Raw genomic sequence first — 57,671 nt, 5'->3', positions numbered from 1 at the left:
ATGAAGGCCATACTCACTCTGAAAGCCTTGGTTGAGCGAATTTTCAACCATTCTGAATGCAATAAGGACATCGTTTCTTTCATCTTAAACCTCCTCTGTCAAATCAAAGAAGAGATCTTCTAGACTGTCTGAATCTTGCAGTACCTCTTCCAATTGTCCCTGCTCAATAATTCGCCCATGATGAATCAAGACTACATCATCTGTCACCATTTGCACCTCTGATAGGATATGAGAAGATAGAAGTACCGTTTTCCCTAAATCAGCCTGCTGACGGATGAACTTTCTAAACCACTTAATCCCACTTGGATCCAGTCCATTGGTCGGCTCATCTAATATAAGAAACTGAGGATCACCCAGCAAAGCTGCAGCCAAACCCAAGCGTTGACCTTCCCCCAGAGACAGGCTTGACAAGAGGTCCTTCCTCTTATGAGCAATTCCAGTCATCTCCAATACCTCATCAATCCGAAACTTAGGAATAGCATTACTCGCCGCAATAATCCTCAAGTGGTCATAGACCTTACGATTTGGCAAACCGCCAATGCCGTCAAAGGCTGCACCTACCGTTCTGAGTGGATAAGTCATTGACTGATAGGTTTGTCCATCAAAAGTCGCAGTTCCTGCTGTCGCCCGATCTAACCCCAAGAGAATCCTCAAGGTCGAGCTTTTACCAGCACCATTCGGGCCCAGAAAAGCTGTAATCCGCCCGCTTCTAGCTGTAAAAGAAATATCTTCCAAAATCTGCTTGCTGCCATGCTTCTTGCAGACTCCTTCTATTTTCACCATATGTTCCACACTGAACTCCTTTATCTTTATTTTCTCCAGTATATCCAATCTAGTTCAGAATTAGTTCAGAGATCGAGCAAAAATTCTAAAAGTTAATCCCACCTTTCAAAAGTCGCTCTAGCTTCATTAGAAAGAACTCAGTTTTTCTTTTCCTTTACTTCATTCTTTCTTTATAATCCTGAGGGTTTTGTATGGAGACTTTGTTATAATGCTAGTCTCAAAAAGTCATTTATTAAACTCCATCAAGAGCAGGCTTTATGATATAATGAAAGAAGAAAACTGAAAGGAACGACCATGTCAAAAGAAGTTATTGTTGAAAGTTTTGAACTTGACCACACCATTGTTAAAGCCCCATATGTCCGCTTGATTGGGGAAGAAACTGGACCAAAGGGAGATGTCATCTCCAATTTTGATATTCGTTTGGTGCAACCAAATGAAGACTCTATCCCTACCGCTGGCCTTCACACTATCGAGCACCTCTTGGCCAAACTCATCCGTACCCGCATTGACGGCATGATTGACTGTTCACCATTTGGTTGCCGTACAGGCTTCCACATGATTATGTGGGGGCGTCATACCAGTGCTGAAATCGCGGCTGTTATCAAGGATTCGCTCAAGGAAATTGCTGAAACCACTACTTGGGAAGATGTTCCTGGAACAACCATCGAATCTTGCGGAAACTACAAGGACCACAGCCTCTTTTCTGCTAAAGAATGGGCGAAACTCATCCTGGAACAAGGAATTTCAGATGATGCCTTTGAGCGTCATGTCATCTAAACAAATAAAGGAACCAGCTTATTAGCTAGTTCCTTATTTTTTTCTCAAAATCTTAAGTTAGGCTTTTTCACGAATGACCAAAACGCCATCTTCCATATCTGCTTCCAAATGTTTGGCATCTAGGTGATCCAAGTGGAAGTCTGTTACCTTATCACGGATTTGTTGTTCAACCACGCGTCGGAGAGGACGAACGCCCATGACTTCGTCATAACCTTCTTCTGTGATAAAGTCCTTAGCTGCTTGACTGACTTCCAAATCAATGTCTTTCTTAGCCAAGGTTTGGTTGACTTCAGCCAACATCAAGTCCACAATCTTAGAAAGATCTTCCTTATTTAAGTGTGAGAACTCGATAACTGCATTAAAGCGGTTAAGGAACTCTGGACGAAAGAATGGTTTCAAGCGATCCATCAACTCTGGTTTATCCGCATCTTCTGTCAAATTAGCTTCATAGCCAAATCCAGCATTTGATGTTGCGATAATGACCGTATTTTTAAAGTTCACTGTATTTCCTTGACCATCAGTCAAACGACCATCATCCAAGACTTGGAGGAGAAGGGTAATGACTTGAGGATCAGCCTTTTCAATTTCGTCCAAGAGAATGATAGAATAAGGATTGCGACGCACACGTTCTGTCAAGGTATTGCTATTGTCATCATAACCCACATAGCCTGCTGTTGTACCAATCAACTTAGAAACGGCTGTGCGGTCACTGTATTCAGACATATCCAAACGAATAATAGCATCCTTAGTTCCAAACATATCGAGTGCCAATTGCTTAGCAAGTTCCGTCTTACCAACCCCAGTAGGACCTACGAAGAGGAAGCTACCGATTGGGCGATTACCTTCATCAAAACCAGCACGGTTACGACGGATAGCACGAGCCACTGCTTCTACTGCCTTATCTTGACCAATAACCTTGTGTTCCAAACGATGGGCCATATCCTTGAGACGTTCGATGTCTGACGCTCCCATTTGTGATACTGGAATACCTGTCATTCGTTCCACAGATTCGGCCACATCATTGACAGTGGCAGTCACTTTCATATCTTCTGTGTGGTTTTCGACTTTTTTCTCCAATTCTGCAATGCGTGTTTTGGCATTGAGAGCTGCTTCAAAGTCTTCTGCCTCAACTGCTTTTTCTTGCTTGTCTTTTTCTGCCTCAATTTCACGTTCAACAGCATGAACATCTGTTACTGGATGTTGAGCTGCCAAGTGAGCTGCCGTTACATCGACAAGATCGATGGCTTTGTCTGGCAAGCTACGTTGAGGAATGTACTGGATTGAATAATCCACTGCTGCTTTCAAGACTTCGTCTGGCAAGATGACATTGTGGTGTTGTTGATAGAGGTCACGAATCCCTTGAAGGATTTTAAAGGTATCCTCTGCTGAAGGAGCATTGACCTTGACTTCGTTGAAACGACGAGCAAGAGCTGCATTTTTCAAGATGGTGTTACGGTATTCGTCTTGAGTTGTCGCTCCAATAACGGTCAATTCACCACGAGAGAGAGCTGGCTTGAGAATGTCCGCAAGCCCTTTAGAACCACTGTCTCCTCCGATTGAGCCAGCGCCAAGGATTTGGTGAATTTCATCAAAGAAGAGGATAATATTCCCTGCTTCTTTTACTTCATTGACTAGATTTTGAACGTTTTCTTCAAAGCTACCACGGTATTGAGTACCAGCCTCAAGACCTGAGATATCAATAGAAATAATTTCCTTGTTCTTGATGGCAGCCGGAACATCTCCATTCACAATCGCTTGTGCTAGACCTTCTACAACGGCTGTCTTACCAACACCTGCATCTCCGACCAGAACAGGATTATTTTTCGTACGACGTGAGAGGATTTCAGATGTTTCTTGAATTTCCTTGTTTCGTCCGATAACAGGATCCAACTTGCCCTCACGAGCTTCTGCGGTCAAGTTACGACCTAGTTTAGCAAGGACACCATCTTGTTTCATACCTGAAGCGTGTTGTTGCATTTGCACATCAGATTCTGCATTTCCTGGCAATTGACCAGTTGCACGATAGTGAGCAAATTCCTCAGGTGTCACTTCACGTCCATTAATCAAGTAGCGACGATTTTCAGAACTATATCCTCGCATACCTCCCATCAATTGGTTAAATAAATCATCCATGTTGTTAAAGTTATTAAAGTTGTTGTTCATATTCTTTACCTCGTTTATTCTTAATTATATGCGATCTCTGATATTGACTATCTTTGACCTTTGTTTTAAAAATTTTAGACTAGCTAACTAGCTACCCTACGTATAATTTCTGGTTTTTCTTTCTTAAATAAGCCTTTTATCATCTTCTTTTCAAAATCTGTTAGATTTAACATAGGCCTCACCCCTTTCTAGGGTATCTATCATACATTTTCAAGAAATAGGATCATTGAAAATGAAGTTTTCTAAGGAATTCATTTTCCTTATGTTTCTACTATACCACTTTAGTCAGTAAAAGTCAATAACTTTTTGACCAAATTTGACTAATTTTTAAAAGAATTTTCAAGGACGCAAAAAAGCCAGTCATATCGACTGGCTTTCTTTCTATTCTAATTGAATCTTAGCTCAATGCATCATCCATTGAAAGAACTTCGTGGAAGACACGTTGTGTCAATTCAGTTTTTTGTTCTGGAGTGAGGTATTTAGTGTTTACACAGTATCCAGAGATACGCACGATAACATCTTCACCTGACATGATCTTTTCGTAAACATCGTTCAAGTCCATAACGTTCAAGTTAACGTGTTGTCCACCGTTTTCAAAGTAACCATCAAGGATTGTTACCAAGTTATCAACTTGTTCGTCACGAGTCTTACCAAGAGCGCGTGGTGAAACTTGAGTTGTCAATGAGATACCATCAGCTGCGTAACTGAAGTCAAGGCTCGCAAGTGAGTTCAAGTTTTGCAACCATCCACCTTTAGCTTTGTTAGATGGGTTAGCACCTGGTGAGAAGAATTCAAGTTTAGACAAGTTTACAGAACCATCTTCGTTGAGGTATACACCTTTATGGACTGGTGAGTTACCAGTTTGTTTAGAGTAAGCAACGTTAGATGTGATGGTCAAAAGTGATACTGTAGCTTCTGCGTCTTTGTATAGTTTGTGGCTACGTAGACGAGTTGTGTAAGCTTCGATCAACCATTCTGCTAATTCGTTTGAACGTGGGTCATCTTCACCCCAACGTGGGTATTCACCGATTGTTTCGTAATCGTAGATGTAGCCATTTTCATCACGGATCGGTTTAACCGTAGCGTACTTGATCGCTGACAATGTATCAACAGTGTTTGCAAATCCACAGATACCGAATCCCATGTTGGCACGTTGTTTAGTTGGCAAGAAGGCCATTTGAACAGCTTCGTAGTTGTACTTGTCAGTCATGTAGTGGATGATGTTCAAAGCATCTACGTAAGTGTCAGTCAACCAGTCAAGAGATTTTTCAAAGTTCGCTTTAACTGATTCGAATTCAAGAACTTCGTCACGGATAGGGTCGATGTCAAATACTTTGTAGTCTTTGTGAACATCGTCGTAACCACCGTTCAAACCAGTAAGAAGGGCTTTAAGAACGTTTACACGAGCACCGAAGTACTGGATGTTGTGGCGTTGATCTTCGTTTTCTGGGTCAAGTGGTGACACACAGCATGAGATACAGCTCATTTCACCATATCCATCTTTAGCCATTGTTGTTACACCTTCGTATTGGATAGAAGAGTGTTTATGGCTCATATGCATACAGTAGCGACGGAAGTTGTATGGCAATTTGTCAGTCCAAAGAACTGTCAAGTTTGGCTCTGGAGAGTTACCGATATTGTCAAGAGTGTTCAAGAAACGGTAGTCCATCTTAGTAACACGGTGACGACCGTCGTTACCCATACCAGCCATAGAAGTTGTGATGAAAGTTGGGTCACCTGAGTACAATTGGTCATAAGCTTTTGTACGAGCAAATTTAACTGTACGAAGTTTCATAACGAAATCATCAACAAATTCTTGGATTTCTGATTCAGTAAATGTGCCACGAGCAAGGTCACGTTCTGCAAAGATGTCCAATACGATTGGCACACGTCCGAGAGATGTAGCAGCACCGTTGATAACACGGCAGACAGCCATGAAGGCGATGTTAACCCATTGGATCGCTTCTTTAACGTTCATCGCTGGTTTGCGAACATCAACTCCGTAAAGGTCACCCAAGCGAACAACTTGTTGCAATGCTTGGTATTGAAGGTTTACTTCTTCACGAAGACGGATTGTTTCTTCATCAATCTCTTTAATTGCATTCCAGTCGTTTACTTTTTCTTGCATCAAATAGTCTGCACCGTAAAGAGCAAGACGTGCGTAAACACCGATGATACGTCCACGTGAGTAGGCATCTGGAAGACCAGTTACAGTGTGAGCGTGACGAGCACGACGGATGTTTGAAGTGTAGGCACGGAAGATACCGTCGTTAACTGTTGTTACGTATTTAGTAAAGATTTCATGAACAGCTGGGTCTGGTTCGTATCCATTTTCTTTCAAAGTCGTTTCAGCCATACGGATACCACCTTTTGGCATGAAGTTCAATTTGAAGAGTTCATCGTTTTGGATACCGAAGATAACTTCGTTTTCTTTGTCGATAAATCCAGCAGGAATATCAGCAATAGATGTTGGACGAGTGTCCATTGGGAAACGAGTTTCTTCGTAGTGAGCCTTAGTTTCTTCTACGATTTTTTTGATGTGAAGTGAACGTTCTGTTGGTCCAGCAAGGAAACTTTCATCTCCATCGTAAGGTGTGTAGTTAGCTTGAACGAAGCGAGAGATACTTGCTTTTTCTTTCCAATCTACGCCTTTGAAGCCTTCCCAAGCTTTGTCAAAAATGTCTTGTGCTTCAACAACTGTCTTAACAACCATGTTAATGTCCTCATTTTTCTTTCTAGTAACAGTCATCTGTTACATTCATGAGACCAGTATACCATACAGTAACCGATTTCAACAAGCAAAAAAAGGCTTTTTCATCACTTTCTTTTCTAATACAGTCTGTTTATCGGCGCAATCTGTGTTATATATTTGAAAGAATGAGTACTCTTTTCCATTTTTTCAGAAAAAAAGGTATAATGAATAAAAAATGACATTAGAAAGGAAGCAAAATGCTCATATTTCCATTGATTAATGATTTGTCCAGAAAAATCATCCATATCGACATGGATGCCTTTTTTGCTGCGGTGGAAATAAGAGACAATCCTAAGTTAAAGGGCAAGCCTGTTATCATTGGGAGTGACCCCAGACAAACAGGCGGACGAGGAGTTGTGTCTACTTGTAGCTACGAGGCACGAGCTTTTGGTGTTCATTCAGCCATGAGTTCTAAAGAAGCTTATGAGCGTTGTCCTCAAGCCGTCTTTATCTCGGGAAATTATGAAAAATACAAAACTGTGGGACTTGAGATTCGAGCTATTTTTAAACGCTATACTGATTTGATTGAACCTATGAGTATTGACGAAGCCTACTTGGATGTGACGGAAAATAAACTTGGTATCAAGTCAGCTGTCAAAATAGCTCGTCTCATCCAACAGGATATCTGGCAGGAACTACACCTGACTGCTTCTGCAGGTGTGTCTTACAACAAATTCTTAGCTAAAATGGCCAGCGATTATCAAAAACCACATGGTTTGACAGTTATCCTCCCAGATCAGGCCCAAGACTTTCTCAAACAAATGGACATTGCTAAATTTCACGGTGTGGGCAAAAAAACAGTTGAACGCCTTCATGAAATGGGTATTTATACTGGTGCGGACTTATTGGACGTCTCAGAAGTCACTTTAATCGATCGGTTCGGCAGACTCGGTTTTGACCTTTATCGAAAGGCAAGGGGCATTCATAACTCGCCGGTCAAGTCCAATCGCATTCGTAAGTCCATTGGCAAGGAAAAAACCTATGGAAAGATCCTACAAGTAGAAGAAGACATTAAAAAAGAGCTGACTCTACTCTCCGAAAAGGTAGCTCACAATCTCAGCAAGCAGGACAAAGCTGGAAAAATCATTATCCTAAAAATACGATATGCTGACTTCTCCACTCTGACTAGACGAAAAAGTCTCCCACAAGCAACACAGGACGCTAGTCAGATTTCTCAAACTGCCCTTCAACTCTACGAAGAACTAGCTGAAAAAGAAAAAGGTATCCGTTTACTAGGAATTACGGTGACAGGATTTTAAAAAGCTTGAAGGAAAATTCCCTCAAGCTTTTTTCTTATACAAATAAACGCACAAAACTATAAAGCAACAAGACGCTACCGAGTACAATACGGTATTTACCAAAGAGTGTAAAGTCGTGTTTCTTCACATAGCTGGTCAAGAAACGAATAGCAACCATGCTGACCGCGAAGGCAACACCCATAGCGACTAAGAGCAGGAATAATTGCCCAATACTCAAGAGTTGACCTGCTTTAATAAATTTGAAAATCTTTAAAGCACTGGCTCCGAACATAACAGGAATTCCGAGATAGAAGGTAAACTCTGTTACGACAGAGCGGCTTGTACCATTCAACAAACCACCAACGATAGTCGCACCAGAACGGCTAGTTCCTGGAAAAAGGGCGAGGACTTGGAAAAGCCCGATGTAAAGGGCTGTTTTATATGGCAACTTGTCTAGCTCTGTCACTGTTGGTTCAATGGCTTGCGCCTTATTTCGTTTTTCAAGATAGATAAAGGCAACACCATAGATAATCAACATGATTGCAACCGAAACCATGTTATGGAAGTTGGCATCAAACCAATCATCTAACTTAAAGACCAATAGTAAAGGCAAGGTTGCAACGAGAACTTTTGACCACAATTGCCAAGTTCGACGAACTTCTACCTTAGTTTTACCAGGTTTGAAGGGATTGAGCTTGTTAAAGTAAATGACCATAACTGCTAAAATGGCACCAAGCTGAATGACAACATTAAACATGGACATGAAGGCTTCATTTTGGTCCTTGTATTGTACAAATTCTTCAACCAAGATCAAGTGGCCAGTACTTGAAATGGGCAACCATTCTGTAATTCCTTCAACAATCCCAAAAAAGATTGACTTCAAAATTTCAATAAAATACATACATTACTCCTTTTTCTGTCCTCTATTATAGCATAATTTCGGATGTTGTGATAGATTTTTCTAGAAGGCGCCGATGCTACCACCGCCTCCACCTCCTGAGAATCCTCCACCCGAACTTCCACTTCCAGAAGATACAGAGTAGGTACTTGCTGTGTTTGCAATACTAGCATAGTGACTCATTTGAGCAGTTGAATGATAAAACATACTGTGCCAGCCATAAGCTACGTAAAGATTGATATCTGGGTTCTCAACTTGAATCTGATAAGATTTCATCAAATGACTCACCTTGTCCGCATAACCAAATAAAGTAGCATAGACAAGGAGACGATTCCAAAGAACGATACTTTCTAATTCTGCCTTGTCTAGGTGAGCGATATCGCGAAGCATGTTTTCAAAACTAGTCCAGAGATAGTATGCTTCTAGTCCTTCTTCGTTTAAAACACCATCACGAGTATCAAATCGTGTCGTCCAATAATAGACGGCAGCTAACATCAAGCTCACAAACCCAAGGATAGGAAGTGGTAGAGAAAGGTACCCGTGAGCATCCAAACTATACAAGAACCAGCCAAAACCAACGAAAGCAGGTAGAAGCGTAGAGACACCTATCGTCAATCGCAAGATTTTTTCTCCATTACTCAGTGGACGATAATAATCTGGAAGTTGCAAAGAGGAAACCCGCTTTCTCACCCCATCCTGCATCTGCTTCAGAGCTTGCTCGAAAGAAGACTTAAGCTTACGTCCCGTTTTCTGAATCCGTTTTTCATCAGTTGCTTTTGCACCTTGGTAAAGACTAGTTGACACTTGGTAATCTGCAAACAAATCTGAAACAAGCACTTCTTCTCTTCCTGAAAAAGCCAAATTAAGGCAATCTTTTTCAAAACTTGCTAATCCTTTTTCTTTTACGACTTTTAGACGGACCTCGTCTCCATTTGAGATGATTGAAACATTTCCACGGTCAATCACATCCAATAAAGTTGCCTGAACGAGTTGGTCAAAGGTGAACTTCCCTCCTCCCTTGGTCAAGGGACTGACTTCCTCTAAAGAAGTGGAGTAAACAGCTTCCGATAAAACCATCGGTTCTAAGTCCATTGGCGGTTCATAGAGACGGTGATTTTTGGCATATTTCTTCGATGGGGAGGTTTTTCTTCTGTAAATGCAGTAGAAAATAACACTAAAGACTAAAGAAAGCGAGAGTAGCAAAGGGATGACCCACGTAACCAGAGCTTTACTTTGAGCTTTTTCAGCAGTAATAGATTCCTCTATTTTTTCAAATTCTGCTAAGCGATTGCCCTTCAATCCCTGATCCAAAGCTGTTCCAAAATCTTTTCTAGGCCAATAGGCATGCAATTCAATCCCACGCTGACGAGGTAGGTTCTGTAAATAAACACGATAATCACCATCTATCTTCTCTACCTTGCCCTCTGTAAAGAGTTTCCCTGTATGAAAGAAAAGTTTTTCTGCTCCATTAAAGCCCATTACTCGAAACTCAAAATTTTCGATAGGTTCTGAACTATCCGTCAGGGGTTGCCAATTAAGTTCCGCGATATCATCATATAGAAATAGGAGATTTTTTAATTGCCATGTGATTACCACTTCAACAGTATCTCCCTCTTGGCCTGGATTATACACTTTTACAGTATACCCTTCCGATTCTTCTATCACTTCACTATTGACATTCTCAATGGCACTAGCATTTTTCCATACCTGAACCTTTGGACTGGAATCTATTTCAAAGCCCTTTGGCATCTTACCAGCACGGCCAAGTCCTACTAGTTGTCCATTAAAGTCTTCATCAAAATAATAGACTACTTTCTCCCTAAATTCTGCCGTATTATCTGCATGAATATACAAATCACCTTGATAAGAGCGAATCTTGAAATCAACCGCAAAAACAGAGAGTGGTAAAATACAAAACAAGCTAAATAAAAGCAAGAAAAAAGTCTTTTTCACAACACAATCCCCCTTTTTATCTTTGCTATCATTATATCATTTTTTATAAGTAAAGGCTTACTTGTATTGAAAATCTCACTATTTTTCGATACAATAGAGAGAAGTCATTTTTAGACTAGAAATAGGAGAAAACATGAAAAAATTATGCTTATCTATCCTTGCTAGCCTAGCCCTTACACTGGGACTAGTTAGCCAGGTCCAAGCTGACGAATATTTACGCATCGGGATGGAGGCAGCTTACGCCCCCTTCAACTGGACCCAAGACGATGATAGTAACGGTGCTGTTAAAATTGACGGTACCAACCAATATGCCAATGGCTACGATGTCCAAATCGCTAAAAAGATTGCCAAAGATCTAGGTAAGGAACCTTTGGTCGTTAAAACCAAGTGGGAAGGACTTGTTCCAGCACTTACTTCAGGCAAAATTGATATGATCATTGCCGGTATGAGCCCAACCGCTGAACGCAAACAAGAGATTGCTTTTTCAAGCAGCTACTATACTAGCGAACCAGTTCTATTGGTAAAAAAGGACTCTGCCTATGCAAATGCTAACTCTTTGGAAGACTTTAGCGGAGCAAAAATCACATCTCAACAAGGCGTTTACCTTTATGACCTGATTTCTCAAATTCCAGGTGCCAAAAAAGAAACAGCCATGGGGGATTTTGCTCAGATGCGTCAAGCACTTGAAGCAGGTGTCATCGATGCCTATGTTTCAGAACGCCCTGAAGCCCTGACCGCTGAATCTGCCAACTCCAAATTCAAGATGGTCCAGCTTGACAAAGGTTTTGAAACAGGAGAAGAAGACACAGCTATTGCCATTGGTCTTCGCAAGGACGATAGTCGCATCAGCCAAATCAATGCCAGCATCGAAACCATTTCCAAGGACGAACAAGTAGCTCTCATGGATCGGATGATTAAAGAGCAACCAGTGGAGGCGACAACAACGGAGGAAGAAAGCAGCTTCTTTAGTCAAGTCGCTAAGATCCTTTCTGAAAACTGGCAACAACTCCTGCGTGGTGCTGGCATCACACTCTTGATATCCATTATCGGGACCATCACAGGTCTCCTTATCGGGCTTGCAATCGGAGTCTTCCGTACTGCTCCACTATCTGAAAGCAAGGCCATCTATGGCTTGCAAAAACTACTTGGCTGGATTCTCAATGTCTATATTGAAATTTTCCGTGGTACGCCTATGATCGTTCAATCGATGGTTATCTACTACGGTACAGCACAAGCCTTCGGAATCAATCTCGATCGTACACTGGCTGCTATCTTCATCGTCTCAATCAATACTGGTGCCTACATGACTGAAATCGTCCGTGGAGGTATCCTAGCAGTCGACAAGGGACAATTTGAAGCCGCAACTGCTCTTGGTATGACCCATAATCAAACCATGCGCAAGGTTGTCCTCCCTCAGGTCGTTCGCAATATCTTACCTGCTACTGGTAATGAGTTTGTCATCAATATCAAAGATACCTCTGTACTGAATGTTATCTCTGTGGTAGAACTCTACTTCTCTGGTAATACTGTGGCCACCCAAACTTATCAATACTTCCAGACATTTACAATCATCGCCGTGATTTACTTTGTCCTCACCTTCACAGTGACCCGTATCCTACGCTTCATCGAAAGACGCATGGACATGGATACCTACACTACAGGTGCTAATCAAATGCAAACGGAGGACTTGAAATAATGAATCAACCCATTCTTGAAATTAAACACCTCAAAAAATCCTATGGACAAAATGAAGTCTTAAAAGACATCTCTCTGTCAGTCCACAAAGGAGAGGTTATCTCCATCATCGGGAGCTCAGGAAGCGGAAAATCAACCTTCCTACGTTCTATCAACCTACTTGAAACACCTACTGAGGGGGAAATTCTCTACCGAGGAGAAAACGTCCTTGCAAAAGGCTATGACCTTACTCACTACCGTGAAAAGCTCGGAATGGTTTTTCAATCCTTCAACCTCTTTGAAAACCTCGATGTTCTCGAAAATACTATTGTCGCCCAAACAACTGTCCTCAAAAGAGAACGCTCTGAAGCAGAGAAAATTGCAAAAGAAAATCTTGAAAAAGTCGGCATGGGAGAACGCTATTGGCAAGCCAAACCAAAACAACTCTCTGGTGGACAAAAGCAACGTGTGGCCATCGCACGCGCCCTCTCCATGAACCCTGACGCCATCCTTTTCGACGAACCAACATCTGCTCTGGATCCAGAAATGGTCGGTGAAGTCCTTAAAATCATGCAAGACCTGGCTCAGGAAGGCCTGACTATGATTGTCGTCACCCACGAAATGGAGTTCGCCCGCGATGTCTCACACCGTGTTATCTTTATGGATAAGGGTGTCATCGCTGAAGAAGGCAAACCAGAAGACCTCTTCACAAATCCTAAAGAAGAAAGAACGAGAGAGTTTCTTCAGCGCTATCTCAAATAACAAACAAAGACTGCATAAAATATGCAGTCTTTTTACTAACTCTTTGCAAAACAAAAGGCAGATCCATTTTAAGAATCTGCCTGTAAGCCTAGTTCAATCTTCAAATTTTTCATGATTCTTGTCATAAAAATCAATCAAACCTAGGGCTGTTTCAAATGAAATATTTTTCACTTTTGCACGACCTTGTGCCAAAGCAATAATTGACATTTCACGTGCATTTGTTTCCTTAGAGATACGGTAACCTGTGATTTTCTTATCACGAACCCAGCCAACAACTGATTCTACTTTTTCAAAGTTTGATTTAGCCATGTTCTTCTCCTATTTTGTTCTTTACGATACTGAAATATATTCATTCTTTTAGGATTATCCAAAAAACATCTACTTATTGAAAACAAATAATAAATTGTTATTACTTAGCTTTTAAAGCTGATAATATGCTTGTTCGTATATCTTCAACTCCATCAGGATTTGCTGGTAGGAAGATGGTGTTATTGCCCTTATTGTCTGCGAAATTATTCAAAGTATCCAAATACTGATTTGTTAATAGAATGGACATAATCTGGGCTTCCGTGAGTTCAACATTGGCTCCTTTTAATTCTTGAATAGAATCAGCAAGTCCGTCAACAATAGCCTTACGCTGTTCTGCAATCCCTACACCGTGTAGACGATCTTTTTCTGCCTCTGCTTCCGCCGCTGTCACGATCTTAATCTTATCTGCTTCTGCAAGTTCTTGCGCAGCGACTCTCTTACGTTGAGCAGCGTTGATTTCGTTCATTGATTGTTTTACTTCAGCGTCAGGCTCAACCTTCGTAATCAGTGTTTTTACAATGATGTAACCATATGTAGACATTTCTTCTGCTACTTGCTTTTGAACTTCTAATGCAATCTCATCTTTTTTCTCAAATAGTTCATCCAAGGTCAATTTCGGCACGGACGAACGCAAGGCATCCTCAATATAGGATTTGATTTGAGCTTCTGGTCTCATTAGTTTATAGTAAGCATCTGTGACATTGTTTTCATTCACTCGATACTGAGTCGCCACATTCATGGTCACAAATACATTATCTTGTGTTTTTGTTTCCACGACGATCTCACTTTGCAATAGACGCAACTGCACCCTGGCTGCAATTCTATCAATTCCAAAAGGTGCTCGTACATGAATACCACTATTACTCAACTTTTGGTATTTACCAAAACGCTCGATAATAGCGACAGACTGCTGCCTTACAACATATACAGAGCTGATAATAATCGCTGATGCAATCAACACTAGAATAAAGAGAACAAGTAAAACATGTAAAACCATGGGAATCTCCCCCTTTCGTCACCATCATTATAGCATCATTATAGGAAATTGGCAAATAATATGATAGCAAATTTATTTTAGACTAGCATATTATACAAAGTCTCATTTCCGTTCAGATTGATATAAGATGGGTCAAAATTTTCCATCCGATGAATCAAGCCAGCATAATCATGCTTATCAGCAAGAGCAATCCCAATCAAGACAGGCCCTGTCCCCTTGCTAGCCCGTTTGATATACTCGAAACGAGTGATGTCATCATACGGTCCCAAGATGTCATTTACAAACTCACGAAGAGCCCCTGGACGTTGTGGGAAATTGACTACAAAGTAATGCTTGATGCCATCGTAAATCAAGGCACGTTCTTCCATCTCTGGCATACGGTTAATATCGTTATTTCCCCCAGAAATGATACAGCAAATTGTCTTGCCTTTGATATAGTCTGATAGGACTTCCAAGGCTGCAATGCTAGCCGCTCCAGCAGGTTCGGCGACAATTCCTTGCTTAGAATAAAGATCAATCAAGGTCTCAGAAATCAAGCCTTCATCCACTCCAATAAGAGTTTCAACATTCTTACGAGTTGCTTCATAAGTCAACTGTCCGACTTTCTGTACAGCTATCCCATCAGCGAACTTATCAATTTCTTTGAGCTTAACTGGTCCCCCAGCTTCAAAGGCAGCTTTCATAGAGCGAGCACCATTAGCTTCTACTCCAATCACTTCGATAGTCGGGTTGGTTTCCTTGATGTAAGTTGAAACACCGGCAATCAATCCGCCACCACCTACTGGTACAAGTACTGTATCAAAATCAATAGACTCTTTACGGGCTTCTTCAAGAATTTCATAGGCTACAGTCCCTTGACCGGCCTGTACATGCGCATCATCAAAAGGATCGATAAAGGTTCTATTTTCTGAAACGGTGAATTCTTGGGCCGCCTTAGCCGAAGCGTCAAAAGTATCTCCAACCAATTTGATCGTCACATAGTCACCACCAAAGAAACGAACTTGACCAATCTTTTGTTGCGGTGTTGTGATTGGCATAAAAATTGTCGCAGGAATCTTCATCTCATTACAAGTATAGGCAACACCCTGAGCGTGATTCCCCGCTGATGCACAGACCACACCACGCTCACGTTCTTCTCTTGTCAATTGTGAAATAGCGTAATAAGCTCCACGAATTTTAAAAGAACGAACTCGTTGCGCATTTTCCTTTTTCAGATAGATCTTAGCTCCATACTTTTCTGATAAATAATGATCATATTCCAGTGGTGTATTCACTACTACACCACTTAAAACTTTGTGGGCTTTCACCACATCTTTTGCACTTAGCATGTCTCCTCCTCAAATACTTTACAAGGTAAAAAGCGAGTTAGGTACCCCCCAACTCGCCTTCTGTTTTTATTCTAAGAATTAGTTATAGATTTTGAAAGCATCGTCGTCGTTTTTACCAACGAATGGCATTGCTTTACGCAGTTCAGCACCAACTTTTTCAATTTCAAGGTTAGCTGCTTGTTCACGGTAAGCAGTAAGTTTTGGACGACCAGCCTTGTAGTCATTTACAAAGTCATTTGCAAATTTACCATTTTGGATGTCTGCCAAAACAGCTTTCATGTTTTCTTTAACTTGCTCAGTAATCACACGTGGACCTGATACATAGTCACCGTATTCAGCAGTGTTTGAAATAGATTGACGCATTTTCTTGAATCCACCTTCATAGATCAAGTCAACGATCAATTTCATTTCATGAAGAACTTCAAAGTAAGCCAATTCTGGGGCATAGCCTGCTTCTGTCAAGACTTCAAAACCTGCTTCGATAAGGGCAGTCAAACCGCCACAAAGTACAGCTTGTTCACCAAACAAATCTTCTTCAGTTTCTTCTTTGTAAGTCGTTTCAAGCAAACCTACACGAGCTGCTCCAACACCTTTACACCAGTCCATAGCAATATTTTTCGCATTTCCTGTAGCGTCTTGGTAAACTGCATAAAGAGCTGGAACACCAAAACCTTCTTCGTAAGTACGACGTACCAGGTGTCCTGGCCCTTTAGGAGCACACATGAAGACATCGACATCTGCAGGTACTTTGATAAATTCAAAGTGGATGTTGAAACCATGAGCAAATCCAACTGCATTTCCAGCTTCCAAGTTTGGAGCGATTTCTGCTTCGTACAATTCTTGTTGGATTTCGTCTGGTGCCAAAATCATGATGACATCAGCCAATTTAGTGGCTTCTGCTACTGTGTAAGTGTCAAATCCATCTTCTTTTGCTTTGTCAAAAGATTTACCTGGACGTACACCAATGATGACATCACGACCTGAGTCACGCAAGTTTTGAGCATGCGCATGTCCTTGCGAACCATAACCGATAACGGCGATTTTTTTACCGTCAAGTGCTGCTACTTTTACATCTTTTTCGTATTCCATTTGAACTGCCATAGTTTTTCTCTCTTTTCTATTATTTATTGCCTTTTAGGCTGGTTTAACAAATTTAAGTTATTTTTTTATACTCAATGAAAATCAAAGAGCATTAGTCGCGGGTAAATCCAGTTGCACCCGTACGAGCGATATTTTTAATACCGTATGGACGGATTACTCGCAAGAGTGCCTCACTCTTTTCTGCGTTCCCAGTCATCTGAATGGTAATCGAACTTGGAGCCACATCCACCACCGTTGCACGGAAAGGTTGAATAATAGCCAAGATTTCTGCACGCTTCTCAGCAGGAGCAGATACCTTTACCAAGATAACTTCTCTTTCCAAATGTGGTTTGTCTGTGATATCTCGAATGCGAATCACATCAATCTGACGATTGAGTTGCTTGATGATTTGCTCGACCTCATCATGTGAAGCCACATCAATAATGATGGTAATCCTTGATACATCAGGATTCTCTGTCGCACCAACTGAGATACTCTCAATGTTGACTTGACGACGTGAAAGGACACCTGTAAAGCGATTGAGGACTCCTGAACGATTTTGTAGTTTTGCCGTTAACATTCTACGCATGGAACTTCACCCCCAACATCTCATGATTGCTCTTCCCAGCTGGTACCATTGGTAAAACCTGTTCCTTACGAGAAATATCCACCTCGATAAACATCGGCACATCCTCCAGAATGGATTCTAGATCCTTCTCTATCGTCTCTGGATTATCAAACTTGTAGTTTTTGATGCCGTAAGCCTGTGCCATCAGCTGGAAGTCAGGAAGAGTATCAAACACTGACTCTGACGTTCTACCTTCATAGAAGGATTCCTGCCACTGACGAACCATTCCCAGGGAGTGGTTATTCAGCATCACGACCTTAATGGGTACCTTGTAGATGTTTAGGATGGCTAGTTCTTGGTTGGTCATTTGGAAACCACCATCACCGACAAACAGAACTACTTCTTTTTCTGGATTGGCAATCTTAGCTCCGATAGCTGCAGGAACTCCAAATCCCATGGTACCCAAACCACCAGATGTGACCAATTGACGTTCATTCTGATATGGGTAATACTGGGCTGTCCACATTTGGTGTTGACCAACGTCAGTAACGACAATAGCATCCCCATTCGTCAACTCACCGATGCGTTCAATGACTGCCTGCGGTTGAACCACACGTTCTTTCTTATCATAAGAACGAACTCGATTCTTGTCCTTGGTGACTTTTTCAATCCATTTTTCAGTATTGTTATGAACAGTTGGTTCTGCCAGTAGCATCTGCAAGGCTTTCTTAGCATCCCCCACTACAGGAATATCTGCACTGATAATCTTGCCAATCTCAGCCGGGTCAATGTCGATATGGGCAACCTTGGCATTTTTAGCGAAGGTCTTAGGATTCCCAGTCAAGCGGTCATCGAAACGGCAACCAATACTAATCATAAAGTCCGCTTCGGTCATGGCAATGTTAGCTGCGAAAGAACCGTGCATACCTCCCATTCCTAGGAAGAGCGGATGGCTAGTCGCAATCGTACCTTGCCCCAAAAGACTGGTCACGACTGGAATTTGGTAACGTTCAGCAAACTCATTGAGCTCGGCAGCTGCTTCTGCATAACTAACCCCGCCACCAGCTAGCAATACGGGTTTCTTAGCCTTAGACAATTGTTTCAAGATTTTCTTGATTTGCATGTCGTTTGGTTCTATCGTCGGTTGATAACTCGGTAAATGTACTTCTGGTGAATAGATGAAGTCTGTCTCTAAGGCAGATACATCCTTAGGCAAGTCAATTACAACTGGGCCAGGACGACCTGTGGTCGCGATATGGACAGCTTCCGTAATGATACGAGGAATATCTGCCGTCTCACGAACTTGGTAATTGTACTTAGTGATTGGCATGGTAATCCCCACGATGTCTGCCTCCTGAAAAGCATCCTTCCCAATTCCAGCTCGCGCAACCTGACCTGTAAAGACCAAAAGGGGAACGCTATCGCTCATGGCATCCGCAATCCCTGTAATAGTATTCGTTGCTCCCGGTCCACTCGTAACGACGGCAACACCCAACTTTCCAGTTGATTTGGCATAACCTTCAGCTTCATGCAAACACCCTTGCTCATGGCGACCTAAGATGTGGCGAATGTCTTTGAAATTATAAATCGCATCATATAAAGGCAAGACCGCACCACCAGGATAACCAAATATGGTATCAATTCCTAAATCACGAAGTGTTTCCAAAACTAGATCCGACCCTGTCTTAGGAGAGTCTAAACTGATTTTCTCCATTGTTCCCCTTTCTCTTCTCTTAAAAATAGCTTGTTACTATCATACCATTTTTTCAAAAATTTTCAAGACAAAAGAAGCAATTTTCTGAATTTTCTATCTAAAAGTGTTTTTATGAATATTTTCCTCATTTTTATTTATACATTATCGAAATTAGGAATCTTTAACTACTTTAATTTATCAAATGAATGTGTTTTCTTTGTGAATAGAATTAGTATTTTCAGAACCTACATAATAAGAGTACCCTACGTGTATAAGGCAAAGATAGAAAAAAGGAAGCCACTAAGTGACTCCCTTTTAGAGTGAGGACTGATTAGTCTTCACCTTTATTTTTCTTAATGATTTCTTCTTGTACTGACTTAGGTACATCTTCGTAGTGGTCAAATACCATCATGAATGTACCACGTCCTTGAGATGCAGAACGAAGAACTGTTGCGTAACCGAACATTTCAGCAAGTGGAACGTAAGCACGAACGATTTGGCTGTTACCGTGTGCTTCCATACCATCTACACGTCCACGACGAGCAGTTACGTGACCCATAACATCACCAAGGTTTTCTTCTGGAACAGTGATTGTTACAAGCATCATTGGTTCAAGGATAGCTGGTTGTGCAGTCTTAGCAGCTTCTTTAAGTGCAAGAGATGCAGCAATCTTGAAGGCAGTTTCAGATGAGTCGACATCGTGGTATGAACCATCGTAAAGTTTAGCTTTAACGTCAACAATTGGGTAACCTGCAAGAACACCGTTAGCCATTGCTTCTACAAGACCTTTTTCAACCGCTGGGATAAATTCACGAGGAACCACACCACCGACGATTGCGTTTTCAAATTCGAATCCTTTACCTTCTTCGTTTGGAGTAAATTCAATCCATACATCACCGAATTGACCTTTACCACCAGACTGACGTTTGAAGAATCCACGTGCTTGAGTAGAAGCGCGGAATGTTTCACGGTAAGATACTTGAGGAGCACCTACGTTCGCTTCAACTTTAAACTCACGACGCATACGGTCAACAAGGACGTCAAGGTGAAGCTCACCCATACCAGAGATAACTGTTTCACCAGTTTCAACGTTTGTTTCAACGCGGAATGTTGGATCTTCTTCAGCCAATTTTTGAAGAGCGATACCCATCTTGTCTTGGTCTGCTTTAGATTTTGGCTCAACCATCAATTGGATAACTGGTTCTGGAACGTCGATTGATTCAAGGATGATTTTAGCTTTTTCATCAGTCAATGAGTCACCAGTTGTCGTATCTTTCAAACCAACGGCAGCAGCGATATCACCTGAGTAAACAGTGTCGATTTCTTTACGGCTGTTAGCGTGCATTTGAAGGATACGTCCGATACGTTCACGTTTACCTTTAGAAGTATTCAATACGTATGAACCTGATTGAAGAACACCTGAGTAAACACGGAAGAATGTCAAACGACCTACGAATGGGTCTGTCATGATCTTGAAGGCAAGAGCTGCAAATGGCTCTTCATCAGATGCTGGACGAGTTTCTTCTTCATCTGTATCTGGGTTAACACCTTTGATTGCTGGGATGTCAAGTGGGCTTGGAAGGTAGTCGATAACCGCATCAAGCATCAATTGAACACCTTTGTTTTTGAAGGCAGAACCACACAATACTGGGAAGAATTCAACATTGATAGTAGCTTTACGGATACCCGCTTTCAATTCTTCGTTAGTGATTTCTTCACCTTCGAGGTATTTCATCATCAAATCTTCATCAGTTTCAGCAACTGCTTCGATCAATTTTTCACGGTATTCTTGAGCTTGGTCAAGATATTCAGCTGGAATATCCTCTTCAAGGATATCTGTACCAAGGTCGTTTGTATAGATTTCAGCTTTCATCTTGATCAAGTCGATAATACCACGGAAATCATCTTCAGCACCGATTGGCAATTGGATTGGGTGTGCATTTGCTTGAAGACGGTCATGAAGTGTGCTTACTGAGTAAAGGAAATCAGCACCGATTTTGTCCATTTTGTTGGCAAATACGATACGTGGAACTCCGTACTCAGTTGCTTGACGCCAAACTGTTTCAGTTTGAGGCTCAACACCTGATTGTGAGTCAAGAACGGTAACCGCACCGTCCAATACACGAAGAGAACGTTGTACTTCGATTGTGAAGTCCACGTGCCCTGGTGTGTCGATGATGTTTACACGGTGGTTGTTCCATTGAGCTGTTGTCGCAGCAGATGTGATAGTGATACCACGTTCTTGCTCTTGCTCCATCCAGTCCATTTGTGACGCACCTTCGTGAGTTTCACCGATTTTGTGGATTTTACCAGTGTAGTAAAGAATACGCTCAGTAGTTGTTGTTTTACCGGCATCGACGTGAGCCATGATACCGATATTACGAGTTTTTTCAAGTGAAAATTCGCGTGCCATGAGGTTTGTTTCTCCTATTTATTTTTGATTTCTATTCTATTATAACACGATTTTAATAAAAACGGATAGGCAGGACCTACCCGTTCTCAATGTTTATCTTGTTTTTGTTGGTTTCAACTTGTAGACAAGTTGAATTGAACTCGGGCTAAAGTTAATTAGCCGAGTTGAACTCAAGCTAAAAGTCTGGAGAAAAAGATGAATCTCATTGGTTGCAATCGCAACCTACTTCGATTCCCTATTTTCTCTGGGACTTTCTTAACGCTTTCGTATCCTATCTTACCAACGGAAGTGTGCGAAGGCACGGTTAGCTTCAGCCATACGGTGAGTGTCTTCACGTTTCTTAACTGCTGCACCAGTGTTGTTAGCAGCATCCAAGATTTCTTTTGCAAGACGGTCTTGCATTGTGTGTTCACCACGAAGGCGAGCGATGGTTACCAACCAACGAAGTCCAAGTGTTGTACGACGTTCTGGACGAACTTCAACTGGGACTTGGTAGTTAGATCCACCAACACGACGTGCACGTACTTCAAGTACAGGCATGATGTTTTCCATAGCTGTTTCAAATACTTCAAGTGCATCGTTGCCAGTAGCTTCTTTGATTTGCTCAAAAGCACCGTAAACGATTGAAGCAGCTGTACCACGTTTACCATCAAGCATAACGCGGTTGATAAGACGAGTAACTAGTTGTGAATTGTAAAGCGGATCTGGCAATACGTCACGTTTTGGAGCTCTATTTTTACGACTCATTTCTCTTTATCCCCTTTCCTTATGCTTTTGGACGTTTAGTACCGTATTTAGAACGGCCTTGTTTACGATCGTTAACACCTGCAGTATCAAGTGCACCACGGACGATATGGTAACGTACCCCTGGAAGGTCTTTTACACGTCCACCACGAAGAAGCACCACGCTGTGTTCTTGCAAGTTGTGTCCGATACCTGGGATGTAGGCAGTAACTTCGATAAGGTTACTCAAACGTACACGAGCGAATTTACGAAGGGCAGAGTTAGGTTTTTTAGGTGTCATTGTTCCAACACGAGTTGCAACACCACGTTTTTGTGGTGAAGAAACGTTTGTTTGAACTTTTTTATGACTGTTGTAACCAACGTTCAAAGCTGGTGATTTAGATTTTTCTACTTTTGATTTACGCGGTTTGCGAACCAATTGGTTAATTGTAGGCATCTACATTCTCCTGTGTTTTTTTATTTTTGGTGATGATACACTTGGTGACAGCTACCATCTGTGTGTACTTTTGCAACATTTGTCAGCACGTCCCTGTACACTTTTGAGAGACCAAAAGTAAAAAGTACCGTCTATTATTGTAACACAATTTTTCCTTCATTGTCAAGATATTTTTCATTTTTATTCTGATCTTTTAACTCTTTGACACTAGTTTTCACCGCTTTTCTAAACAAAAAAGGAGGCAATCTGCCTCCTACATTCTAGTATGGATTTCCTTCGATTTAGCAATCATTTGAGTTGTTTTTTATCTTTCTTATCAAAGCCAACCAGATTCTTTTGCGATGTTGGCTGCATCTGTTCGATTACCAGCATCTAGTTTCGAAAGAATATTGGTGACATAGTTTCGAACGGTTCCATTTGATAGATAAAGCTGATCTGCGATTTCTTGATTAGACAAGCCCTGAGCGATTCCCTTTAAAACAGCGATTTCTTGCTCTGTTAACGGATTGGGATGTGTCATCACCACTTCCATCAATTCAGGTGAATATTCCTTACGTCCTTCGAGAACAGTGTGCAAGGTTTGCATGAGATCTGCAATGCTTCTTTCTTTTAAGACATAAGCATCCACTCCAGCCTTGACCGCACGTTCAAAATAGCCGGGGCGCTTGAAAGTCGTCACCACAACCACCTTTGTTTCCGCCTTTTCTGCTCGTATCCACTCCAAGACTTCGAGGCCTGTCTTAACAGGCATTTCTACGTCAAGAATGGCGATATCCACAGACTCTTTTTCTAGGAGTTGGATTGCCTCTTGGCCATCCTTGGCTTGTAGGACAGAATCTACATCTGGTTGAAAGGTAAGCAACTGGCACATAGCATCTCGCAACATACTTTGATCTTCTGCAACAAGTAGTTTCATCTTAGTTTCTCTCCTTATAAGGTAGTCGAACCTGCACTTCAGTTGGATGTTTCTGACTGATTACCTTTACTTCTCCTGAAAAAGGAAGGACACGATCGCAGACTGTATGAAGTTCATCTCCTTTTAGAGAAGCAAAGCCACAGCCATCATCTCTCACTGTTAGAATAAGTTCTTTCTCAGTTCGTTCTAATTTCAAGTAAGCTTTGGATGCTTTAGCATGCTTGATGATGTTGGTCACTAACTCAAGCAAAATCATGGAGGCCGTTGATTCTAATTCCTGAGTTAGGCTAGCTGTATCTAGTTGGTGATTGATTTCCGTTTCAATTCCTGCAATTTCCAGCATTTTTTTAACAGTCGCAAACTCGGAAGCAAGGGTTCTTGTTTTAAGATTTTCGATAATTGTACGGACTTCATTCATGGATTCTTTACTGATTTGATGAATTTCTTTTAATTCTTTTTCCACTTGAGGATAGGCCTGCATTTGAAGAAGCTGGAGGGCAAGGTCCGTCTTCACACTCAACATGGCAAAGGTATGACCTAGGCTGTCATGAAGATCCTGACCGATACGACTGCGTTCGTTTTCAGCCAAGAAAAGATTGAGCTTGGCATTTTGTTTCATCTTTTCTTCTTTTAGCTCTTCTGTTATCCGAATTCGATAGAGACCAAAGGTCATTGCATCGGAAAAGATAAAGGTCACCAAGAAAAAGAGTAGCTGCCAGGGACTAACATGATTGACCATATAGATTCCGGTCAGAATAAATGGTTGCAGGACAATAAAACTGACAAAACGCCAAGAGTGAAAAGAAATCTCATCCAGCTCATAAATAAGGAGATTGGATAAATAAAAGATAAACCATGTGAAACCTGAACTTAGCCAAACAGATGTATAAAAAATGTAGACAAGCATGGACCACCATGCCAGCCACTGCACGGTGCGATTCTGACTGATTAAAACCGAATAGAAGGCAAGTACAAATAGTAGGGTCCATAGCAAGGTTAAAAGCGGGTAATCTCCAACGATGACACCCGCTATAGGAAAGATGATAAACACAATTGAAATATGAAACATATAATGAGTGTTTTTTAATTTTTCCAACATAGATTTATTTTACCTCAATCCTTTTTTTCAGCTGGATTACCAGTACACCAAAGAAAACTGTATAACCTAGTACAACCAAGGCGGCAAGAATGTTAAACTCGTGGTGTTCCATATAAGTAGAGACGACCTGCATCAGTTGATAGGTTGGAGTCAGTTTTCCAATGGATTGGAGCCATTCTGGGAAGGAACTCAAAGGGAACCATAGTCCACCTAGGACAGCCAAAGCAATATAGGCAATATTTCCAATCACCGTCATCAGTTGAGCACTGGGAAGCAAACTCACCAAGACACCCATGCTGATAAAGACCACGCTTCCGACCAGCAAAATAGCACCGATTACCAACCAATCAAGCCAAGGTAGAGTAACTCCACGAACAAAATGGCCAACCGAAAAGACAACTATAATTGATAACAAGAAAGTCAGCAGAGTACTGAACAGTTTTGATACATAATATTCTACCATAGATACTGGAGAATGTTGAATCAATTTTTGCCAGTTGTTTGTTTTATCAGACTCGAGTGTGCTAGGGATACTGAAAAAAGCACTTGACATGATACTAAAGAGCGTCATGGCAAAAAGATAGGCTTGAAGAGCAATCTCTGGAATATCTGACCCTGACATCATACCAGAGAATATAAGGTAAAACATACTTGGAAGTCCGATGGATAGCAAGTAGTAGACTGCTTGCCGTTTCATCAGAATGATTTCCACTTTCATGAGACTCGTCATATTTTTCATCGTCAATCTCCTTTAGTCTTGAGTCGTTTCGAAGATACTGTCTAAGAGAGTTCGATTCCGAACTTCAATTTCTTCGATCGTGCAGCCCTGTTCTTGCAAGACTTTCCATACCTGGCTGCCTTCTTTGGTTGTGAAAGAAAGAGCATTTTGCTTGATTTCAATCTCTTGAACCTGGTCCAAAGTGCTGATAAATTCCTGATAAGTTAGAGGCACGGTAAAGTGTTTTTCTTGTTCTTCACCACGCATAGCATAAGGCGTCGTATCGCGAATTAACTCTCCCTTGTGGAGGACTAAAATGCGGTCAGCCGTATGCTCCACCTCTTCGATATAGTGGGAAGAATAGACAATGGTGACACCATTTTTCTTTAACTGATTGACAATTTCCCAAAAATGCTGACGTGTCGAGGTATCCATGGCAGCAGTTGGCTCGTCTAAAAATAGAATTTTCGGACGACCTATTAAAGCCAACACAAAAGAGAACAAACGTTTTTGCCCACCAGACAACTTGCCCGCTAGCTGATTTTTCTGCTTGTCTGAGAATCTCAACAAGTCATCAATTTCTTTGTCTGAGAGACTGTCGGGATAAAGTGACTTGAAAAATGATAGAAGTTCTTTTACTTTCAAGCTTTGAACAACTGCATTTTCTTGGGGCAAGACAGAAATAAGCTGCTTTAATCGAGGATCTGTTGGTGCAAATCCTTGAATGGCTATCTGACCTGAGCTCATGAACTTGTCGCCCAAGAGGCAATCAATCAAGGTTGTCTTCCCTGCTCCATTAGGCCCAATCAAGGCGACACATTCACCATCGTTGATTTCAAAGGAGATGTTCCGCAAGATCTCCTTGTCTTTTATTTTCTTACTCAATTTCTCAACTTTAATCACAGTCATGAGATTCTCCTTTCAACCACTTCATTCCCATAGGGAAAACAACGAAAATCATAAATCCAAAACCCCAAGCACCACGAATGAATTGGCGAAGCACGGTTTGGTCAAACCAACCAGTAAACATTTCCACTAACCATACCAAGAGTGACAGGCCGATAAAGAAATAGATGATTGCTTTTTTCATTCCTCAAACTCCTTTTTCACATCTCTGACTAATTTCAAACCTTCTCTGACAAGCCAAGACATCATTCCAAAGCCAGCAAAGAGCTCCCAAGGAAAATGGTAGAAACCCTCGTCCAATCCTGAAAACATGAGATAGGTCATAACTCCTGCTGCTACTAAACTCACTGCGACAATCATTTTATTTTTCATCTCTTCTTCCTCCATTTCATACTTCAATTATAGTCCTTTGAAGTTAGCGGAGCTAGATGCTTCTGTCACTAGGAAATATGACAAATGTCATAAAAAAGAAAGCTGCAAAATCAACTTTCTTTTTAATCTATTAAATTTTTATTCCACACTGAAAAGATATGGATATACAGGTTGTTGACCTTGGTGGATTTCGACTTCAACGTCTTCGAATTCTTCTGCGATTTCTTGGGCGATTTGGTTGGCCAATTCTTCACTTCCATCTTCACCGACATAGAAGGTTACTATTTCACTGTCTTCGTCTAGCATGTGCTTCAAAGTTTCAGTCAAGGTTTGGTGCATGTCAGGGTTTGACACAAGGATTTTGCCATCTACCATACCAAGATTGTCATTTTCATGAATTTCCAAGCCATCGATAGTTGTGTCGCGAACGGCAGTAGTTACACTTCCGCTGATGACATCACCGAGGGCTGCAGTCATACGTTCTTTGTTTTCTTCGATTGATTTGCTTGGGTCAAAGGCAAGCAGACTCGTCAATCCTTGAGGAAGAGTACGAGCTTCTACCACAACAGCTGGTTGATCTAACACCTCTGCGGCAGATTGAGCTGCCATGAAGATATTTTTGTTGTTTGGCAAGAAGATGATGTTGCGAGCATTGACTTGCTCAACAGCCTTGATAAAGTCCTCTGTCGAAGGATTCATGGTTTGACCACCTTCAATGACATAGTCCACACCTTGGGCACGGAAGATATCTGCCAAGCCTTGACCTGCTACTACTGCGATAAGGGCATATTCCTTTTCTTCAGCTGGCTTGCTGACTTGCGCTTCTTTTTCTACTTGAGCTTCGTGTTGGTTGCGCATGTTATCTACTTTAACCTTGACCAAGCTACCATATTTAAGGCCTTCTTGCATGACAAGACCTGGATCTTCGGTATGGACGTGAACTTTGACAATCTCATCATCGTTGACAACAAGGAGCGAGTCCCCAAGTTCATTCAAGTAGTTACGGAATTCATCATAGTCAAAGTCCTTAGCATAAGTTGGGCCTTGTTTGAGAGCTACCATGATCTCCGTACAGTAACCGAAGGTAATATCTTCAGTTGCCACATGACCTGCTACAGACTTGTGGTGCTCTGCATTAATCATTTCACTCATATTGGCAGGCGTTGCTACAAAGTCCTCAGAAGCGCTGTATTCACCAGTGAGTGCTGAAAGGAAACCTTCATAGATGAATACCAAACCTTGACCACCAGAGTCCACGACACCAACCTCTTTCAAGACTGGGAGCATTTCTGGTGTCTTAGCTAGAGCTCTCTTAGCACCTTCCAAGGCTGCACGCATGACCTCAACAGCATCATCTGTCTCCTCAGCTTTTTTCTTAGCCCCAATAGCCGCTCCACGAGAAACAGTCAAAATGGTCCCTTCAACTGGTTTCATAACAGCCTTGTAGGCTACCTCGACACCAGATTGGAAAGCAAGAGCCAAGTCTTGACCTGTTAACTCGTCTTTATCTTTGATCGCTTGAGAGAAGCCACGAAAAAGTTGAGACGTGATAACTCCTGAGTTTCCACGCGCACCCATCAAGAGCCCCTTAGCAAGAATGCTCGCCACTTCTCCAACTGTAGAAGCCGGCTTATCTGCTACTTCTTTGGCACCATTTTCGATGGTCATCCCCATGTTTGTCCCAGTATCTCCATCTGGAACTGGAAAGACGTTTAATGAATTGACATATTCTGCTTGCTTATTCAAACGAGTTGATGCAGCCTGCACCATTTCTTGAAATAAGCTGGTAGTAATTTTTGACACGATTATTCTCCTACAACTTTGATATTTTGAATGTAGACATTCACAGTCTGAGCGGTGATTCCTAGTTGGTTTTCCAAACTAAAACGAACACGCTCTTGGATGTTTTTTGAGACTTCACTAATCTTTGTTCCGTAGCTCAAGACGGTATAAACATCAACTGCAATGCTACCATCTTCGGCTGCCTTCACGACAACACCTTTTGCATAATTTTCCTTACCAAGAAGGGCTTGGAAATTATCTTTGAGGGTATTTTTGCTAGCCATACCGACCACACCAAAAATCTCAGTTGCTGCACCACCTACAACGGTTGCAATCACTTCATCTGTCAGTTCGATTTGACCATCTTTTGTATTAATTTTTACAGTCATTTTTTTTTACCTCAACTAGTTGATACTCTATTTTATCATATTTCATTCCAAGTGTAAAAGCAGAATGCTGTATCGGCGGATATTTACTCTATTTTTCAAATGGTTTTATCTATAGAGCAAAAGAAAAAGACCTAAGCGGTCTTTTCATTTTTATTAAACGCGTTCAACTTTACCTGATTTCAAAGCACGAGCTGAAGCCCAAACTTTTTTAGGTTTACCATCGATAAGAACAGTAACTTTTTGAAGGTTTGGTTTTACGGCACGTTTTGTTTGGTTCATCGCGTGTGAACGGTTGTTTCCTGATACAGTCTTACGACCTGTAAAGTAACATACTTTAGCCATTATGTTTTCCTCCTATTAGATCTAATATAGCGGATGTGCTAGCACCACATACCGTACTATGTTATCACACTTTCTTGAATTTATCAAGAGAATTAAAATATTTTTTTATTTGACATAGACAACGCCAAGTTTACCAAAAGCGACTTCTCCACGGATAATCAAGGTTTTGCTTGTTGGCGCTACAGGAGCATCTGCTTTTGCTGCACCAAAGGATGTTTCTACTTTCAAATCTACACGCCAGTGTTGCGGAACATAGACAGTTGCATTCCCGAAGGCCACTTCGATATTCAGAGTAGCAAAATCACCTAACATCTCTGCGTTATCATAGTAGATTTTTGCGTCACCAAAAGCGACTTCCACTTGGTCATCTACAAGATCTTGATCTTGTTTATAAAAGGTTCCACTACCAAAAGCAACTTCCTTATCCGTGATGACTGTTCGCTCACCACTGTACCACCATTTTTCCCCGTACCAAAACTTACTTGAGTGAGTGAGATAGCCGACACCCAGCACTGCTAGGATACTAGCCCAAAACAAAGACTGGTTTGGAATAGGCAAAATGTTATAAAAATGATTCGCAATCATTAAGGCTACTAGAGCGGTAAAAACTGCTGATGTTAGATGACGACGAAGCAAAGCTTCAACTGACTGGTAGGCAAAAAAGGCGATACCAATCAAAGGCCATATTTTACCATCCAAAGAAGGAATTCCAAAGTTTCCTTGCAGCAAAATCCAGGCTGCTAAAACCAATAAAACAATACCAAATGCTTTCTTTTTCATCTTTTTTACCTCATGTTTCTTAGATTTTCTTTTAGGAGGGATTGGTAATGCCGTGAGACATGAACCTCCTTGTGCGTCTGATAAAAGGAAATGGTCCCCGTTCCTGAAAAGGACTTGTCCACTGAGTAAATCTGACGGATGTTTGCGATCGTTGACTTGGAAACTCGACTAAAATAGCGAGGCAAGATGGACTCTAACTCATAGAGTTTGAGACGAACTTCATAGGCTTCCTTCTGGTTATGAGCATAAATCTTGCTCCCTTCTGTTTCAAAGAAGAGAATTTCTGACAGGTCTAGATAATATTCACCTGTCCCCTTGTAAAAAGTCAACCTCGGAGCCTTTGACTCTTGCAAAAGTCGTTGCAAGTCTGCAATTTCATCTGTCAAAGTGGGGGTCTTGATGACAATTTCAGTCTCCTCTAAATTGCCGTCAATCTCAATTCGTAACTTCATCACATCTCCTTTCTGACTCTACTATATCAAAGCTAAGTTAGGAATACAAGGGCAAAAAAGCAAGTGGTCAATTTGAAGCAGTAAGTGGTTGTAGGGTCGGCTTAACTTACATATCAGAATAGGAAGAAAAGGAATCCCCACAACAGACCACAAGCATAGCCAACCAAGACATCCTTGGGATAATGAACACCACCTAGTACTCGGACCAAGGCTAAGAGTCCTGAGCAAATAAGCAAGATCATTCCGATCAAAGTCCAAGCATGGAAACAGGCCATGGAGATGATAGTTGCTGAAAAGACATGGCGACTAGGCATAGACTGTCCCGAACTATCTTTTTCAAGCAGGGGACGGATATCCCAAGTTTCGTAGGGACGCGGATGATTGATTTTCTTACGAAAAAGGGACAAGATCACAAAACCTGTAGCGGGGACAAGCAAATAGATCCCAACTTGCTGACCAAGCCCTAGCTGCAGGTAAGTGGTGACTAGTAAGGTCAGATAGACCATGGGCATTGCTACTGTCATCAAACGATTGAAAGTAAGCAATAGAAATAAAAGGGTGGGATAGCTGGTGAGTCTGGAGCTGATATTTCGATACCATTCTTGATAATTTTTCATTAAATTTCTCATTCATTACCTTGTTTTTGCCTACAGGTGAGACATTTGTCTTCTAGTATAGTGTAGAAAAAGAAGGCCGTCAAGCCTTCTTTAGATTTATTCTTCTGCTTCGTCTTCTGTAAATTGACTATTGTACAAGTCAGCGTAGAAGCCACCTTGCGCCATCAGCTCCTCATGGTTGCCTTGTTCAATGATATTGCCATCTTTCATGACAAGAATCAAATCTGCATTACGAATAGTTGACAAGCGATGGGCGATGACAAAGGAAGTTCGACCCTCCATCAAACGGTCCATAGCTTTTTGGATCAATTCCTCTGTACGTGTGTCGACTGAGGATGTCGCTTCATCCAAAATCAAGAGCGGTGCATCTTTGAGAAGGGCACGAGCAATGGTCAAGAGTTGTTTTTGTCCAACAGACAAGGTCACTGTATCATCCAAAACAGTATCGTAACCGTCTGGCAAGGTCATGATAAAGTGGTGGATTCCCACAGCCTTGCTGGCTTCTATCATTCGTTCATCACTGATGTCTGTCTGATTATAGATCAGGTTCTCTCGAATGGTTCCTTCAAAGAGCCAAGTGTCCTGCAGGACCATTGAAAAGGCATCGTGCACTTCAGAGCGCTTCATGTCCTTGGTATCCACACCATCGATGCGGATACTTCCCTTATCAATCTCATAAAACTTCATCAAAAGATTGACAATGGTTGTCTTACCAGCCCCAGTCGGTCCAACGATTGCGACCTTTTGACCTGCATGAGCTGTCGCAGAAAAGTCATGGATGATGGTGCGCTCTGGTGTATATCCAAACGACACGTGATCAAAAATCACTTCCCCTTTCATGTCACTCAATTGTCTGTCCTTATGGGATTCATCCTGCATCTCAGCTTCACCTAGAAACTCTAATACACGAGTCATGGCTGCACTCGCTTGTTGCAAGCTTGTAATCCCTTGGGCAATCTGTGACAGAGGTTGGGAGAAGGTCCGTACGTAAACCATAAAGGCTACAATAATCCCTATAGTGATGTGTCCTTCCAACGCCAGCGCGGCCCCAACGATGATGACTAAGACATAACTAAAGTTCCCAACAAAGAACATGGCTGGCATCATGATACCAGAGATAAACTGAGATTTCCAGATACTATCATGCAAGTTTTGGTTTAAACCTGCAAATCTCGCTTTGGAGGTGTCCACTGCGTTGTAGCTGGTCACTACATTATGGCCAGAGTACATCTCTTCCACATAACCATTGACGGCCGCTAGATTATTTTGTTGAGCTTTAAAATAACCCTGTGACTTGGCCATGATTACGGAAACCGCCGCAAAACCAACAAGGGTTGATACAACGGTTACCAATGCCAAAATCCAGTTCATCCCAAACATGGTCACCAAGACAGCAATCAACAAGAAACTAGCTGAAAGAACTGTCCCTAGACTTTGGTTGAGAGATTGCGCTGCTGTATCCACATCATTGGTCACGCGCGAAAGGGTGTCTCCTTGTGAATGACGGTCAAAATAGCCAAGTGGCAAACGATTGATTTTTTCAGCGATTGCTGTCCTCAAACGTTTCGAGAAATGTTGGATACTCGTTGAAAAGATATAGGCCTGTGTATAGTTAAGGATAGCTCCAAACACATATAGGACAACCAAAAATCCAGCAATGTTTGACACAGCTACCAAGTCGATTTCTGTAGCCAAACCATCTGAAATCAAGTTTGTAATTTCCTTAATCTTAGTTGGCCCATAAACTGTGATGATACTTGAAATGACTGCAGCCACAACTGCTATTAGGAGAGGGAGTTGGAGGCCTGCCATATAAGGTTTGCACTGTTTCCAGACCGACACTTTTTTATTTTCCATGTTCCAATTCCTCCTTCGATAGTTGTGAGTAGGCAATTTCTTGGTAGACTTCGTTGATAGCTAGAAGTTCCTTGTGGGTGCCTTGTCCCACGACTTTTCCTTGATCCAATACTAAGATCAAGTCTGCATCCATAATGGTAGAAATCCGTTGCGCTACGATGAGCTTGGTCATGGATTTTGTTTTCTCAGCTAGTTCTTGGCGTAGGACACGATCCGTCTTGTAGTCCAAGGCTGAGAAGGAATCATCAAAGATGAGAATCTCTGGTTTACGAGCCAAGGCACGCGCAATGGCCAAACGCTGTCTTTGACCTCCTGAGAAGTTAGTTCCGCCTTGGGCCACTTCTGAGTCAAGACCTGCTTCCTTGTCCTCGATGAAGTTTTTAGACTGGGCCAATTCCAAGGCTTGCCACATAGCAGCTTCGCTTAGAGGAGTTTCTTTGCTCTTACCAAAGTCTAAGTTCTCCTTGACATCTCCAGAAAAGAGTACAGCTTTTTGTGGAATATAGCCGACCTTATTGCGCAAATCTTCCAAATCGTAATCTTGAACATTAACTCCGTCCACTAGGATTTCTCCATCAGAAACGTCGTAAAAACGTGGCAAGAGGTTGACAAGCGTAGACTTCCCTGATCCAGTCGATCCGATGAAGGCTACGGTTTGACCCGCTTCTGCTTTGAAAGTGACATGTTCCACGACTGCTTCAGAGTTTTTAGAGTAGCGGAAAGTTACATCACGGAATTCCACTTGTCCCTGAACTGAATGATCCGCTGTCTGTGCATGACTAGGATTTTCAATAGAAGAATGCAAATCCAATACTTGATTGATACGCCCTGCCGAAACCAAGGTACGAGGAAGAACGATAAAGAGTGCTCCCATGAGAAGGAATCCCATCACGACCTGCATAGCATAGGACATGAAGACTACCATATCACTAAAGAGTGGCAGACGTTCTGTCAAACTTGCGTCGTTGATGATATAGGCACCAATCCAGTAAATGGCTAAACTCAATCCACTGGAAATCCCCATCATAATCGGGTTCATAATCGCCATCAATCGATTGACAAAGAGATTGAGACGTGTTACCTCATCGTTGGCTGCTTCAAATTTTTCATCTTGGTAATCTTCCGCATTGTATGCACGAACAACTCGAATCCCAGTCAAACTTTCACGAGTGATGCTATTGAGTTTATCTGTCAATTTTTGGATAACAGATTGTTTTGGAAAGGCCAGAGTCATGAGAACGGTGGTCATCAAGACATTGACAATAACAGCCACAACGACCGCCCAGAGCCAGTATTCCGATTTTCCAAGAATTTTTCCAATGGCCCAGATAGCCATAATCGGCCCACGAGTAACCACTTGCAAGCCCATAGTAAAGAGCATCTGTACCTGTGTGATATCATTAGTCGTCCGAGTCAAAAGACTTGGGATTGAAAAGCGCTTGATCTCTGTCTGTGAAAAATCCAAAACACGATGAAATACGTCTCTACGTAGATGGGTTGTATAGGATGCTGCAACGCGAGCGGCAAAGAAACCAACCATAACAGATGAAAAGAAAGCCAATAAAGACAATCCAATCATCTTCGCAGCTGGTGACCAGAGTGCATCCATCTGTGTCCCTGACGTTCCCAGTAATTCTGTAATTTGCGAAATGTAGGTCGGTACCTCTAACTCGAGATAGACCGAGAAACAAGTGAAAAGAATCGCAAGGACAATCATCCCCCACTCTTTTCCTGTAATACGTTTAGCGAGTTTCTTCATTCTCTCCTCCTATCTTCTCAACATTTTCTTGCAACTGACCGAGGACCTTTTCAAAGATTGCCAAGTCTGACTTTGAAACACCCTCTAGCAGACTCTGATTGATCCGATCAAAAAAGGCCTTAACTTCTTGCATCTGCGAACGCGATTTATCCGTCAAGCGAACAAACTTTGCCCGCTTATCACTCGGGCTGGCCTCTAGTTCAACCAAACCATTTTGTACCATACGCTTGACTAAATTACTAGCAACGGACTTGGTGACATTGAGTTCTTGTTCAATATCCTTAATCAAAACCAGATCCTGGTCTTGCTCACAATGATCTAAAAAACGCAGAACTTGCCCTTGCGGTCCACCCATAAATTCAATGCCGCAACGCTTGGCTTCTTTCTGTACCATCAGGTGAACCTGGTGCCCAAAGCGTTTAAAAATCAACATTGGCTTGTCCATGATTGCTCCTTTCTCACGATTGAATATAGTTCCCAGGAGAACTAATTAAGTTTCCATGAGAACTATTTTATCACTTTCAGAGGAGATGTCAAGAAAAAAGTTTCCTAGAGAACTATTTTAGTCGGAATTGACATCAGCAGATATTTTCTCTATAATAAGCACTAACCACTGTGGATTGATATCCATTCACTCGATAAAGGGAGAAAGCTTTCAAATGAAACCAGAAGAACAAAAAGTTTTAGGGATTTTGGCAACCATTTTTGGAGCCATCGCACTTTTAGGGTCCTGGATCCCGTTTATTAACTATCTATCATTTTTCATCGCCATTATCGCTTTAATCCTAGGGATTATCGGCCTTATCGTCAACCTCAAAAAACGAAAAACAATGGCCATTATCGGAACATCCCTTGCAATTGCTTCAGTTGTACTTTTCTTTACGACCCATATACTGTACGCTAATGTCTACAAAGAGTTTGTCAGGGAGTTTAACCGTTCCTATAGAGAGGCAAGTTCCTCAATGGAACGCGAAGAAGAAAGCGACTTGACAGACGATAGCAGCGCTTCCATCCCCGAGGAAGAGGAAGAAGATACCTTCACCTGGACCCAAGAACAGTTCGACGCCTTAATCGAAGGTGACCTTGACAACAAAGGAAAAGGTGGTACCAACTACAAGGATATTATCAACAAACACGGACTGCCAGATTCCGAGTTTGACTTCACTCTTGAGGGTTACAATACGAAAAAAATCACCTATATTTCTATTGGAAACAAGATCAAGACGGTTACCCTAACTTTTGCAAAAGATGACAATGGGCAACTCTTGCTCGTCCAAAAACATGCTGTTGGTCTAGGTCTAGAAAAAAGCAAGCAACAAAACGATTCTGAAACCAGAGTCTAAGTTCAAATATCAAAAAAACGAACAGCTAGTAAAACTGTTCGTTTTTCTATTAGAATCCATCTACGTTAGTATAGATTTTTTGTACGTCTTCGTCGTCCTCAAGAACGCTGTAAAGTTTTTCAAAGGTTTCAAGGTCATCACCTGACAACTCAACCTCTGATTGAGGAATCATTTCCAATTCTGTCACTTGGAATTCTTCTACACCTGACTCACGAAGGGCAACGATAGCCTTATGAAGGTCAGTTGGAGCTGTGTAAACAGTGATTGTTCCATCTTCTGCTTCTACATCATCCACATCCACATCAGCTTCGAGCAAAAGTTCAAAGATTGCATCCGCATCATCACCTGCAAATACGATAACACCCTTGTTGTCAAAGAGGTAAGAAACAGAACCTGAAGCCCCCATGTTTCCACCGTTTTTACCAAAGGCAGCACGGACATTGGCTGCTGTACGGTTGACGTTTGATGTCAAGGTATCAACGATCAACATAGAACCATTTGGTCCAAATCCTTCGTAACGTCCTTCTGTAAAGGTTTCGTCTGTGTTTCCTTTTGCTTTATCAATCGCTTTATCGATAACGTGCTTTGGCACTTGGGCTTGTTTAGCACGGTCGATAACGAATTTCAAAGCAGTGTTTGATTCTGGGTCTGGATCACCTTTTTTAGCTGCTACATAGATTTCTACACCAAATTTTGCATATACTTTAGAGTTAGCTCCATCTTTAGCCGTTTTCTTGGCTACGATATTGGCCCATTTACGTCCCATTAGGAATCTCCTTTTTTCACATTTTAATCTTTCTTATTATAACACAAGTTTTTTCGATTTTCACTAGAGGAAATGGATTTTATTCAGCAAATCCAGCTAGGATTGTCCTTTTGTTGCCAAGATTGCCTTGCCTTCTTTTATCAGGGGATGGCGGAAAAGTGAAAAGTACAGTTGGGTGGTCATGGCAACCCAGATAAGGGGTTCGCAGAGAATAACTCCCCTATACCCTGCCCAAGGGATAATCAAGACCACAAAAACGATTTTCCCGATTAGTTCTATAAAGCTGGAAACTAGAGGAAGGATTTTCTGCCCCAATCCCTGCAAGCAATTCCGATAAATCAGCAAAAGGCTTAAAATCGGATAAAAAACTGAACTGATTTGCAGGTAGAGGCTACCATTTTCTACCAAGTAGGTATCTGTCGAACTGGCCAAGAAGGAAACCAAGCTAGGACTGGCAAAAAAGAGGAAAATACAAATAAAACCTGCCCAGGACATGCTCAGGCGACTCCCAATACCAAGACCTTGAACTATGCGGTCTGGTCGCTTGGCCCCAAGATTCTGAGAGGCAAAGGTCGTCATAGCAGAAGAAATAGCCGTCATCGGAAGGAGAGCAAAAGCCATAATGCGACGCGCCGCCGTCTGGGCGCTAATAATCACAGCTCCAAAGGTATTGACTGAAGACTGTAAAATCACACTACCAATGGACACAATCGAGCTCATCAGACCCATAGCCAAACCTTGCTCTAAAAGATCCGCGTACAAGGCCTTGTCCCATTTAAAATGCTTGAGTTGAGGGAGCAGTTCTGGAACACTCTTACGGATATAGAAAAAGCAGAGAACCGCTGACAAACCTTGCGAGATAATGGTAGCAAGCCCCGCAGATTGAACTCCCAGATGCAGTTGCGTAATAAAATACAAATCCAGAACCACATTGACCAAGGCAGAAAAAATCAGAAATCCAAGAGCTGCTAGACTGTCTCCAATGGACCGCAACAAACCTGCAAAGAGATTATAGGCAAAGCTGACACCTACACAAGTCACAATCATAGAAATATATTGGTAGGATTGAGGAAGGATTTCTGCCGGGGTATCTAAATATTGCAGGAGTGGATACAGACCGACAAAGCCCATCAGCATGACCACAATGCTCAAAAGAGCACCTAAAATCCAAGTTGCTGCTACTGCTTCTTTAATTTTAGTGAAATTACGAGCCCCATAATAGCGGGCAATGACAATCCCCATGCCATTTCCAACACCAAGCGTAAAGCCTATAATCAAGTCAAAAATGGCAGTTGTCGCCCCTACTGCTGCCAAGGAATCTTGACCAAGAAATCGTCCAACAATCAAGACGTCAGCCGTATTATAAAGCTGTTGAAAGATATTAGACAGTAAGATTGGAAAGGCAAAGCTTAAAAGCGAAGGAAAGATTGGACCATTGACCAAATCCACTTTTCTTTTCTTATTCATAAAGCTATTATATCAGCTTTCTAAAGGAGCGACAAGGATTGCTTGGATTTCTTAAAATCAATTGCTTACAGAGGGACAATTTGCTATAATCAAGAAAAGGAGGTCATTTATGAGTTTGACCAGTCAATTAATAACCGATGCATTTCCGGATCTTGATAAGGTTGAAAAGCTAAACAAGGAAGCTTTCCCCGAGGAAGAACGAGTCCCTCTGTCTGAGTTTTTACGCTATCAAGACCGAGATGACGCCCACTTCTTTGCCTTTTATAACCAGGAAGAGTTTGTCGGCTTTGCTTTCTCTATTTCCAACCCCAAAGCTTTCTATATCAGCTTTTTTGCCATCATGCCCCACCTGAGAAGCCATGGGTACGGAAAGGAAATTATCGAAAAGCTAACAGATTTTTACCAGCGAACCATGTTTCTGGAAGTCGAGCGATTAGATGAAGAATGCGATAACTTGGAGCAAAGGAAGGCCCGCATGGACTTCTATCGCCAAAATGGTTTCAAAACAGCCAACGCTTTTCTAGAGTACGATGATTTGAGTTTTGAAATTCTCTACCGCGGTGACCATTTCGACGAGGAAGCCTATCGCGACATCTTCCAGAAGTTACAGGATGAACATTACTTTGACTTTCATATCGAGTATCGTCGTTTTAGTGACCATTAGTTCTTTCATCTGAAACAAACATAAAAAGTAGCAGTTCCTATCTGCTACTTTTTATGTTATTCTTCGATTTCGATTTCAAGTCCATCGCCTAGGTCAAGTGTTACTTCTTGGTTAGGTGCTAGATCCTCAACGCCAGAAGTAGGAGTTGTCCCTTCTTCATCTTCAATCAAGCCATATTGAACACGAACTTGATGGTCGATGGCATCAAAGATCTCTGGGTGATCTGCCAAGTATTTCTTAGCATTTTCAGATCCTTGTCCGATTTTTTCACCTTTGTACGAGTACCAAGCTCCTGCTTTTTGGATGATATCCAAATCGCTTGCGATCTTCAAGAGCTCACCGGTCTTAGAAATTCCTTCTCCGTACATGATTTCAACAAAGGCTTCCTTAAATGGTGGAGCCACCTTGTTTTTCACGACCTTGATCTTGGTTTCCTTACCGACATTGGTATCTTTTTGGTCACCAGTTCCCTTGATTTGTGTGCTTCCACGAACATCCAAACGGACTGAAGCGTAGAATTTCAAAGCACGTCCACCAGGGGTTGTTTCTGGGTTTCCAAACATGACCCCAACTTTTTCACGCAATTGGTTGATAAAGATGGCAATTGTTTTAGTCTTATTGATAGAAGCTCCGAGTTTACGCATGGCCTGGCTCATCATACGAGCTTGCAAACCAACGTGGCTGTCTCCAATGTCCCCATCAATTTCTGCACGAGGTACAAGGGCCGCAACCGAGTCGATAACGACAAGGTCAACTGCACCTGAGTCAATCAATTTTCCTGCAATTTCAAGACCTTGCTCCCCTGAGTCTGGTTGTGACAAGAGCAATTCGTCAATGTTCACACCAAGGGCCTCAGCATAGGCTGGGTCAAGCGCATGCTCCGCATCGATAAAGGCTGCAATACCGCCTTCTTTTTGCGCCTGCGCAACAGCGTGAAGGGCAACCGTTGTCTTACCAGATGACTCTGGTCCGTAGATTTCGATGATACGTCCCTTAGGATAACCACCTGAACCAAGAGCAATATCAAGCGCCAATGAGCCTGAGCTCATCACTTGCACTTTCTGCTCGGCTCGCTCACCCAAGCGCATGATTGAACCCTTACCAAAGTCTTTTTCGATCAATTTAAGAGCATCGTTCAATGCTTTTTCACGGTCAGCTCCAAATTTTTTCCCAATTTCATCTAATTTTTTCGTTGGTTTTTTCGCCATTTTGTTCTCCTATATTCTACTGGTCCTTAGACCTATCTTTCATTATACCAAAATTTAGTCACTTAATAAAGCCTTGCGAACTAGGTTAAAGGCATGCATAACCGCAATATGACGAACATCTGCACGGCTCCGTCCTGCGATATTAGCCTTGATAACTTCTGTTCCTTTTGCATGCGCCAAGCCGATAAAGACGGTGCCAGCTGGGTGCCCCTCTAGGCTATCTGGCCCAGCTACACCTGTCAGACTGACTCCATAATCAGACTGAGTCTTGAGCCGTGCCTGCTCTGCCATTTTTCGAGCCGTAAATTCAGAAACGACCCCGTGTTCTTTTAGCTCTTGCTCGGAAATATCCAACATCTTGGACTTTTCTTCTAGGCTGTAAGTGACAAAACCGCCATTAAAGATTGCTGAAACGCCCGAAAAATCTGCTAATGTCGCTTGAAAGAGACCTGCCGTCAAGCTTTCTGCCGCAGTAATGCTTTTCTGTCTCTTCTTTAGCTCTTCTACAACGACACTTGCTAGACTGGTTTCTTCCCCATATCCATAACAGATGTCTCGTAAAGAAATTCCCTCAAAAGTCTTGCGACCCAAGATTTGATTTTCCAAGATGTCCAATGCTTGATCAGCCTTTTCTTGACTGACTGCTTTTGTAGACAAGCGCAAGGTCACCTCTCCCGTTTTGGCATAAGGCGCCAAAGTCGGATCGGTTTGATGGTCAATCAAATCCGCCAAAATGGTCACCAACTGACTTTCACCAATCCCAAAGAAACGGAGCACTCGTGAGTACAACTTAGCACCAGTCATTAACTTAGGTAAGAGCTGATTTAAGACCATGGGTTTCAACTCACTAGGTGGTCCCGGAAGGACCACGTAGGTCACGCCATTCACTTCCGACACCCCTCCTACTGCTAAACCTGTCTCATTTGGCAGTGGAGTTGCCCCTTCTACAATTTGGGCTTGGCGCTCATTATTCGGTGTTCGAGCATAGTCTGGCCTTTGAGCAAAAAAGACATCCAGTTTCTCTTGCGCTTGAGGATCAAACACTAAGTTTTTTCCCAAAAATTTCGCCAACGTTTGTTTGGTTAAATCATCCTCAGTAGGCCCCAAGCCCCCTGTCAAAATGACTAGACTGCTACGCGAGCTCGCAATCTCTAGCAAGGACATGAGACGCGCTTCATTATCTCCGACAGCTGTTTGGAAGTAGACATCTACTCCGATTTCTGCTAGCTTTTCTGACAAAAACTGGGCGTTGGTATTGACGATCTGCCCTGTCAAAATTTCCGTTCCTACAGCAATAATTTCTGCTTTCATGTTTCCTCCTACTTATCTATTCGAATTTTTTTGAAAAAATCGCAGGAAAGTCCCACGATTTGATTTTTCATTTTATTCGGATTCTTCGCCTAAAGTATTTGTTGAAGGCACTGTTCGACCATAAAGATGCTCGTACAGAACAGCGTTGGTCTCCAACTCTACTACGTCCTCTCTCCCTAGGGAACGACGCAAAAGATTTTGCATTTCCAGCATATGCTCCATCGTTACGATTTGATAAGAGATTCCTTGCAACTCAGCATCTTCACCACGAAGTTGATGAGTTTCGATGTTTTTAAAGGAATCTTGGTAACCAAGTAGTTGAGGAATACTGGAGGCAGACAAATCAACATTTGTCTGCATATTATCACTAAGCGCTTTTAAGATAGCTTGATAATGACTGATACTATTGAGACTCAAGACCTTTTCCATAATCTTTTGAATGACTTCACGTTGACGTTTTTGGCGACCATAGTCTCCCTCAGGATCCTGATAACGCATCCGTGAATAGACCAGGGCTTCCTCACCATTCAAAGTTTGCTCACCGACTCCAATCGAGATTTTATTAAATTCTTCCTGATCAGCAATCGAAATCGGGAAACCGAGTGTGTTATTTACTGTGATGCCCCCAACTGCATCAACTAGCTGTTGGAGTCCTTGCATGTTGACCATCACATAGCGATCGATATGGATGTTCATCATTTTTTGAATGGTTGAAATAGCCAACTCTGCACCGCCATTGGCATAAGCAGCATTGAGTTTTGCTTCCTGAACTTGGCCATTTCCAGTTTCAATCTTGGTCAAAATATCCCGTTCTAAACTCATCATAGTGGTTTTCTTGGTTTTCGGATTGACTGTCAAAAGAATCATGGAATCACTATTCCCCGCCCAAGGGTCTGTACGTTCTACATTTCCCGTATCCACCCCCATCAAGAGAATGGTCAAAGGCTCTGTCGCCTCAATCACGTTGGTTTCTTCACCAATTTTCTTATAAGTTTTTTTACTTAAGGTTTCAGTTCCTTGATAATAAATAGTATAGGCATATGCACCCATACCTAAAGCCGTTACTGCTAGAAAAGCTAGTAGCATTCCGATTATTTTTTTTACCATCTTATCATTTATCTATCAGTCTACCCATCAGGTAAACATCTAAAAATATCCCTTCTTTTAAATAGGCTCCTCTTTCTTGTAAGCCTTCTGTAACAAATCCAAATTTTGAATAGAGGTGGATAGCCGCCTCGTTGCGCTTTTGTACACTGAGCTGCAAACGACGCAGAACTCCACTGGTTTTAGCCCACTCAATTCCCTCTTCAAGGAGTATGCTTCCTAAGCCATGATTCCAAAACTTCCTTTGGATGACCAGAAAGATATCCCCAATATGACGAACCCGCATACGTTGCTCTGCCGTGATGTTCAAAATACCTGCAATTTCATCATTCAGGAGGGCTAGGAGAGTGATTTGGTTATCTGAAGTCGCTTGCTTTTCAATAAAAAGAGCCATTTCAGATTCTGTCATCAGGATACCATTTTCATCCAGACTGGTGAAATCTGTCTCCTGTCCAACTAAATCCAAGAATGCAACCAAAGCAGCTGCATCATGAGCTTCAGCCTCACGAATACAAAGTTCATACTCCATCTTGAAGCTCCTTAATCAATTCCTCAGCACGAGGACCCTGAGCGGTAAAATAGAGGCGACGACCCTCAGCCTCTTTCAAGAGTTCCAACTCCAAGTAGGAATCTGGCAAATCCTCACCCAAAAGATGTCCCCACTCGATAACGGTCACACCACCACCAAAGAGAAACTCATCCAAGTCAATCGAATCAGCATCCCCCTCAATCCGATAGACATCCAAGTGGTAGAGCGGAAGGCGACCCTCATACTCTCTCACGATGGTGTAAGTTGGACTTTTGATCATCTGACGAATCCCCAAGCCCTTGGCAAGACCCTTTGTAAAGGTTGTTTTACCAGCACCCAGTTCTCCAGACAAGATCAAAACATCGTTTTTTTGGAGTAAGGTCCCTAGGCGTTCTCCCAGATCGATCAGCTCTTCTTCATTTTTTGTGTACATGCTACTATTATACCAAAAAGTTTTCTTTTGTGTGAATTTTCTTTACAAACTTACTATAATAAATTTGGGAAAATAGGGAATTTTTATTGATAGAAAAGCGTTTTTAGAAGAATATACACATGGCGCTAACAAGTAAAATATCTCGGATTACGTGCCCGTAAAAAGAAAATTCCCTTCTCATAGATTTTGGAAACAGAAAACGAGCAAAAATGAATCCCAAACCGACATAAAAAACAATGGATAAGACTGTTATTGGATTTCTCAAGAATAGCAAGGTTGCCAGAACCGTCAGGGCAACCGTTTTTTTCTTATTGAGAGTGTTTTTCAAATCTCTGCTGTACTTTTCAAATGGTAAAAAGACAAGTAAATCAATGCCAAACAAGAAAAAGAAGGAGGGCAAGAAAAGATCTACTAACTCTTGCTGAAAAGCTGTCTGTGTAAAAATAGTCTCCGACAATACCAGACAGACACCTGCTAGGTTTAAGACCAACAAGATACTATAAAATAGTTTCACTTTTTTCTGACTGTTTAAGATGCTATGGACATCCTGATCTTGGGTATAAAAGAAATTCATCCCCACGCACAGACCTGATGCCAATACGATAAACACTAGAAAATAGGCGCTTGACTGCTTTAAGGTTAAGATGGCTCCCTTCCACAGCAAGCAGCTACTCAAACTAATCTGGATCAAAGCTAGTAACAATAAGATGCGAATTGATTTTATCATTTTCAGTTCTCCCTTCGTATACATGATTATACTCTGCGAGAAAGATAAAAATTCCCCTCTCTTCTCAAATGTCCAATTTTGACGCTCAACTGACAAAAATGAAAAACAGTTGAAGCGATTTGAGAGATATTGCGTCGTGCTCACCTAACCCCAATAGGCAGAAGTGTAAAACAAAAGAGAACCCAAAGGTTCTCTCGTTTGCTTTTATTCTACTGTTTCTTCAACTTGGATTTCCACAGTTTCGTCTACTGGAGCATTTTCTGTCTCTTCTTGTTCTGGAGTCAGATATGCTGCTTCATTGATAGCCTGTGGTTCAAGGTTACGGTAGCGAGCCATACCAGTACCTGCTGGGATGATCTTACCGATGATAACATTTTCTTTGAGTCCAAGGAGATGGTCTTTCTTACCACGGATAGCTGCATCTGTAAGGACACGAGTTGTTTCCTGGAAGGAAGCCGCTGACAAGAAACTGTTGGTTTCAAGTGAGGCTTTGGTAATTCCCATAAGGACTGGACGACCAGTCGCTGGAACTCCACCTGCGATAAGAACATCTTTGTTGGCATCTGTAAAGTCGTTGATATCCATGAGAGTACCCATGAGAAGATCTGTGTCACCTGGATCCATGACACGAACTTTACGGATCATTTGACGAACCATTACCTCGATGTGCTTGTCACCGATTTCTACCCCTTGGCTGCGGTAAACTTTTTGTACTTCACCGAGGAGGTAGGTTTCAACTGACAAGACATCGCGAACAGCAAGGAGACGTTTTGGTTGGATAGATCCTTCTGTAAGAGCTGCACCGCGAGAGACTTGGTCTCCAACTTCGACACGCATACGTGCTGTAAATGGAACCACGTACTCACCTTCGCCAGTTTCTCCCTTAACAAAGACTTTCTTGGTACGAGTTGAAGCATCTTCTTCGATGGCTGTAACCTCACCCTTGACTTCAGTGATAACCGCTTCCCCTTTCGGATTGCGAGCTTCAAAGATTTCTTGGACACGAGGAAGACCCTGAGTGATATCGGTATTTGAGGCAACCCCACCCGTGTGGAAGGTACGCATTGTAAGCTGTGTACCAGGTTCCCCGATAGATTGGGCAGCGATTGTACCAACTGCTTCACCAACTTCAACCGCATCACCAGTCGCCAAGTTGATACCGTAACAGTGACGGCAGACACCGTGACGAGTGTTACATGTAAATACAGAACGGATAGTGACTTCTTCCACGCCAGCGTTGACAATTTCACGCGCCTTGTCTTCTGTAATCAACTCATTTGGACCGATGATCACTGCACCAGTTTCTGGATGTTTAACAGTTTTCTTAGTGTAACGACCATTGAGACGCTCTTCGAGAGACTCGATCATCTCTTTTCCTTCTGCGATAGAACGGATCAAGAGACCACGGTCTGTTCCACAGTCGTCCTCACGGATGATAACGTCTTGGGCAACGTCAACCAAACGACGAGTCAAGTAACCTGAGTCGGCTGTCTTAAGGGCCGTATCGGTCATACCTTTACGGGCACCGTGAGTTGAGAAGAACATTTCGAGTACTGACAAACCTTCGCGGAAGTTTGAAAGGATTGGCAATTCCATGATACGTCCGTTCGGAGCGGCCATCAGACCACGCATACCGGCAAGCTGTGAGAAGTTTGAGATGTTACCACGGGCTCCAGAGTCCATCATCATAACGATTGGGTTCTTAGGATCTTGGTTGGCAACCAAACGTTTCTCCAATTTTTCACGGGCTGCACGCCATTCAGCTGTAACAGCGTTGTAGCGCTCATCGTCCGTAATCATACCACGACGGAATTGTTTGGTGATTTGTTCTACACGTTTGTGTGATTCTTCGATGATTTCAGCCTTGTCTTCAACAACTGGGATATCGGCAATACCCACTGTCAAACCTGCAAGAGTTGAGTGGTGGTAACCGAGGTTCTTCATGCGGTCAAGTAGGGCAGAAGTTTCTGTCGTACGGAAACGTTTGAAGATTTCAGCGATGATATTTCCAAGGTTTTTCTTCTTGAATGGAGGGTTGAGTTCAAGATTGCGAATGGCTTCCTTGATATCTCCACCTAGTGGCAAGAAGTACTTAGCTGGAACACCTTCTGTTAAGTTAGCATTTGTAGGTTCTTGTAAGTAAGGCAGACCCTCTGGCATGATGTCGTTGAAGAGGATTTTACCAACTGTTGTCAGCAAGACCTTGTGTTTTTGCTCTTCTGTCCAAGGTTTGTTGAGGCTGTCTGTTGCAATACCAACACGTGAGTGGAGGTGAACATAACCATTACGGTAAGCCATAACAGCTTCGTCACGGTCTTTGAAGACCATTCCTTCACCTTCACGACCAGCTTCTTCCATGGTCAAGTAGTAGTTACCCAAAACCATGTCCTGAGATGGAGTAACAACAGGTTTACCATCTTTCGGGTTCAAGATATGCTCAGCAGCAAGCATGAGGATACGAGCTTCTGCTTGAGCTTCTTCTGAAAGCGGTACGTGGATGGCCATTTGGTCCCCATCAAAGTCGGCATTGTAGGCTTCACAGACAAGTGGGTGCAAGCGAAGGGCCTTACCGTCAATCAAGACTGGCTCGAAGGCTTGGATACCCAAACGGTGAAGGGTCGGTGCGCGGTTCAAAAGTACTGGGTGTTCTTTGATCACTTCTTCAAGGATATCCCAGATACGTTCATCTCCACGTTCCACCAAGCGTTTAGCTGCTTTCACGTTTTGCACGATGTCACGGGCAACGATTTCACGCATGACGAATGGTTTGAAGAGCTCGATAGCCATTTCACGTGGCACACCACATTGGTACATCTTAAGAGTTGGACCAACGGCGATAACGGAACGTCCTGAGAAGTCAACACGTTTACCGAGCAAGTTTTGACGGAAGCGTCCTTGTTTACCTTTAAGCATGTGGCTCAATGATTTCAGTGGACGGCTACCTGGTCCTGTAATCGGACGACCACGACGACCATTGTCAATCAAAGCATCAACCGCTTCTTGAAGCATACGCTTCTCATTTTGAACGATGATACCTGGTGCATTCAACTCAAGCAAACGAGCCAAGCGGTTGTTACGGTTGATAACACGGCGGTAAAGGTCGTTCAAGTCAGATGAGGCAAAACGGCCACCATCCAACTGCAACATTGGACGAAGATCTGGTGGAATAACTGGAAGGATATTGAGAATCATCCATTCAGGTTTATTTCCAGACTTGTAAAAGGCATCCAAAACATCCAAACGACGGATGGCTTTGACACGTTTTTGTCCAGTAGCTGTTTTCAACTCTTCTTTGAGTTCAGCAATTTCTTTTTCAAGATCTACTTGTTTCAAGAGGTCTTGGATGGCTTCGGCACCCATCTTGGCAACGAATGAACCATAACCATACTCACGCAAGCGCTCACGGTATTCACGCTCTGTCATGATTGATTTGTGCTCAAGTGGAGTATCCTTCGGATCAATCACCACATAAGCCGCAAAGTAGATAACTTCCTCGAGGGCACGAGGGCTCATATCAAGGGTTAAGCCCATACGACTTGGAATCCCCTTGAAATACCAGATGTGAGATACAGGAGCTTTCAACTCGATGTGCCCCATACGCTCACGACGAACTTTTGTACGCGTTACTTCAACCCCACAGCGGTCACAAACAATCCCTCTGTAACGAATGCGTTTGTACTTACCACAAGCACATTCCCAGTCCTTTGTAGGACCGAAGATGACTTCGTCAAAGAGTCCTTCACGTTCTGGTTTCAACGTACGGTAATTGATTGTTTCAGGTTTTTTGACTTCTCCATAAGACCATGAACGGACTTTGCTTGGAGAAGCTAGGGTGATTTGCATACTTTTAAAACGATTTACATCAACCACTATTTCTTCCCTTTCTATTCTAAGTGAACTGCTTATTCTTGGTCAGCAGCTTCTTCTGTTGCTTCCGCTTTTGCAGTTTCTTCAGCTTCAAATGCTGCTTTTGCATCTTGGGCTGCTTTTTCGCGGGCTTTTTCAAGGTCATCTACGTGGATGACATCTTCGTCCATTCCTTCATCCAAGTCACGAAGTTCCACTTCTTGATCATCTTCGTCAAGGACACGCATGTCAAGACCAAGAGATTGCAATTCTTTGACAAGAACTCGGAAGGATTCTGGAACACCTGGTTTTGGAATTGGTTTTCCTTTTGTGATAGCTTCATAAGCTTTCAAACGTCCGTTGATATCGTCAGACTTGTAGGTCAAGATTTCTTGAAGGACATTTGACGCACCGTAGGCTTCAAGAGCCCAAACCTCCATCTCACCGAAACGTTGTCCACCAAACTGAGCTTTACCTCCGAGTGGCTGTTGGGTAACGGTTGAGTATGGTCCGACTGAACGCGCGTGCAATTTATCGTCAACCATGTGGTGGAGTTTGATCATGTACATGACACCAACTGACACACGGTTATCAAACGGTTCACCAGTACGTCCATCGTAAAGGATTGTTTTGGCATCGCTATCCATACCTGCTTCTTTGACAGTGTCCCAAAGGTCTTCAGAACTTGCTCCGTCAAAGACTGGCGTTGCGATATGGATACCAAGAGTACGAGCTGCCATACCAAGGTGAAGCTCCATAACCTGACCGATATTCATACGTGATGGCACCCCAAGTGGGTTCAACATGATATCGACTGGAGTTCCATCTGGAAGGTAAGGCATGTCTTCTACAGGAACGATACGAGAGACAACCCCTTTGTTTCCGTGACGTCCGGCCATCTTATCTCCGACCTTGATCTTACGTTTTTGAGCGATGTAGACGCGAACCAGCATGTTAACGCCAGATTGCAACTCATCACCATTTGCACGTGTAAAGATCTTAACATCACGAACGACACCATCGGCACCGTGTGGTACACGAAGAGAAGTATCACGCACTTCACGAGACTTGTCTCCGAAGATGGCGTGCAAGAGACGTTCTTCAGCTGAGAGGTCTTTCTCACCCTTAGGTGTTACTTTACCTACAAGGATATCGCCTTCTTTAACCTCAGCACCGATACGGATAATACCCATTTCGTCAAGGTCTTTAAGAGCATCTTCACCAACATTTGGAATTTCACGAGTAATTTCTTCAGGCCCAAGCTTTGTATCGCGCGTTTCTGATTCGTATTCTTCGAGGTGGACAGATGTGTAGACATCGTCTTTCACCAAGCGTTCGCTCATGATAACGGCGTCCTCGAAGTTGTAACCTTCCCATGTCATGTAGGCAACGATTGGGTTTTGTCCAAGCGCCATTTCCCCTTTTTCCATAGAAGGTCCGTCAGCGATAAAGTCGCCTTTTTCAACGACATCGCCAACTTTAACGAGCGTGCGTTGGTTGTAGGCAGTACCTGAGTTTGAACGACGGAATTTTTGGATGTGGTAAACATCTAGCGAACCATCTTCACGACGAACTTCTACCTTGTCAGCATCTGCGTATGTAACTTTACCATCATACTGGGCAATAACAGCCGCTCCAGAGTCATGGGCTGCTTGATACTCCATACCAGTACCAACGTAAGGTGCTTTTGGATCAATCAAAGGCACAGCCTGACGTTGCATGTTGGCACCCATGAGGGCACGGTTGGAATCATCGTTTTCCAAGAAAGGAATACATGCTGTCGCAACGGCAACTACTTGTTTTGGTGACACGTCCATGTAGTCAACCACTTCTGCTGGATACTCTTGGTTGACCCCTTGGTGACGTCCCATGACAACCTTCTCAGCAAAAGTACCATCTTCGTTGAGGCGAGAGTTAGCCTGTGCTACAGTAAATTCATCTTCTTCATCGGCTGTCAACCAAACGATTTCATTGGTCACAACACCTGTTTCACGGTCAACCTTACGGTATGGAGTTTGAACAAATCCATACTTGTTCAAGTGTCCGTAAGATGACAAGTTGTTAATCAAACCGATGTTAGGGCCTTCAGGTGTCTCGATTGGACACATACGACCATAGTGAGTGTAATGCACGTCACGTACTTCATATCCAGCACGGTCACGTGTCAAACCACCAGGTCCCAAGGCTGACAAACGGCGTTTGTGAGACAACTCAGAAAGTGGGTTGTGTTGGTCCATGAACTGTGACAACTGTGATGAACCAAAGAATTCTTTAACCGCAGCTGTTACAGGACGGATATTGATAATTTGTTGTGGTGTTAAGACTTCATTATCCTGAACAGACATACGTTCACGGACGTTACGTTCCATACGAGAAAGTCCAAGACGTACTTGGTTGGCAAGCAATTCACCAACTGCACGGATACGGCGGTTTCCAAGGTGGTCGATATCATCCACACGTCCGATACCTTCCGCCAAGTTGAGGAAGTAGCTCATCTCTGCAAGGATATCCGCAGGAGTTACAACACGAACCTTATCGTCTGGATTGGCATTTCCGATGATGGTTACAACACGGTCTGGGTCCGTTGGGGCAACAACCTTGAATTTTTGAAGGACAACTGGTTCTGTCAGAACAGCTGCATCGTTTGGAATATAAACGATCTTGTTCAAGTCGCCATCCAAGTGACTCTCAATACTTTCGATCACGCTACGAGTCATAACGGTGCCAGCTTCTACTAAGATTTCACCAGTTTCAGGATCCACCAATGGCTCCGCAATGGTTTGGTTAAGCAAGCGTGTTTTAACGTTGAGTTTTTTATTGATCTTGTAACGACCTACAGCTGCCAAATCGTAGCGGCGTGGATCGAAGAAACGTGCGACAAGCAAGCTACGTGAGCTTTCAGCAGTCTTAGGCTCACCTGGACGAAGGCGTTCATAGATTTCTTTCAAGGCTTCGTCTGTACGAGAGTCCATTGGATTCTTGTGGATATCTTTTTCAACAGTGTTGCGAACCAATTCGCTATCACCAAAGATATCAAAGATTTCATCATCACCTGAGAAACCAAGCGCACGAACTAAGGTTGTAAATGGAATCTTACGAGTACGGTCAATACGAGTATAAGCGATGTCTTTTGAGTCGCTTTCAAGTTCCAACCAAGCTCCACGGTTAGGGATAACAGTTGAACCGTAGCCTACTTTACCGTTCTTGTCTACCTTGTCATTAAAGTAAACACCTGGTGAGCGGACCAACTGAGAAACGATAATACGTTCACCACCATTAATGATGAAAGTACCCATTTCGGTCATGATTGGGAAATCACCAAAGAAGACTTCTTGGGTCTTGATTTCGCCTGTTTCTTTATTAATCAAGCGGAAGGTTACAAAAATTGGTGCTGAGTAGCTAGCATCGTGGATACGAGCTTCTTCTAGCGTGTATTTTGGTTCCTTGATTTCATATCCAACAAATTCCAACTCCATTGTGTCTGTGAAGTTTGAAATTGGCAATACATCTTCAAATACTTCCTTAAGACCGTGATCTAGGAAATCTTTGAATGAATCCGTTTGAATTTCAATCAAATTTGGTAAGTCAAGAACTTCTTTGATTCTTGAAAAACTACGACGGGTACGATGTTTCCCGTATTGAACGTCATGTCCTGCCAAGATGATTCTCCTTTGTAAATAAATTCCAAGCCTTGTCAATCAGGCTTTTCTAATCGTCATATGGTTTTAAAAACCCCTATCACCGTGTCCCTTTGACGAATTTTCAGAATCTTTAAATCTTTGTTACAAGCACTCAAAAACCTGAAAAAAAAGCACAAAAAGAGCAGCTAAATCTGACTTTTTCAGAAGATTTAACTGCTGTGAGCCTTGTCTGGACAATATTTCAGACAAAACCTACGACAAATGATTATTCTTATTATACCTTATTTAGCTAGATTTTTCAAGGTTTTTTTACTATTTTTTAAACAATCTTTTCCTATATATTGTTTTAAAATTTCAAGAGAATGAAGCATTATATTTTCTCTTAAAAGTTAGGAAAACGCTTGCACTAATGTTTACCTCGTGCTATACTGATAGGGAACAACTACACAAGGAGAATTGTGATGAAAAAGATCCCATCTCAAACTGAGAAAAAAATGATTTATGGTATCCGTTCCTTGAAGAACGGAACTGGTTCTGTCCTTATTGGTGCTAGCATTGTCTTGCTTTCTGCTGCAATGCCAACTATTTCGGCCAACGAAAACCTTCCTCAAACTCAGGAAAATACCAGCGCTGTGACCAAGGCCCCTACTGAGACTGAAACGAGTCAAACTCAAAAGGAAACGCCTATTTCTGAACAAAAGAATGCAAACGCTTCCCTTGATTCTAAGAAGGAAGCTCCAGCTGTGGAAACTACTACGGCACCAGAAACACCTAAAACAGAAGATGCTACTGCAAGGCAGGCTAACAGCAAGGAAGAGAAAGTAAATGCCAGCACTTCGACACCAACTTCAGATCAAAAACCACAAGCTGATACATCCTCTGAAGAACCCATCGCAGACAACCACTTCCGCATCCATGTAAAAAAACTCCCTGAAGAAAACAAAGAATCTCAAGGTCTTTGGACTTGGGATGATGTTGAAAAGCCGTCTGAAAACTGGCCCAATGGTGCCAAGTCCTTTAAGGATGCCAAGAAAGATGACTATGGCTATTATCTAGATGTCAAACTCAAAAATGAGCAAGCCAAGAAAGTCAGCTTCCTTATCAACAATACCAAGGGGGATAACCTTACCGGAGACCGTTCAGTAGAGCGCCTATCTCCAAAAATGAATGAGGCTTGGCTAGATGAAAACTACAAGGTATACAACTACCGCCCTCAACCAGCAGGAACTATTCGTGTCAACTACTATCGCACCGATGGCAACTATGACAAAAAATCTCTCTGGTATTGGGGCGATGTTAAAAACCCAAGCAGTGGAGAATGGCCTGACGGTACTGACTTTACCGCAACTGGAAAATATGGCCGTTACATTGATATCCCACTCAATGAAGCCGCAAGAGAATTTGGATTTTTATTACTAGACGAAAGCAAGAAAGGCGATGATGTGAAAATCAGAAAAGAAGACTATAAATTTACTGATCTAAAAAATCACAGTCAAATCTTCCTCAAAGATGATGACGAAACCATCTATACTAACCCCTACTATGTGCACGATATCCGCATGACTGGAGCCCAACACGTGGCTAAATCTCGTATCGAAAGCAGTTTTTCTACCCTCGTTGGAGCTAAGAAAGACGACATCCTCAAACACTCCAGCATCACTGATTACCAAGGGAATAAAGTAGCTATCACAGACGTGGAAGTGGATGAGGCAGGTAAAAAAGTGATCTATATCGGCGACTTCTCTGACACCCAACACCCTTACACTGTCAGCTATAATTCAGACCGCTTTACCACACGTTCAAGCTGGCGCCTCAAGGATGAGTCCTACAGTTACGATGGTCCACTCGGCGCAACTCTAAAAGAAGATGGCAAGCGCGTTGACCTCACCCTCTGGTCTCCAAGCGCTGATAAGGTTTCTGTTGTCGTATATGACAAGAAAGATCCTGAAAAAGTAGTTGGAACTATCGCACTTGAAAAAGGAAAAAAAGGCACCTGGAAACAAACTCTGGATGCAAACTCTGGTCTCGGTATCAGCAACTACACTGGCTATTACTACCACTACCAAATCGAGCGCCAAGGTAAAACTGTCCTCGTTCTTGACCCTTATGCCAAATCATTAGCGGCTTGGAACAGTGACCTAGCAAAAACAGATGTCGCTCATAAGGTCGCTAAAGCTGCCTTTGTCGATCCAGCGAAGTTAGGTCCGCAAGACTTGACCTATGGGAAGATTCGTAACTTCAAATCGCGTGAAGATGCGGTTATCTATGAAGCTCATGTGCGTGACTTCACTTCGGATCCTGCCATCGCAAAAGACTTGACCAAACCATTTGGTACCTTTGAAGCCTTTATCGAAAAACTAGACTATCTCAAAGACTTGGGTGTGACTCATATCCAGCTCCTTCCAGTCCTGTCTTACTACTTTGTCAATGAATTGAAAAACCATGAGCGTTTGTCTGCCTACGCTTCAAGCAACAGCAACTACAACTGGGGATATGACCCTCAAAACTACTTCTCCTTGACTGGTATGTACTCAAGCGATCCCAAGAATCCAGAAAAACGTATTTCCGAATTCAAAAACCTCATCAACGAAATCCACAAACGTGGCATGGGTGCCATCTTGGATGTGGTCTACAACCATACTGCCAATGTTGACATTTTTGAGGATATTGAGCCAAACTACTATCACTTTATGGACGCAGACGGAACTCCCCGTACTAGCTTTGGAGGCGGCCGTTTGGGAACTACCCACTACATGTCTAAACGTGTCTTGGTAGACTCTATCAAGTATCTGGTTGAAACTTACAAAGTAGATGGTTTCCGCTTTGATATGATGGGTGACCACGATGCGGCTTCTATCGAAGAAGCTTACAAGGCTGCACGCACCCTCAATCCAAATCTTATCATGTTAGGTGAAGGCTGGAGAACCTATACTGGTGATGAAAGTACGCCTGTACAACCTGCTGACCAAGATTGGATGAAGAAAACAGATACTGTTGCTGTCTTTTCAGACGACATCCGCAACAACCTCAAGTCTGGCTATCCAAACGAAGGCAAGCCTGCCTTTATCACAGGTGGCAAACGAGATATCAATACCATCTTTAAAAATCTCATTGCCCAACCAACCAACTTTGAAGCTGACAGTCCTGGAGATGTGATCCAGTATATTGCAGCCCATGATAACTTGACCCTCTTTGACATCATTGCCCAGTCTATCAAAAAAGACCCAAGCAAGGCTGAGAACTATGCTGAAATCCATCGCCGTTTACGACTTGGAAACCTCATGGTCTTGACTGCTCAGGGGACTCCGTTTATCCATTCCGGTCAGGAATACGGACGTACCAAACAATTCCTAGATCCAGCCTACAAGACTCCTGTTCCAGAGGATAAGGCTCCACACAAATCTCACTTATTGCGTGATAAGGACGGCAAGCCGTTTGTCTATCCTTACTTTATCCATGATTCTTACGACTCTAGTGATGCTGTCAACAAGTTTGATTGGACCAAGGCTACCGATAGCAAAGCATATCCTGAAAATGTCAAGAGTCGTGACTACATGAAAGGATTGATCGCTCTTCGTCAATCTACAGACGCCTTCCGACTCAAGAGTCTACAAGATATCAAAGAGCGCGTCCAACTCATTACTGTCCCAGGCCAAAATGGTGTTGAAAAAGAAGACGTGGTCATCGGCTACCAAATCACCGCTCCAAATGGAGATATCTACGCTGTCTTTGTCAATGCAGATGATAAGGCTCGTGAATTCAACTTGGGAACTGCCTTTGCTCACTTGAGAAAGGCCGAAGTCTTGGCTGATGAAAATCAAGCAGGACCAGTAGGAATCGCTAAACCTCAAGGCCTTGAATGGACTGAAAAAGGCTTGAAATTGAACGCTCTCACTGCTGTTGTTCTCCGCTTGTCTCAAGGTGGCGCCATTGTCGCCCCAGCTGTGGAAGAAAAGCCAGAATTTGATCTTTCTAGCTTGAAAGTCGAACAAGAACAAGATCAAAACCTAGCAGCCAATCCTGAAACTCAAGAAACTGCTGCAGAGGCTCACTCTCAAAACCTCCTTCCAAACACAGGAACTGAGAGTAAATCCCTCCTTGCCCTTGCTGGATTCAGTATCCTTGCCCTGCTCGGACTTGGATGGTTGATAAAAAACAAGAAAAAGAACTAACACTCAATGAAAATCAAAGAGTAAACTAGGAAGTTAGCCACAGGCTGCTCAAAGCACAGCTTTGAGGTTGTAGATAAGGCGAAGCTGACCTGGTTTAAAGAGATTTTCGAAGAGTATAACCTAGCCCTCCTATAGAGAAAACACCCCATGGCTAGAAGAATCTTCTAGTCATGGGGTGTTGTTTGCAGGCTCTATAATATTTGTAGTGGGTAAATCCCCTATGGATATTATGGAGCCTATTTTGTTGTAGAAAAAAAGTCCCATAAGAGTTATATTAAAAAGCGACCAAACCATCATTAGAAAGAATCATATGGAACCATTACATTTTATCACAAAACTACTCGATATTAAAGACCCTAATATCCAAATTATGGATGTTGTTAATAGAGATACCTTCAAGGAAATCATCGCTAAACTGGACTACGACGCCCCATCTTGTCCTGATTGCGGAACCCAAATGAAGAAATATGACTTCCAAAAAACCGTCTAAGATTCCTTCCCCTGAAACGACTGGCATGCCTACTAGAATTCTCCTTAAAAAGCGTCGTTTCAAATGCTATCATTGTTCGAAAATGGCGGTGGCTGAGACTTCCCTAGTCAAGAAAAATCATCAAATCCCTCGTATTATCAATCAAAAGATTGCTCAAAAGTTGATTGAAAAGACTTCTATGACCGATATTGCTCATCAGCTGTCCATTTCAACTTCAACTGTTCTCCGAAAGTTCAATGACTTCCGTTTTAAACATGATTTTTCTCGTCTTCCAGAGATTATGTCTTGGGATGTTGAAACAGTCAGGGGAGTGACTGTTTCAATCGGGAGATGAAGATGAGTTTCATTGCGCAATATTTTGAAAAGCTCAATATCATCACTGTTCTTGAGGGAAGAACACAAGCTGTCATCCGAAATCACTTTCAGGCTGTCTTTCAAACCTTTCTCAAGGACAAAGAAAAAATCATTAATGCCCTTGAATCACTCTATTCCAAGGCCAAACTAGAATTCTCGTCGCTTTGAATATCAAAAAGGAGAGGACTGATTTAGTCCTCTCCAGAGTATGACTTTTTGGTAATCCACTACAGTTGACAAAGAGCCAAAAAAAGATACTCACTTAAGTATCTTAGTCAATAAATCAAATCGGGAAGACAGGATTCGAACCTGCGACACCTTGGTCCCAAACCAAGTACTCTACCAAGCTGAGCTACTTCCCGCGTTAAATAAAAAAATGCACCCTAGAGGAGTCGAACCTCTAACCGCCTGATTCGTAGTCAGGTACTCTATCCAGTTGAGCTAAGGGTGCTCATCATTATATGCCGAGGACCGGAATCGAACCGGTACGATCGTTACCAATCGCAGGATTTTAAGTCCTGTGCGTCTGCCAGTTCCGCCACCCCGGCCTCTCTAAGCGAACGACGGGATTCGAACCCGCGACCCCCACCTTGGCAAGGTGGTGTTCTACCACTGAACTACGTTCGCATCGACCTCTTATTCTATATAAAAAAATGCCGGCTACATGACTTGAACACGCGACCCTCTGATTACAAATCAGATGCTCTACCAACTGAGCTAAGCCGGCTACTTTCTATTATGCGGGTTAAGGGACTTGAACCCCCACGCCGTTAAGCGCCAGATCCTAAATCTGGTGCGTCTGCCAATTCCGCCAAACCCGCAAATATGACCCGTACTGGGCTCGAACCAGTGACCCATTGATTAAAAGTCAATTGCTCTACCAACTGAGCTAACGAGTCTAAAATAACTTCCGTTATCTTAAACGGTCCCGACGGGAATCGAACCCGCGATCTTCGCCGTGACAGGGCGACGTGATAACCGCTACACTACGGGACCTATGGGAGTTAACGGGATCGAACCGCTGACCCTCTGCTTGTAAGGCAGATGCTCTCCCAGCTG

Annotated in this window: 47 protein-coding genes, 8 tRNA genes and 1 pseudogene (1 of these 56 running past the window's edge); 8 read left to right on the top strand and 48 right to left on the bottom strand. The window is 42.5% G+C overall.

The window, feature by feature from the left end; translation table 11 throughout:
- Together E2R31_RS00925 and E2R31_RS00920 are read right to left on the bottom strand one after the other, a co-directional pair.
- Positions 1-83 carry the start of a lantibiotic ABC transporter permease gene (locus E2R31_RS00925; RefSeq protein WP_132972349.1) on the bottom strand. It extends 706 nt beyond the left edge of the window, so 83 of the gene's 789 nt are visible here — the first part of the coding sequence; the start codon lies at positions 81-83; the stop codon falls past the left edge of the window.
- A gap of 1 nt (position 84) precedes the next feature.
- Complete coding sequence (locus E2R31_RS00920) at positions 85-792, bottom strand: ABC transporter ATP-binding protein (RefSeq protein WP_132972347.1); 708 nt, start codon at positions 790-792, stop codon at positions 85-87.
- A gap of 285 nt (positions 793-1,077) precedes the next feature.
- Between E2R31_RS00920 and E2R31_RS00915 the strand changes: the two genes are divergently transcribed.
- Entirely contained in the window at positions 1,078-1,560 is a 483-nt protein-coding gene (locus E2R31_RS00915) for an S-ribosylhomocysteine lyase (protein WP_000032557.1), read from the top strand.
- A 57-nt stretch (positions 1,561-1,617) separates the two neighbouring features.
- On the opposite strand, the gene E2R31_RS00910 is transcribed toward E2R31_RS00915, so the two are convergent.
- Both E2R31_RS00910 and pflB read right to left on the bottom strand, forming a co-directional pair.
- On the bottom strand, positions 1,618-3,723 hold the full coding sequence (locus tag E2R31_RS00910) for an ATP-dependent Clp protease ATP-binding subunit (protein ID WP_132972345.1): 2,106 nt from the start codon (positions 3,721-3,723) through the stop codon (positions 1,618-1,620).
- Between the two features lie 397 nt (positions 3,724-4,120).
- The gene (pflB, locus tag E2R31_RS00905; RefSeq protein ID WP_132972391.1) at positions 4,121-6,436 is read right to left on the bottom strand and encodes a formate C-acetyltransferase; all 2,316 of its coding nucleotides are present in this window, start codon (positions 6,434-6,436) and stop codon (positions 4,121-4,123) included.
- A gap of 236 nt (positions 6,437-6,672) precedes the next feature.
- Between pflB and dinB the strand changes: the two genes are divergently transcribed.
- Positions 6,673-7,734: a DNA polymerase IV gene (gene dinB, locus E2R31_RS00900; protein WP_132972343.1), complete on the top strand. Its 1,062-nt coding sequence runs from the start codon at positions 6,673-6,675 to the stop codon at positions 7,732-7,734.
- A gap of 34 nt (positions 7,735-7,768) precedes the next feature.
- On the opposite strand, the gene E2R31_RS00895 is transcribed toward dinB, so the two are convergent.
- Together E2R31_RS00895 and E2R31_RS00890 are read right to left on the bottom strand one after the other, a co-directional pair.
- Entirely contained in the window at positions 7,769-8,614 is an 846-nt protein-coding gene (locus E2R31_RS00895; RefSeq protein ID WP_132972341.1) for an undecaprenyl-diphosphate phosphatase, read from the bottom strand.
- 60 nt (positions 8,615-8,674) lie between these two features.
- The gene (locus E2R31_RS00890) at positions 8,675-10,564 is read right to left on the bottom strand and encodes a DUF2207 domain-containing protein (RefSeq protein WP_132972339.1); all 1,890 of its coding nucleotides are present in this window, start codon (positions 10,562-10,564) and stop codon (positions 8,675-8,677) included.
- Between the two features lie 133 nt (positions 10,565-10,697).
- Here E2R31_RS00890 and E2R31_RS00885 point away from each other — a divergent pair, with 133 nt between their 5' ends.
- The gene (locus E2R31_RS00885; RefSeq protein ID WP_132972337.1) at positions 10,698-12,260 is read left to right on the top strand and encodes an ABC transporter substrate-binding protein/permease; all 1,563 of its coding nucleotides are present in this window, start codon (positions 10,698-10,700) and stop codon (positions 12,258-12,260) included.
- Positions 12,260-13,000: an amino acid ABC transporter ATP-binding protein gene (locus tag E2R31_RS00880; protein WP_132972335.1), complete on the top strand. Its 741-nt coding sequence runs from the start codon at positions 12,260-12,262 to the stop codon at positions 12,998-13,000. The genes E2R31_RS00885 and E2R31_RS00880 overlap by 1 nt, the downstream gene beginning before the upstream one ends.
- A 93-nt stretch (positions 13,001-13,093) precedes the next feature.
- On the opposite strand, the gene E2R31_RS00875 is transcribed toward E2R31_RS00880, so the two are convergent.
- The 24 genes from E2R31_RS00875 to E2R31_RS00755 form a co-directional block, all read right to left on the bottom strand.
- Positions 13,094-13,309, bottom strand: coding sequence for a capsule biosynthesis transcriptional regulator (locus tag E2R31_RS00875; protein WP_001130035.1), 216 nt, complete (start codon positions 13,307-13,309; stop codon positions 13,094-13,096).
- 100 nt (positions 13,310-13,409) lie between these two features.
- Complete coding sequence (locus E2R31_RS00870) at positions 13,410-14,306, bottom strand: SPFH domain-containing protein (protein WP_000242874.1); 897 nt, start codon at positions 14,304-14,306, stop codon at positions 13,410-13,412.
- 77 nt (positions 14,307-14,383) lie between these two features.
- Positions 14,384-15,634, bottom strand: a complete 1,251-nt coding sequence (ilvA, locus tag E2R31_RS00865; RefSeq protein WP_132972332.1) for a threonine ammonia-lyase IlvA — start codon at positions 15,632-15,634, stop codon at positions 14,384-14,386.
- Positions 15,635-15,712: 78 nt separating this feature from the next.
- The gene (gene ilvC / locus E2R31_RS00860; protein ID WP_000290683.1) at positions 15,713-16,735 is read right to left on the bottom strand and encodes a ketol-acid reductoisomerase; all 1,023 of its coding nucleotides are present in this window, start codon (positions 16,733-16,735) and stop codon (positions 15,713-15,715) included.
- Positions 16,736-16,826: 91 nt separating this feature from the next.
- Positions 16,827-17,303, bottom strand: coding sequence for an acetolactate synthase small subunit (gene ilvN / locus E2R31_RS00855; RefSeq protein WP_001253806.1), 477 nt, complete (start codon positions 17,301-17,303; stop codon positions 16,827-16,829).
- Positions 17,296-18,996: an acetolactate synthase large subunit gene (locus E2R31_RS00850; RefSeq protein ID WP_132972330.1), complete on the bottom strand. Its 1,701-nt coding sequence runs from the start codon at positions 18,994-18,996 to the stop codon at positions 17,296-17,298. The genes ilvN and E2R31_RS00850 overlap by 8 nt, the downstream gene beginning before the upstream one ends.
- Positions 18,997-19,306: 310 nt before the next feature.
- Entirely contained in the window at positions 19,307-21,388 is a 2,082-nt protein-coding gene (gene fusA / locus E2R31_RS00845; protein ID WP_132972328.1) for an elongation factor G, read from the bottom strand.
- Positions 21,389-21,664: 276 nt separating this feature from the next.
- On the bottom strand, positions 21,665-22,135 hold the full coding sequence (gene rpsG / locus E2R31_RS00840) for a 30S ribosomal protein S7 (RefSeq protein ID WP_000087873.1): 471 nt from the start codon (positions 22,133-22,135) through the stop codon (positions 21,665-21,667).
- 19 nt (positions 22,136-22,154) lie between these two features.
- Positions 22,155-22,568: a 30S ribosomal protein S12 gene (gene rpsL / locus E2R31_RS00835; protein ID WP_001142332.1), complete on the bottom strand. Its 414-nt coding sequence runs from the start codon at positions 22,566-22,568 to the stop codon at positions 22,155-22,157.
- A gap of 316 nt (positions 22,569-22,884) precedes the next feature.
- Entirely contained in the window at positions 22,885-23,484 is a 600-nt protein-coding gene (locus E2R31_RS00825; RefSeq protein ID WP_132972326.1) for a response regulator transcription factor, read from the bottom strand.
- A gap of 1 nt (position 23,485) precedes the next feature.
- Positions 23,486-24,583, bottom strand: coding sequence for a sensor histidine kinase (locus E2R31_RS00820; RefSeq protein WP_132972324.1), 1,098 nt, complete (start codon positions 24,581-24,583; stop codon positions 23,486-23,488).
- A 4-nt stretch (positions 24,584-24,587) separates the two neighbouring features.
- The gene (locus tag E2R31_RS00815) at positions 24,588-25,322 is read right to left on the bottom strand and encodes an ABC transporter permease (RefSeq protein ID WP_132972323.1); all 735 of its coding nucleotides are present in this window, start codon (positions 25,320-25,322) and stop codon (positions 24,588-24,590) included.
- Between the two features lie 12 nt (positions 25,323-25,334).
- Positions 25,335-26,210, bottom strand: coding sequence for an ABC transporter ATP-binding protein (locus tag E2R31_RS00810; protein WP_132972321.1), 876 nt, complete (start codon positions 26,208-26,210; stop codon positions 25,335-25,337).
- Positions 26,197-26,391: a hypothetical protein gene (locus tag E2R31_RS00805; protein ID WP_000709167.1), complete on the bottom strand. Its 195-nt coding sequence runs from the start codon at positions 26,389-26,391 to the stop codon at positions 26,197-26,199. Before E2R31_RS00805 ends, E2R31_RS00810 begins: the two co-directional genes overlap by 14 nt.
- Positions 26,388-26,594: a hypothetical protein gene (locus E2R31_RS00800; protein ID WP_000390701.1), complete on the bottom strand. Its 207-nt coding sequence runs from the start codon at positions 26,592-26,594 to the stop codon at positions 26,388-26,390. Before E2R31_RS00800 ends, E2R31_RS00805 begins: the two co-directional genes overlap by 4 nt.
- Before the next feature lie 123 nt (positions 26,595-26,717).
- The gene (locus E2R31_RS00795) at positions 26,718-28,382 is read right to left on the bottom strand and encodes a DAK2 domain-containing protein (protein WP_132972319.1); all 1,665 of its coding nucleotides are present in this window, start codon (positions 28,380-28,382) and stop codon (positions 26,718-26,720) included.
- 2 nt (positions 28,383-28,384) lie between these two features.
- Complete coding sequence (locus E2R31_RS00790) at positions 28,385-28,750, bottom strand: Asp23/Gls24 family envelope stress response protein (RefSeq protein WP_000216441.1); 366 nt, start codon at positions 28,748-28,750, stop codon at positions 28,385-28,387.
- A 153-nt stretch (positions 28,751-28,903) separates the two neighbouring features.
- Entirely contained in the window at positions 28,904-29,092 is a 189-nt protein-coding gene (rpmB, locus tag E2R31_RS00785; protein WP_001140948.1) for a 50S ribosomal protein L28, read from the bottom strand.
- 105 nt (positions 29,093-29,197) lie between these two features.
- Positions 29,198-29,872, bottom strand: a complete 675-nt coding sequence (locus tag E2R31_RS00780) for a LiaF transmembrane domain-containing protein (RefSeq protein WP_132972317.1) — start codon at positions 29,870-29,872, stop codon at positions 29,198-29,200.
- 5 nt (positions 29,873-29,877) lie between these two features.
- A complete protein-coding gene (locus tag E2R31_RS00775) occupies positions 29,878-30,324 on the bottom strand; it encodes a LytTR family DNA-binding domain-containing protein (RefSeq protein WP_000776591.1) in 447 nt (148 codons plus the stop codon).
- A 113-nt stretch (positions 30,325-30,437) separates the two neighbouring features.
- A complete protein-coding gene (locus E2R31_RS00770; protein ID WP_084947307.1) occupies positions 30,438-30,941 on the bottom strand; it encodes a phosphatase PAP2 family protein in 504 nt (167 codons plus the stop codon).
- A 96-nt stretch (positions 30,942-31,037) separates the two neighbouring features.
- Entirely contained in the window at positions 31,038-32,798 is a 1,761-nt protein-coding gene (locus E2R31_RS00765; protein WP_084947308.1) for an ABC transporter ATP-binding protein, read from the bottom strand.
- On the bottom strand, positions 32,788-34,557 hold the full coding sequence (locus E2R31_RS00760) for an ABC transporter ATP-binding protein (RefSeq protein ID WP_125450463.1): 1,770 nt from the start codon (positions 34,555-34,557) through the stop codon (positions 32,788-32,790). Before E2R31_RS00760 ends, E2R31_RS00765 begins: the two co-directional genes overlap by 11 nt.
- A complete protein-coding gene (locus tag E2R31_RS00755) occupies positions 34,541-35,002 on the bottom strand; it encodes a MarR family winged helix-turn-helix transcriptional regulator (RefSeq protein WP_125450464.1) in 462 nt (153 codons plus the stop codon). Before E2R31_RS00755 ends, E2R31_RS00760 begins: the two co-directional genes overlap by 17 nt.
- 214 nt (positions 35,003-35,216) lie before the next feature.
- Between E2R31_RS00755 and E2R31_RS00750 the strand changes: the two genes are divergently transcribed.
- Positions 35,217-35,900, top strand: a complete 684-nt coding sequence (locus E2R31_RS00750) for a CD20-like domain-containing protein (RefSeq protein WP_207918317.1) — start codon at positions 35,217-35,219, stop codon at positions 35,898-35,900.
- A gap of 49 nt (positions 35,901-35,949) precedes the next feature.
- Here E2R31_RS00750 and E2R31_RS00745 read toward each other — a convergent pair whose 3' ends face one another.
- Together E2R31_RS00745 and E2R31_RS00740 are read right to left on the bottom strand one after the other, a co-directional pair.
- The gene (locus E2R31_RS00745) at positions 35,950-36,666 is read right to left on the bottom strand and encodes a YebC/PmpR family DNA-binding transcriptional regulator (RefSeq protein ID WP_132972314.1); all 717 of its coding nucleotides are present in this window, start codon (positions 36,664-36,666) and stop codon (positions 35,950-35,952) included.
- Positions 36,667-36,762: 96 nt separating this feature from the next.
- Positions 36,763-38,133, bottom strand: coding sequence for an MATE family efflux transporter (locus tag E2R31_RS00740; RefSeq protein ID WP_132972313.1), 1,371 nt, complete (start codon positions 38,131-38,133; stop codon positions 36,763-36,765).
- A gap of 109 nt (positions 38,134-38,242) precedes the next feature.
- Here E2R31_RS00740 and E2R31_RS00735 point away from each other — a divergent pair, with 109 nt between their 5' ends.
- Complete coding sequence (locus tag E2R31_RS00735; RefSeq protein ID WP_132972310.1) at positions 38,243-38,797, top strand: GNAT family N-acetyltransferase; 555 nt, start codon at positions 38,243-38,245, stop codon at positions 38,795-38,797.
- A 56-nt stretch (positions 38,798-38,853) separates the two neighbouring features.
- Here E2R31_RS00735 and recA read toward each other — a convergent pair whose 3' ends face one another.
- The 8 genes from recA to rpoB all read right to left on the bottom strand — a co-directional run bounded on the left by recA (position 38,854) and on the right by rpoB (position 51,614).
- Complete coding sequence (recA, locus tag E2R31_RS00730) at positions 38,854-40,005, bottom strand: recombinase RecA (RefSeq protein ID WP_132972308.1); 1,152 nt, start codon at positions 40,003-40,005, stop codon at positions 38,854-38,856.
- Between the two features lie 54 nt (positions 40,006-40,059).
- Positions 40,060-41,316: a competence/damage-inducible protein A gene (locus tag E2R31_RS00725; RefSeq protein WP_132972306.1), complete on the bottom strand. Its 1,257-nt coding sequence runs from the start codon at positions 41,314-41,316 to the stop codon at positions 40,060-40,062.
- Positions 41,317-41,388: 72 nt separating this feature from the next.
- Positions 41,389-42,423 (bottom strand): glycopolymer--peptidoglycan transferase LytR, encoded by a 1,035-nt coding sequence (gene lytR, locus E2R31_RS00720; RefSeq protein WP_125450468.1) that lies wholly within the window; start codon positions 42,421-42,423, stop codon positions 41,389-41,391.
- Between the two features lie 4 nt (positions 42,424-42,427).
- On the bottom strand, positions 42,428-42,949 hold the full coding sequence (locus E2R31_RS00715; protein ID WP_125450469.1) for a GNAT family N-acetyltransferase: 522 nt from the start codon (positions 42,947-42,949) through the stop codon (positions 42,428-42,430).
- Positions 42,939-43,382: a tRNA (adenosine(37)-N6)-threonylcarbamoyltransferase complex ATPase subunit type 1 TsaE gene (gene tsaE / locus E2R31_RS00710; RefSeq protein WP_125450470.1), complete on the bottom strand. Its 444-nt coding sequence runs from the start codon at positions 43,380-43,382 to the stop codon at positions 42,939-42,941. The genes E2R31_RS00715 and tsaE overlap by 11 nt, the downstream gene beginning before the upstream one ends.
- A 103-nt stretch (positions 43,383-43,485) precedes the next feature.
- Positions 43,486-44,109 carry a hypothetical protein gene (locus E2R31_RS00705; RefSeq protein ID WP_125450471.1) on the bottom strand — a complete coding sequence of 208 codons (624 nt, stop codon included), beginning with the start codon at positions 44,107-44,109 and terminating at the stop codon, positions 43,486-43,488.
- 204 nt (positions 44,110-44,313) lie between these two features.
- On the bottom strand, positions 44,314-47,979 hold the full coding sequence (gene rpoC / locus E2R31_RS00700; RefSeq protein ID WP_165941770.1) for a DNA-directed RNA polymerase subunit beta': 3,666 nt from the start codon (positions 47,977-47,979) through the stop codon (positions 44,314-44,316).
- Between the two features lie 32 nt (positions 47,980-48,011).
- On the bottom strand, positions 48,012-51,614 hold the full coding sequence (gene rpoB / locus E2R31_RS00695) for a DNA-directed RNA polymerase subunit beta (protein WP_125424900.1): 3,603 nt from the start codon (positions 51,612-51,614) through the stop codon (positions 48,012-48,014).
- 443 nt (positions 51,615-52,057) lie between these two features.
- On the opposite strand from rpoB, the gene E2R31_RS00690 reads away from it, so the two are divergent.
- Positions 52,058-55,768: a pullulanase gene (locus E2R31_RS00690; protein ID WP_132972304.1), complete on the top strand. Its 3,711-nt coding sequence runs from the start codon at positions 52,058-52,060 to the stop codon at positions 55,766-55,768.
- A 310-nt stretch (positions 55,769-56,078) separates the two neighbouring features.
- Positions 56,079-56,681: pseudogene (locus E2R31_RS00680) on the top strand (transposase family protein); the annotation flags it as partial.
- Between the two features lie 219 nt (positions 56,682-56,900).
- On the opposite strand, the gene E2R31_RS00675 reads toward E2R31_RS00680, so the two are convergent.
- The 8 genes from E2R31_RS00675 to E2R31_RS00640 all read right to left on the bottom strand — a co-directional run bounded on the left by E2R31_RS00675 (position 56,901) and on the right by E2R31_RS00640 (position 57,608).
- A tRNA-Pro gene (locus E2R31_RS00675) sits at positions 56,901-56,974 on the bottom strand.
- Positions 56,975-56,989: 15 nt separating this feature from the next.
- Positions 56,990-57,063 (bottom strand) — tRNA-Arg (locus E2R31_RS00670).
- 11 nt (positions 57,064-57,074) lie between these two features.
- A tRNA-Leu gene (locus tag E2R31_RS00665) sits at positions 57,075-57,160 on the bottom strand.
- A gap of 7 nt (positions 57,161-57,167) precedes the next feature.
- Positions 57,168-57,239, bottom strand: a tRNA-Gly gene (locus tag E2R31_RS00660).
- Between the two features lie 27 nt (positions 57,240-57,266).
- Positions 57,267-57,339 (bottom strand) — tRNA-Thr (locus E2R31_RS00655).
- Between the two features lie 12 nt (positions 57,340-57,351).
- Positions 57,352-57,433: transfer RNA gene (locus E2R31_RS00650), tRNA-Leu, on the bottom strand.
- A gap of 5 nt (positions 57,434-57,438) precedes the next feature.
- Positions 57,439-57,511, bottom strand: a tRNA-Lys gene (locus E2R31_RS00645).
- A 24-nt stretch (positions 57,512-57,535) separates the two neighbouring features.
- A tRNA-Asp gene (locus tag E2R31_RS00640) sits at positions 57,536-57,608 on the bottom strand.
- Between the last annotated feature and the right edge of the window lie 63 nt (positions 57,609-57,671).

The sequence above is a fragment of the Streptococcus downii genome (assembly GCF_004353325.1).
Classification (GTDB): Bacteria; Bacillota; Bacilli; order Lactobacillales; family Streptococcaceae; genus Streptococcus; species Streptococcus downii.
The sequence above is the reverse complement of the archived record's forward strand: the minus strand, read 5'-3'. Positions and strand labels throughout refer to the sequence as shown.

Coding starts and splice junctions, on each gene's coding strand:
- E2R31_RS00775 (WP_000776591.1), bottom strand. CDS start 30,324: ATGAAGTTACGAATTGAGATTGACGGCAATTTAGAGGAGACTGAAATT.
- E2R31_RS00815 (WP_132972323.1), bottom strand. CDS start 25,322: ATGAAAAATATGACGAGTCTCATGAAAGTGGAAATCATTCTGATGAAA.
- E2R31_RS00800 (WP_000390701.1), bottom strand. CDS start 26,594: ATGGAGGAAGAAGAGATGAAAAATAAAATGATTGTCGCAGTGAGTTTA.
- ilvC (WP_000290683.1), bottom strand. CDS start 16,735: ATGGCAGTTCAAATGGAATACGAAAAAGATGTAAAAGTAGCAGCACTT.
- E2R31_RS00875 (WP_001130035.1), bottom strand. CDS start 13,309: ATGGCTAAATCAAACTTTGAAAAAGTAGAATCAGTTGTTGGCTGGGTT.
- E2R31_RS00745 (WP_132972314.1), bottom strand. CDS start 36,666: ATGGGACGTAAATGGGCCAATATCGTAGCCAAGAAAACGGCTAAAGAT.
- ilvN (WP_001253806.1), bottom strand. CDS start 17,303: ATGCGTAGAATGTTAACGGCAAAACTACAAAATCGTTCAGGAGTCCTC.
- rpmB (WP_001140948.1), bottom strand. CDS start 29,092: ATGGCTAAAGTATGTTACTTTACAGGTCGTAAGACTGTATCAGGAAAC.
- tsaE (WP_125450470.1), bottom strand. CDS start 43,382: ATGTACACAAAAAATGAAGAAGAGCTGATCGATCTGGGAGAACGCCTA.
- E2R31_RS00885 (WP_132972337.1), top strand. CDS start 10,698: ATGAAAAAATTATGCTTATCTATCCTTGCTAGCCTAGCCCTTACACTG.
- E2R31_RS00715 (WP_125450469.1), bottom strand. CDS start 42,949: ATGGAGTATGAACTTTGTATTCGTGAGGCTGAAGCTCATGATGCAGCT.
- E2R31_RS00690 (WP_132972304.1), top strand. CDS start 52,058: ATGAAAAAGATCCCATCTCAAACTGAGAAAAAAATGATTTATGGTATC.
- E2R31_RS00810 (WP_132972321.1), bottom strand. CDS start 26,210: ATGACTGTGATTAAAGTTGAGAAATTGAGTAAGAAAATAAAAGACAAG.
- E2R31_RS00765 (WP_084947308.1), bottom strand. CDS start 32,798: ATGGAAAATAAAAAAGTGTCGGTCTGGAAACAGTGCAAACCTTATATG.
- E2R31_RS00750 (WP_207918317.1), top strand. CDS start 35,217: ATGAAACCAGAAGAACAAAAAGTTTTAGGGATTTTGGCAACCATTTTT.
- recA (WP_132972308.1), bottom strand. CDS start 40,005: ATGGCGAAAAAACCAACGAAAAAATTAGATGAAATTGGGAAAAAATTT.
- fusA (WP_132972328.1), bottom strand. CDS start 21,388: ATGGCACGCGAATTTTCACTTGAAAAAACTCGTAATATCGGTATCATG.
- E2R31_RS00915 (WP_000032557.1), top strand. CDS start 1,078: ATGTCAAAAGAAGTTATTGTTGAAAGTTTTGAACTTGACCACACCATT.
- E2R31_RS00850 (WP_132972330.1), bottom strand. CDS start 18,996: ATGGAGAAAATCAGTTTAGACTCTCCTAAGACAGGGTCGGATCTAGTT.
- E2R31_RS00760 (WP_125450463.1), bottom strand. CDS start 34,557: ATGAAGAAACTCGCTAAACGTATTACAGGAAAAGAGTGGGGGATGATT.
- pflB (WP_132972391.1), bottom strand. CDS start 6,436: ATGGTTGTTAAGACAGTTGTTGAAGCACAAGACATTTTTGACAAAGCT.
- E2R31_RS00770 (WP_084947307.1), bottom strand. CDS start 30,941: ATGAAAAATTATCAAGAATGGTATCGAAATATCAGCTCCAGACTCACC.
- dinB (WP_132972343.1), top strand. CDS start 6,673: ATGCTCATATTTCCATTGATTAATGATTTGTCCAGAAAAATCATCCAT.
- E2R31_RS00895 (WP_132972341.1), bottom strand. CDS start 8,614: ATGTATTTTATTGAAATTTTGAAGTCAATCTTTTTTGGGATTGTTGAA.
- E2R31_RS00820 (WP_132972324.1), bottom strand. CDS start 24,583: ATGTTGGAAAAATTAAAAAACACTCATTATATGTTTCATATTTCAATT.
- lytR (WP_125450468.1), bottom strand. CDS start 42,423: ATGGTAAAAAAAATAATCGGAATGCTACTAGCTTTTCTAGCAGTAACG.
- E2R31_RS00870 (WP_000242874.1), bottom strand. CDS start 14,306: ATGGTTTTACATGTTTTACTTGTTCTCTTTATTCTAGTGTTGATTGCA.
- E2R31_RS00705 (WP_125450471.1), bottom strand. CDS start 44,109: ATGATAAAATCAATTCGCATCTTATTGTTACTAGCTTTGATCCAGATT.
- E2R31_RS00725 (WP_132972306.1), bottom strand. CDS start 41,316: ATGAAAGCAGAAATTATTGCTGTAGGAACGGAAATTTTGACAGGGCAG.
- E2R31_RS00910 (WP_132972345.1), bottom strand. CDS start 3,723: ATGAACAACAACTTTAATAACTTTAACAACATGGATGATTTATTTAAC.
- E2R31_RS00790 (WP_000216441.1), bottom strand. CDS start 28,750: ATGACTGTAAAAATTAATACAAAAGATGGTCAAATCGAACTGACAGAT.
- E2R31_RS00780 (WP_132972317.1), bottom strand. CDS start 29,872: ATGAAAAAGAAAGCATTTGGTATTGTTTTATTGGTTTTAGCAGCCTGG.
- E2R31_RS00805 (WP_000709167.1), bottom strand. CDS start 26,391: ATGAAAAAAGCAATCATCTATTTCTTTATCGGCCTGTCACTCTTGGTA.
- E2R31_RS00880 (WP_132972335.1), top strand. CDS start 12,260: ATGAATCAACCCATTCTTGAAATTAAACACCTCAAAAAATCCTATGGA.
- rpsG (WP_000087873.1), bottom strand. CDS start 22,135: ATGAGTCGTAAAAATAGAGCTCCAAAACGTGACGTATTGCCAGATCCG.
- E2R31_RS00740 (WP_132972313.1), bottom strand. CDS start 38,133: ATGAATAAGAAAAGAAAAGTGGATTTGGTCAATGGTCCAATCTTTCCT.
- E2R31_RS00755 (WP_125450464.1), bottom strand. CDS start 35,002: ATGGACAAGCCAATGTTGATTTTTAAACGCTTTGGGCACCAGGTTCAC.
- E2R31_RS00825 (WP_132972326.1), bottom strand. CDS start 23,484: ATGAAACTACTTGTTGCAGAAGATCAAAGTATGTTGCGAGATGCTATG.
- E2R31_RS00735 (WP_132972310.1), top strand. CDS start 38,243: ATGAGTTTGACCAGTCAATTAATAACCGATGCATTTCCGGATCTTGAT.
- ilvA (WP_132972332.1), bottom strand. CDS start 15,634: ATGCTAAGTGCAAAAGATGTGGTGAAAGCCCACAAAGTTTTAAGTGGT.
- rpsL (WP_001142332.1), bottom strand. CDS start 22,568: ATGCCTACAATTAACCAATTGGTTCGCAAACCGCGTAAATCAAAAGTA.